53 protein-coding genes, 1 tRNA gene and 1 riboswitch (2 of these 55 only partly in view) are annotated in these 56,371 nt (G+C 72.1%); of the genes, 19 read left to right on the forward strand and 35 right to left on the reverse strand.

Annotated elements, in window-relative coordinates; translation table 11 throughout:
• Positions 1-278 carry the beginning of a urocanate hydratase gene (gene hutU, locus FKN01_RS15475; RefSeq protein WP_143620716.1) on the reverse strand. 1,384 nt of this gene lie to the left of the window's left edge, so 278 of the gene's 1,662 nt are visible here — the first part of the coding sequence; the start codon lies at positions 276-278; its stop codon lies off the left edge, out of view.
• Between the two features lie 234 nt (positions 279-512).
• Between hutU and FKN01_RS15480 the strand changes: the two genes are divergently transcribed.
• From FKN01_RS15480 to FKN01_RS15495, 4 genes are all read left to right on the forward strand, one after another.
• Positions 513-920, forward strand: a complete 408-nt coding sequence (locus tag FKN01_RS15480) for a hypothetical protein (protein ID WP_143620718.1) — start codon at positions 513-515, stop codon at positions 918-920.
• 47 nt (positions 921-967) lie between these two features.
• Positions 968-1,708 (forward strand): transcriptional regulator, encoded by a 741-nt coding sequence (locus FKN01_RS15485; RefSeq protein ID WP_143620843.1) that lies wholly within the window; start codon positions 968-970, stop codon positions 1,706-1,708.
• 38 nt (positions 1,709-1,746) lie between these two features.
• Positions 1,747-2,202, forward strand: coding sequence for a roadblock/LC7 domain-containing protein (locus tag FKN01_RS15490; protein ID WP_143620720.1), 456 nt, complete (start codon positions 1,747-1,749; stop codon positions 2,200-2,202).
• Between the two features lie 82 nt (positions 2,203-2,284).
• Positions 2,285-2,659, forward strand: a complete 375-nt coding sequence (locus FKN01_RS15495) for a hypothetical protein (protein WP_143620722.1) — start codon at positions 2,285-2,287, stop codon at positions 2,657-2,659.
• 52 nt (positions 2,660-2,711) lie between these two features.
• Here the strand turns inward: FKN01_RS15495 and FKN01_RS15500 are convergent, their stop codons facing one another.
• Complete coding sequence (locus tag FKN01_RS15500; RefSeq protein WP_143620724.1) at positions 2,712-3,557, reverse strand: MurR/RpiR family transcriptional regulator; 846 nt, start codon at positions 3,555-3,557, stop codon at positions 2,712-2,714.
• Between the two features lie 173 nt (positions 3,558-3,730).
• Here FKN01_RS15500 and FKN01_RS15505 point away from each other — a divergent pair, with 173 nt between their 5' ends.
• Positions 3,731-4,156 carry a hypothetical protein gene (locus tag FKN01_RS15505; RefSeq protein ID WP_143620726.1) on the forward strand — a complete coding sequence of 142 codons (426 nt, stop codon included), beginning with the start codon at positions 3,731-3,733 and terminating at the stop codon, positions 4,154-4,156.
• 330 nt (positions 4,157-4,486) lie between these two features.
• Here the strand turns inward: FKN01_RS15505 and FKN01_RS15510 are convergent, their stop codons facing one another.
• Complete coding sequence (locus FKN01_RS15510) at positions 4,487-5,893, reverse strand: cystathionine beta-synthase (protein WP_143620728.1); 1,407 nt, start codon at positions 5,891-5,893, stop codon at positions 4,487-4,489.
• A 164-nt stretch (positions 5,894-6,057) separates the two neighbouring features.
• Between FKN01_RS15510 and FKN01_RS15515 the strand changes: the two genes are divergently transcribed.
• The 3 genes from FKN01_RS15515 to FKN01_RS15525 all read left to right on the forward strand — a co-directional run bounded on the left by FKN01_RS15515 (position 6,058) and on the right by FKN01_RS15525 (position 9,698).
• On the forward strand, positions 6,058-7,152 hold the full coding sequence (locus FKN01_RS15515) for an SGNH/GDSL hydrolase family protein (protein ID WP_143620845.1): 1,095 nt from the start codon (positions 6,058-6,060) through the stop codon (positions 7,150-7,152).
• Positions 7,153-7,408: 256 nt separating this feature from the next.
• Positions 7,409-8,629 (forward strand): acetyl-CoA C-acetyltransferase, encoded by a 1,221-nt coding sequence (locus tag FKN01_RS15520; RefSeq protein WP_143620730.1) that lies wholly within the window; start codon positions 7,409-7,411, stop codon positions 8,627-8,629.
• A 244-nt stretch (positions 8,630-8,873) separates the two neighbouring features.
• Complete coding sequence (locus tag FKN01_RS15525) at positions 8,874-9,698, forward strand: hypothetical protein (RefSeq protein WP_260696898.1); 825 nt, start codon at positions 8,874-8,876, stop codon at positions 9,696-9,698.
• A gap of 52 nt (positions 9,699-9,750) precedes the next feature.
• Here the strand turns inward: FKN01_RS15525 and FKN01_RS15530 are convergent, their stop codons facing one another.
• From FKN01_RS15530 to FKN01_RS15540, 3 genes are all read right to left on the reverse strand, one after another.
• Positions 9,751-10,068, reverse strand: coding sequence for a hypothetical protein (locus tag FKN01_RS15530; protein WP_143620732.1), 318 nt, complete (start codon positions 10,066-10,068; stop codon positions 9,751-9,753).
• A gap of 84 nt (positions 10,069-10,152) precedes the next feature.
• Positions 10,153-11,025: a Bax inhibitor-1/YccA family protein gene (locus FKN01_RS15535; protein WP_143620734.1), complete on the reverse strand. Its 873-nt coding sequence runs from the start codon at positions 11,023-11,025 to the stop codon at positions 10,153-10,155.
• Between the two features lie 111 nt (positions 11,026-11,136).
• Entirely contained in the window at positions 11,137-11,778 is a 642-nt protein-coding gene (locus FKN01_RS15540) for a DinB family protein (RefSeq protein WP_143620736.1), read from the reverse strand.
• Positions 11,779-11,952: 174 nt separating this feature from the next.
• On the opposite strand from FKN01_RS15540, the gene FKN01_RS15545 reads away from it, so the two are divergent.
• Entirely contained in the window at positions 11,953-12,258 is a 306-nt protein-coding gene (locus FKN01_RS15545; protein WP_143620738.1) for a hypothetical protein, read from the forward strand.
• 39 nt (positions 12,259-12,297) lie between these two features.
• Here FKN01_RS15545 and FKN01_RS15550 read toward each other — a convergent pair.
• The 7 genes from FKN01_RS15550 to FKN01_RS15580 all read right to left on the reverse strand — a co-directional run bounded on the left by FKN01_RS15550 (position 12,298) and on the right by FKN01_RS15580 (position 20,720).
• Positions 12,298-12,383, reverse strand: a tRNA-Leu gene (locus FKN01_RS15550).
• A 259-nt stretch (positions 12,384-12,642) separates the two neighbouring features.
• Positions 12,643-15,072 (reverse strand): glycosyl hydrolase 2 galactose-binding domain-containing protein, encoded by a 2,430-nt coding sequence (locus tag FKN01_RS15555; protein WP_143620740.1) that lies wholly within the window; start codon positions 15,070-15,072, stop codon positions 12,643-12,645.
• Positions 15,069-16,001: an ATP-binding cassette domain-containing protein gene (locus FKN01_RS15560; RefSeq protein ID WP_260696899.1), complete on the reverse strand. Its 933-nt coding sequence runs from the start codon at positions 15,999-16,001 to the stop codon at positions 15,069-15,071. The genes FKN01_RS15555 and FKN01_RS15560 overlap by 4 nt, the downstream gene beginning before the upstream one ends.
• Complete coding sequence (locus tag FKN01_RS15565) at positions 15,986-16,927, reverse strand: ABC transporter ATP-binding protein (RefSeq protein WP_143620742.1); 942 nt, start codon at positions 16,925-16,927, stop codon at positions 15,986-15,988. The genes FKN01_RS15560 and FKN01_RS15565 overlap by 16 nt, the downstream gene beginning before the upstream one ends.
• 36 nt (positions 16,928-16,963) lie before the next feature.
• Positions 16,964-17,860, reverse strand: coding sequence for an ABC transporter permease (locus FKN01_RS15570; protein ID WP_143620744.1), 897 nt, complete (start codon positions 17,858-17,860; stop codon positions 16,964-16,966).
• The gene (locus FKN01_RS15575) at positions 17,857-18,852 is read right to left on the reverse strand and encodes an ABC transporter permease (RefSeq protein WP_143620746.1); all 996 of its coding nucleotides are present in this window, start codon (positions 18,850-18,852) and stop codon (positions 17,857-17,859) included. Before FKN01_RS15575 ends, FKN01_RS15570 begins: the two co-directional genes overlap by 4 nt.
• Before the next feature lie 134 nt (positions 18,853-18,986).
• Entirely contained in the window at positions 18,987-20,720 is a 1,734-nt protein-coding gene (locus tag FKN01_RS15580) for an ABC transporter substrate-binding protein (protein ID WP_143620748.1), read from the reverse strand.
• A gap of 221 nt (positions 20,721-20,941) precedes the next feature.
• On the opposite strand from FKN01_RS15580, the gene FKN01_RS15585 reads away from it, so the two are divergent.
• The 3 genes from FKN01_RS15585 (at position 20,942) to FKN01_RS15595 (ending at position 25,557) form a co-directional block, all read left to right on the forward strand.
• Complete coding sequence (locus tag FKN01_RS15585; protein ID WP_143620750.1) at positions 20,942-21,970, forward strand: LacI family DNA-binding transcriptional regulator; 1,029 nt, start codon at positions 20,942-20,944, stop codon at positions 21,968-21,970.
• A 208-nt stretch (positions 21,971-22,178) separates the two neighbouring features.
• Positions 22,179-22,949, forward strand: coding sequence for an ABC transporter ATP-binding protein (locus tag FKN01_RS15590; protein ID WP_143620752.1), 771 nt, complete (start codon positions 22,179-22,181; stop codon positions 22,947-22,949).
• A gap of 79 nt (positions 22,950-23,028) precedes the next feature.
• Positions 23,029-25,557 carry an ABC transporter permease gene (locus FKN01_RS15595; RefSeq protein WP_143620754.1) on the forward strand — a complete coding sequence of 843 codons (2,529 nt, stop codon included), beginning with the start codon at positions 23,029-23,031 and terminating at the stop codon, positions 25,555-25,557.
• Positions 25,558-25,646: 89 nt separating this feature from the next.
• Here the strand turns inward: FKN01_RS15595 and FKN01_RS15600 are convergent, their stop codons facing one another.
• Complete coding sequence (locus tag FKN01_RS15600) at positions 25,647-26,951, reverse strand: cyclopropane-fatty-acyl-phospholipid synthase family protein (RefSeq protein WP_143620756.1); 1,305 nt, start codon at positions 26,949-26,951, stop codon at positions 25,647-25,649.
• A 306-nt stretch (positions 26,952-27,257) separates the two neighbouring features.
• Positions 27,258-28,643 carry an NAD(P)/FAD-dependent oxidoreductase gene (locus FKN01_RS15605; protein WP_143620758.1) on the reverse strand — a complete coding sequence of 462 codons (1,386 nt, stop codon included), beginning with the start codon at positions 28,641-28,643 and terminating at the stop codon, positions 27,258-27,260.
• A gap of 510 nt (positions 28,644-29,153) precedes the next feature.
• Here FKN01_RS15605 and FKN01_RS15610 point away from each other — a divergent pair.
• Positions 29,154-29,426 (forward strand): type II toxin-antitoxin system Phd/YefM family antitoxin, encoded by a 273-nt coding sequence (locus FKN01_RS15610; protein ID WP_143620759.1) that lies wholly within the window; start codon positions 29,154-29,156, stop codon positions 29,424-29,426.
• Positions 29,423-29,692: a type II toxin-antitoxin system RelE/ParE family toxin gene (locus tag FKN01_RS15615; protein ID WP_143620761.1), complete on the forward strand. Its 270-nt coding sequence runs from the start codon at positions 29,423-29,425 to the stop codon at positions 29,690-29,692. Before FKN01_RS15610 ends, FKN01_RS15615 begins: the two co-directional genes overlap by 4 nt.
• A 37-nt stretch (positions 29,693-29,729) precedes the next feature.
• On the opposite strand, the gene FKN01_RS15620 is transcribed toward FKN01_RS15615, so the two are convergent.
• From FKN01_RS15620 to FKN01_RS15685, 14 genes are all read right to left on the reverse strand, one after another.
• Complete coding sequence (locus tag FKN01_RS15620) at positions 29,730-30,683, reverse strand: Ppx/GppA phosphatase family protein (RefSeq protein WP_143620763.1); 954 nt, start codon at positions 30,681-30,683, stop codon at positions 29,730-29,732.
• Between the two features lie 13 nt (positions 30,684-30,696).
• The gene (locus FKN01_RS15625) at positions 30,697-31,236 is read right to left on the reverse strand and encodes a DUF501 domain-containing protein (RefSeq protein WP_143620764.1); all 540 of its coding nucleotides are present in this window, start codon (positions 31,234-31,236) and stop codon (positions 30,697-30,699) included.
• Positions 31,237-31,306: 70 nt separating this feature from the next.
• Positions 31,307-31,777, reverse strand: coding sequence for a septum formation initiator family protein (locus FKN01_RS15630; RefSeq protein WP_143620766.1), 471 nt, complete (start codon positions 31,775-31,777; stop codon positions 31,307-31,309).
• Between the two features lie 92 nt (positions 31,778-31,869).
• Positions 31,870-33,150, reverse strand: coding sequence for a phosphopyruvate hydratase (gene eno, locus FKN01_RS15635; protein ID WP_018104074.1), 1,281 nt, complete (start codon positions 33,148-33,150; stop codon positions 31,870-31,872).
• Positions 33,151-33,456: 306 nt separating this feature from the next.
• Complete coding sequence (locus FKN01_RS15640) at positions 33,457-34,173, reverse strand: transglycosylase family protein (protein WP_143620768.1); 717 nt, start codon at positions 34,171-34,173, stop codon at positions 33,457-33,459.
• A 4-nt stretch (positions 34,174-34,177) separates the two neighbouring features.
• Positions 34,178-34,346: riboswitch (cyclic di-AMP (ydaO/yuaA leader) on the reverse strand.
• A gap of 285 nt (positions 34,347-34,631) precedes the next feature.
• Complete coding sequence (locus tag FKN01_RS15645) at positions 34,632-35,705, reverse strand: transglycosylase family protein (protein WP_143620770.1); 1,074 nt, start codon at positions 35,703-35,705, stop codon at positions 34,632-34,634.
• Between the two features lie 106 nt (positions 35,706-35,811).
• A complete protein-coding gene (locus FKN01_RS15650; RefSeq protein ID WP_398932480.1) occupies positions 35,812-37,170 on the reverse strand; it encodes a cytochrome P450 in 1,359 nt (452 codons plus the stop codon).
• A gap of 9 nt (positions 37,171-37,179) precedes the next feature.
• Complete coding sequence (locus tag FKN01_RS15655; protein ID WP_143620772.1) at positions 37,180-38,142, reverse strand: nucleoside triphosphate pyrophosphohydrolase; 963 nt, start codon at positions 38,140-38,142, stop codon at positions 37,180-37,182.
• A 33-nt stretch (positions 38,143-38,175) separates the two neighbouring features.
• On the reverse strand, positions 38,176-38,832 hold the full coding sequence (locus FKN01_RS15660) for a SurA N-terminal domain-containing protein (protein ID WP_143620774.1): 657 nt from the start codon (positions 38,830-38,832) through the stop codon (positions 38,176-38,178).
• 135 nt (positions 38,833-38,967) lie between these two features.
• Complete coding sequence (locus tag FKN01_RS15665) at positions 38,968-39,369, reverse strand: GtrA family protein (RefSeq protein ID WP_143620776.1); 402 nt, start codon at positions 39,367-39,369, stop codon at positions 38,968-38,970.
• Positions 39,366-40,334: a glycosyltransferase family 2 protein gene (locus FKN01_RS15670; protein ID WP_143620777.1), complete on the reverse strand. Its 969-nt coding sequence runs from the start codon at positions 40,332-40,334 to the stop codon at positions 39,366-39,368. The genes FKN01_RS15665 and FKN01_RS15670 overlap by 4 nt, the downstream gene beginning before the upstream one ends.
• 104 nt (positions 40,335-40,438) lie before the next feature.
• Positions 40,439-41,971, reverse strand: coding sequence for a serine/threonine-protein kinase (locus FKN01_RS15675; protein WP_143620779.1), 1,533 nt, complete (start codon positions 41,969-41,971; stop codon positions 40,439-40,441).
• Complete coding sequence (locus tag FKN01_RS15680; RefSeq protein WP_143620781.1) at positions 41,968-42,624, reverse strand: hypothetical protein; 657 nt, start codon at positions 42,622-42,624, stop codon at positions 41,968-41,970. The genes FKN01_RS15675 and FKN01_RS15680 overlap by 4 nt, the downstream gene beginning before the upstream one ends.
• Before the next feature lie 122 nt (positions 42,625-42,746).
• On the reverse strand, positions 42,747-44,876 hold the full coding sequence (locus FKN01_RS15685; RefSeq protein ID WP_143620782.1) for an N-6 DNA methylase: 2,130 nt from the start codon (positions 44,874-44,876) through the stop codon (positions 42,747-42,749).
• 256 nt (positions 44,877-45,132) lie between these two features.
• Here FKN01_RS15685 and FKN01_RS15690 point away from each other — a divergent pair, with 256 nt between their 5' ends.
• Positions 45,133-46,011 carry a DUF4190 domain-containing protein gene (locus tag FKN01_RS15690; RefSeq protein ID WP_143620784.1) on the forward strand — a complete coding sequence of 293 codons (879 nt, stop codon included), beginning with the start codon at positions 45,133-45,135 and terminating at the stop codon, positions 46,009-46,011.
• Between the two features lie 66 nt (positions 46,012-46,077).
• On the opposite strand, the gene FKN01_RS15695 is transcribed toward FKN01_RS15690, so the two are convergent.
• A complete protein-coding gene (locus FKN01_RS15695; RefSeq protein ID WP_143620853.1) occupies positions 46,078-46,704 on the reverse strand; it encodes a TetR/AcrR family transcriptional regulator in 627 nt (208 codons plus the stop codon).
• 78 nt (positions 46,705-46,782) lie between these two features.
• On the opposite strand from FKN01_RS15695, the gene FKN01_RS15700 reads away from it, so the two are divergent.
• Positions 46,783-47,556 (forward strand): SDR family oxidoreductase, encoded by a 774-nt coding sequence (locus FKN01_RS15700; RefSeq protein ID WP_143620786.1) that lies wholly within the window; start codon positions 46,783-46,785, stop codon positions 47,554-47,556.
• A gap of 76 nt (positions 47,557-47,632) precedes the next feature.
• Here FKN01_RS15700 and FKN01_RS15705 read toward each other — a convergent pair whose 3' ends face one another.
• Entirely contained in the window at positions 47,633-48,388 is a 756-nt protein-coding gene (locus FKN01_RS15705; RefSeq protein ID WP_143620788.1) for an HNH endonuclease family protein, read from the reverse strand.
• 150 nt (positions 48,389-48,538) lie between these two features.
• Positions 48,539-49,405, reverse strand: a complete 867-nt coding sequence (locus FKN01_RS15710; protein WP_143620790.1) for an SCO6745 family protein — start codon at positions 49,403-49,405, stop codon at positions 48,539-48,541.
• A gap of 110 nt (positions 49,406-49,515) precedes the next feature.
• On the opposite strand from FKN01_RS15710, the gene FKN01_RS15715 reads away from it, so the two are divergent.
• Positions 49,516-50,088, forward strand: a complete 573-nt coding sequence (locus tag FKN01_RS15715; RefSeq protein ID WP_143620792.1) for a TetR/AcrR family transcriptional regulator — start codon at positions 49,516-49,518, stop codon at positions 50,086-50,088.
• 4 nt (positions 50,089-50,092) lie between these two features.
• Here FKN01_RS15715 and FKN01_RS15720 read toward each other — a convergent pair whose 3' ends face one another.
• Together FKN01_RS15720 and FKN01_RS15725 are read right to left on the reverse strand one after the other, a co-directional pair.
• Complete coding sequence (locus FKN01_RS15720) at positions 50,093-50,872, reverse strand: GntR family transcriptional regulator (RefSeq protein ID WP_143620794.1); 780 nt, start codon at positions 50,870-50,872, stop codon at positions 50,093-50,095.
• Positions 50,869-51,411 (reverse strand): GntR family transcriptional regulator, encoded by a 543-nt coding sequence (locus tag FKN01_RS15725; protein WP_143620796.1) that lies wholly within the window; start codon positions 51,409-51,411, stop codon positions 50,869-50,871. The genes FKN01_RS15720 and FKN01_RS15725 overlap by 4 nt, the downstream gene beginning before the upstream one ends.
• Before the next feature lie 161 nt (positions 51,412-51,572).
• On the opposite strand from FKN01_RS15725, the gene FKN01_RS15730 reads away from it, so the two are divergent.
• Complete coding sequence (locus FKN01_RS15730) at positions 51,573-51,959, forward strand: ATP-binding protein (RefSeq protein WP_143620798.1); 387 nt, start codon at positions 51,573-51,575, stop codon at positions 51,957-51,959.
• A 150-nt stretch (positions 51,960-52,109) separates the two neighbouring features.
• Positions 52,110-53,291: a GDSL-type esterase/lipase family protein gene (locus FKN01_RS15735; RefSeq protein WP_185992853.1), complete on the forward strand. Its 1,182-nt coding sequence runs from the start codon at positions 52,110-52,112 to the stop codon at positions 53,289-53,291.
• A gap of 76 nt (positions 53,292-53,367) precedes the next feature.
• Here FKN01_RS15735 and mfd read toward each other — a convergent pair whose 3' ends face one another.
• Positions 53,368-56,371, reverse strand: the 3' portion of a protein-coding gene (gene mfd, locus FKN01_RS15740; RefSeq protein WP_143620800.1) for a transcription-repair coupling factor. The gene runs 527 nt beyond the window's last position; the window shows 3,004 of its 3,531 coding nt (coding positions 528-3,531); its start codon lies off the right edge, out of view; it ends in the stop codon at positions 53,368-53,370.

Below are 56,371 nucleotides of genomic sequence, written 5' to 3' on the forward strand. Positions count from 1 at the left end.
GCCCACTCGTGCGTCTGCATGACGCCGACCGGCCGCCCGGACTGGACGAGCATCGTCTCGTCCTGCTTGAGCGTGCGCAGCGTACGGACCATCGCGTCGAAGGAGCGCCAGTCGCGGGCCGCCTTGCCGGTGCCCCCGTAGACGACGAGCTTGTCGGGGTGCTCGGCGACCTCGGGGTCGAGGTTGTTCTGGAGCATCCGCAGGGCGGCCTCCTGCTGCCATCCCAGGGCGGTCAGTTCCGTACCGCGCGGCGCCCGTACGGGGCGGGGTCCTGACATGGCGGTGCCTCCTCGCGACTGTGATTTTTCTATTCACATCTTGAGTGGCTGAATACCCCCAGTCAACAGGCGGGGCCGCAAGGGTTCACCGGCACGTCAGAAGCCGCGCGCGGCGGGGCATTCTCCACCAACCACCCGCATGTACCGATGGAAAATGCCAGAACCTCCACCAGGAGAGAGCACGATGCGTAGCCTCTGGGTCACAGCCGAACGCCGTGTCGGAGGGGAATTCGCGTGCCCGGAATCGACGAGTGCCTGCTCGACGTCATGAGACTGCCCGGTGCCAGGGGCGCCGCCGTTGTCGACTGGACGAGCGGTCTCGCCCTCGGCACCGTCGGCGAGTCGCCCAACGGCGACCACGAGGCCACCGCGGCGGAGACGGCGGAGGTGGCGCGGATGGCCGCCGAACAGCCCGCCTTCGCCCTCGGGTCGCCGGAGCCGGCGGCGGGCGCGGCCGGGAGCGTCCCGCCGGTCGAGGACGTCATCGTCACCACCCGCGCCGGGTACCACATCCTCCGGTTCGTGGAGACGGACTTCGACAGCAGCGTCTTCCTGCACCTGTGGCTGGACCGTGCCGAGGGCAATCTCGCGCTCGCCCGGATACGCCTCGGTGAGATCGCCGAGCGGCTGGTCCTCGCGTGACCGCCGCCGCCCTCGCGGACGACACCGCGGCCCCCGTGCTCTCCCCGATGCTCCAGCGCCTCGCCGCCGAACGGGCCACCGGCGCCCTGATGCGCGACCGGGGCACGCTGTACCTCGCCGACGGCGAGGTCGTCCACGCCGAGTCCCCCTCGACGCCCGGGATCGACGTGCTGCTGACCCGGGGCGGTGCGCTGCGCCGCGAGGGCTGGTGGGACGCGGTGGCCGAGGCGGGGGCCGGGCAGCGGGTCGGCCGGCATCTCGTGGACAGCGGCCGGGTGCCGGGCGGCGCGCTGGAGCTGTGCCACCTGGGCGCCCTGTACGACGCGGCGTTCTTCGCCCTCGCGCCGACCCGGACGCCCGCGCGCTTCCGGTACGGGGTCGCGCACTGGATCGGGCCCGTGCGGCCGGTCCCGGTGGACGCGGTGCAGCGCGAGACCCTGCGGCGCCGCGAACTGCTGGAGGGGATCTGGCCGGACGCCGCGGTGGACACGGCCCCGCTGACGCGGACGGGCCGGCCGTCCGACGCGCCCGTGCCGGCGGGCCGGCGCCGCGTGCTGGAGCGGGTGGACGGGGTGCGTACGGCCACCGGCATCGCGCAGGAGCTCGGCAGGTCCGCGTTCCACGTCCTGGTCGACCTGCGGCGGCTCGCGGCGGCCGGTCTGGTCGAGCCGGTCCCGCCGGCGGCCCCGGGCACCCCGGACCCGGCCCGGATCGCGTTCCCCGAAGTCACGGCGGACCCCGACGTCGCCCTGCTGCGCCGGCTCCGAGACGCATTGGAGGCCCTGTGATACGCGCGCTCAGACAGCGTGCCGGAAGGAGACAGCTGATGGTGCCCGAAGCCGAAGCGCAGGACGTCCTCGCCGAGCTCCAGCGGTTGCGGGCACGGGTCCCGCTCCTCTCCGGCGCCCTGGCGGCCAGCACCGACGGGCTCGTCCTGGCGCACGACACCCCGGGCGTCGAGGCCGAGGGGGTCGCCGCGCTCACCGCCGCCGCGCTCGGCGTCGCGATCCGGATGACCGAGGCCACCGGGCGGGGCGGCTTCCGCGAGCTGCTCGTGCGCGGCGAGACGGGCTACATCGCGACGTACGCGGCGGGGTCCCAGGCCGTCCTGACCCTGCTCGCCGAGGACCGGATCAACGTCGGCCGCCTGCATCTGGAGGGCCGCCGGGCCGGCTCCCGGATCGGCGGACTGATCGACCGCGCCCTGGCCCGCGCCCCGCAGCCGGCCCCCGCACCGCGCGCCCCGCAACAGCCGGGCGCCCTCCCGCAGCGCCCGACCTGAGCGCACCGAACGTCTCTCGCACCACCCGCACCACGCAACCGAACCGGCCGTGGTGGCCGGTCAGAGAAAGGGAGCACCACTCATGGCGAACACCGAAACGTCACTGAAGGAAGCGATGTCGTCCATCGAGGGCACCACCGGTGTCGCCCTCGTCGACTACACGAGCGGCATGGCACTGGGCACGCTCGGCGGCGGCAAGGACTTCAACCTGGAGGTCGCGGCGGCCGGCAACACCGACGTCGTACGCGCCAAGCTCCGCACCATGGAGCACCTGGGCATCAAGGACGAGATCGAGGACATCCTGATCACCCTGGGCACGCAGTACCACCTGATCCGCCTCCTCAAGACCCGCGGCAACAACGGCCTGTTCCTCTACCTGGTCCTCGACGCCGGCCGCGCCAACCTGGCGATGGCCCGCCACCAGCTGAAGAAGATCGAGGCGGACCTGGAGGTCTGACCGGGGCCGTCCCCGGGGGCGGGCCGTCCGCGCGGCCCGCCCCCGCCCCGGTTCACTCCACGAACAGCCCCCGCGCCACCGCCCCCGCGTCGAACTCCTCCAGGCGGGCCTGGGCGTCGGGCAGGCCGTCGCACATGGCCTCCAGGAGGACCCGGCCCAGCAGCATCGGGGCGCAGGCCGTGTCGAAGGCGAGGCCGGTGCCGACGGCGGCCGGGATGAGCAGGTCGCTGTGGCGGGCCACCGGCGCGAACGCGGAGTCGGCCACCGACACCACGGTGAGCCCCCGGCCGCGCGCGTACGCCAGCGCGTCCACGACCTCGCGCGGGTGGCGGGGAAGCGCGAAGCAGATCAGCGCCGTCGCCCCGGCCCGCCGGGCGGCGTCGATCCGGTCGTGCAGCATGCTGCCGCCCTCGTCGAGCACCCGCACGTCCGGGTGCACCTTCGCCGCGAAGTATCCGAACCCGCGCGCCTGCGAGGACGCCGCGCGCAGTCCGAGCACCGGCAGCGGACGGGACGCGGCGAGCAGCCGGCCCGCCCGTTCGACGGGGCCCGGGTCGGCGAGGAGCTCGGCGAGGTGGCGCAGGTTCTCGATCTCCCCGAGGACGGCCTGCTGGTACTCGTTGTACGTCTCGTCGCCCTCGCCCGCCTCCGCCCCGGCCGGGGCGACCTCGCGCAGGTGCTTGCGCAGCGCCGGGTAGCCGTCGAAGCCGAGCGCGACGGCGAACCGGGTGACGGACGGCTGGCTGACCCCGGCCAGCTCGGCCAGCTCGACGCTGGAGAGGAACGGGGCGTCTCCGGCCCGGCGCACCATCGAGTGCGCGATGCGCCGCTGCGTGGGCGTGAGCCGGCGCCCCTCGAACAGCTCCTGCAACCGCGCGGCCGGGCTGCTCCCGCTCATCCTGTCCCCTCGGTAGGTCCGCCCGCGCCGCGGCCCGGCGCCGACGAATCCATTCAGCCAGCAAGGTGTCTGCATGTCCATATGCAACGGGCCGGTACGGACCCTTCGCCGGCCCCGAAACCGGGGGGCTAGCCCCACTGTCCCGGCCGCCTCCGCTCCGTACCGTGAGAACCATGGACGCACCCGACATCGAGCTCGACAAGGAGCTCAAGGCGACTCTGCAGGCCCGCGGCGAGCTGGGGGCCGACTACGACTCCGCGCTCGCCGAGTCGTTCCTGGAGAAGGTGGAGCAGCGGCTCGACGCCACGCTCGAGCGCAGGGTCCGGCGGCACCTCGCCGAGGAGCGGACCGCCGTCGCGCGGGGCATGCGGTCCCCGGAGCGGCCGTACGGGCACTTCGGCGAGCGCTACGGCTTCGGCATCATCTCGCTGGTCCTGGCCATTCCGCTGTCCGCGATCGGCGTCGCGCAGGCGGGCATCGGCGGGCTCGTCGTGGCCTGGCTCGGGATCGTCGGGGTCAACGCCTTCCAGGCCGGCCACGGCAGGCGGCTGTTCCGGGGCGGCGAGGAGCGGCGGACGGCCTCCGGCTGGGAGGACTGAGCCGCACGCCCGACGGGTCGGCCGGACGCGTGCGTGGCAGGGGACGCGGCGAGCCGCGCGGGAAACGGCAGTCGCGGGGACCGCCGCACCCCCGGTTTCCCAGGGGGCGGGACGACGGCGGTCCCCGCGAGGGACGCGGTCCGGGTCAGGGCCGGGTGACGCGTCCGGGCGACGGTGGAGGTCCGGGAGCCGCTCCGTAGTCCGTTGTCGCCGTTCCGGTGCCGGCGGGCCTCCCCGCCGACACCCACTACTGTGCCCGTGCCGTGTTAAGCCGGTGCTGCGCCCACGTGACGCGCGCGTACCGTTTCCGCGAAGCGCGCGGCCACCCGGCTACTTCGCGGCGGCCGGGGCGCCCTTCGCCAGGTACGCCAGCAGGTCCTGGCGGCTGACGACGCCCTTCGGCCTGCCCTCCACCAGCACGATCGCCGCGTCCGCCGCGCCGGTGCCGCCGAGCACCGCCATCAGGTCCTCGACCGGCTCGCCGGAGCCGACCTGCGGCAGCGGCGGCGACATGTGCTTCTCCAGCGGGTCGCTGAGCGAGGCGCGCTGGGCGAACAGGGCGTTCAGCAGCTCGCGCTCCACGACCGAGCCGATGACCTCGGCGGCCATCACGTCCGGGTGGCCCGCGCCGGGCTTCACGATCGGCATCTGCGAGACGCCGTACTCGCGCAGCACGTCGATCGCCTCGCCGACCGTCTCCTCCGGGTGCATGTGGACGAGGGTGGGGATCGGCCCCTCCTTGTGGTCCAGGACGTCCGCGACCCGCGCCGAGGGGCCGCTGTCCTCCAGGAAGCCGTAGTCCGCCATCCACTCGTCGTTGAAGATCTTCGACAGATAGCCGCGCCCGCTGTCCGGGAGCAGGACGACGACGACGTCATCGGGACCGAGCCGCTTCGCGACCTCCAGGGCGCCCACGACCGCCATGCCGCAGGAGCCGCCGACGAGCAGCCCCTCCTCCTTGGCGAGCCGGCGGGTCATCTGGAAGGAGTCCTTGTCGGACACGGCGACGATCTCGTCGGTGACCGTCCGGTCGTAGGCGGAGGGCCAGAAGTCCTCGCCGACGCCCTCCACGAGGTAGGGCCGGCCGGAGCCGCCGGAGTAGACCGAGCCCTCCGGGTCGGCGCCGACGACCTTGACCCGGCCGCCGCTGGCCTCCTTCAGATAGCGGCCGGTGCCGCTGATCGTGCCGCCGGTCCCGACGCCCGCCACGAAGTGCGTGATCTTCCCGTCCGTCTGCTCCCACAGCTCGGGACCGGTGGTCTCGTAGTGGGAGCGCGGGTTGTTCGGGTTGGAGTACTGGTCGGGCTTCCAGGCGCCCGGCGTCTCACGGACCAGCCGGTCGGAGACGTTGTAGTACGAGTCGGGGTGCTCGGGGTCGACCGCCGTGGGGCAGACGACGACCTCGGCACCGTAGGCGCGCAGTACGTTGATCTTGTCCGTGGACACCTTGTCCGGGCAGACGAAGACGCACTTGTACCCCTTCTGCTGCGCGACGATCGCCAGGCCGACGCCCGTGTTGCCGCTGGTCGGCTCGACGATCGTGCCGCCGGGCTTCAGCTCGCCGCTCTGCTCGGCGGCCTCGATCATGCGCAGGGCGATGCGGTCCTTGACCGACCCGCCGGGGTTGAAGTACTCGACCTTGGCCAGGACCGTCGCCTGGATTCCGGCCGTGACACTGCGCAGCCTCACCAGCGGGGTATTGCCTACGAGACTGATCATCGAATCGTGGTATCGCACCGTGTACTCCGGGGTCTCCGAGATGGTCCGGCAAGCGTATGCGTACCGGCACGGGATCGGGCGGTGCGATTGAACAACGGCCGGTAGCGGGCAGGTAGCTCTGTGTACGGCTCTACTGCGGTACGTGGGACGAGGAGGTGGACCTGACTGTGTCGACGGCGAGAGTGGCACGGCGGATCGCGGCGGGCGCGGCGTACGGCGGGGGCAGCATCGGGCTGCTGGGCGCCGCCGCGGTGGGCGTCCTGCTGGCGGAGGTCCAGCTGGCGAAGCGGCAGGTCGGCGGCGGTATCGCCCCGGTCCCGCCGAGCGCGGACGGACGGTACGGAGTGGCGTTCACGGGCCCGGCCGAGCCCTTGCGCCTCGGGCTGCTCGGGGACTCCACGGCGGCCGGGCAGGGGGTGCGGCGGGCCGGGCAGACCCCGGGGGCGCTGCTGGCGTCGGGGCTGGCGGCGGTGTCCGAGCGGCCGGTGGACCTGCGCAACGTCGCGCTGCCGGGTGCCCGGTCGGACGATCTGGAGCGGCAGGTCTCGCTGATGCTCGCGGACCCGGCGCGGACGCCGGACGTGTGCGTGATCATGATCGGGGCGAACGACGTGACGCACCGGATGCCGGCCACGCAGTCGGTGCGCTGTCTGACCACGGCGGTGCGCAGGCTGCGGACGGCCGGGGCGGAGGTCGTCGTCGGGACCTGTCCGGACCTGGGCACGATCGAGCCGGTGTACCAGCCGCTGCGCTGGCTGGCCCGGCGGGTGAGCCGGCAGCTGGCGGCGGCGCAGACGATCGGCACGGTGGAGCAGGGCGGGCGCACCGTGTCGCTGGGAGACCTGCTGGGCCCGGAGTTCGAGGCGAATCCGCGGGAGCTGTTCGGCCCGGACAACTACCACCCGTCGGCCGAGGGGTACGCGACCGCTTCCATGGCGGTGCTGCCGACCCTGTGCGCGGTACTCGGTCTGTGGCCGGAGTCCGACCGGCTGGACGGTGCCCGGCGCGAGGACATGCTGCCGGTGGCGAAGGCGGCCTCCCAGGCGGCCAAGGAGGCCGGCACGGAGGTCACGGGGGCCCGGGCGCCCTGGGCCCTGCTCAAGCACCGCAGGCGGCGGCGCCTGCCCGCCGCCACGGAGCCGCACCCGCATCCGCACCCGGAGCCCGGGGGTTCGTCGCGCCTCGGCCACCGGCCGCACGCGGACGCGGACGGCCCGCCGGGACACGCGTGGGTCCGGCGGCCGGGCGGGCGCCCCGGAGAGGGAGGCGCCGGCTGAGCGGGCGCCCCGGAGAGGGAGGCGCCGGCCGGGCCGCCGGCTTCCGCACGGGGAGACGTCGACCGGACCGGCGTCCCGACTCCCGACGCGGAGACGTTGACTGAGCGCTCGCTTAGAAAAGAGGCCCGCATCACATGCCGCGTCGGGTGACCCCGGCGCTACGTCCGGGTAATTTCCAGAGCAGTCGTGCCGTACCGCCGGGTCTGCCGCATCCGTCAGGCAGCCTGTCCGCCCTCAGCCCTCATGGAGCCGCGTGATGCCCGAAGCCGTGATCGTCTCTGCCGCCCGTTCGCCCATCGGCCGGGCCTTCAAGGGTTCGCTCAAGGACCTGCGCGCGGACGACCTGACCGCGACGATCATCCAGACCGCGCTGGCCAAGGTCCCCGAGCTGGACCCCGAGGACATCGACGACCTGATGCTGGGCTGCGGACTGCCCGGCGGCGAGCAGGGCAACAACCTGGGCCGCATCATCGCCGTGCAGATGGGGATGGACCACCTTCCCGGCTGCACGGTCACCCGCTACTGCTCGTCCTCGCTGCAGACCAGCCGCATGGCGCTGCACGCCATCAAGGCCGGTGAGGGCGACGTCTTCATCTCGGCCGGTGTCGAGATGGTGTCCCGCTTCACCAAGGGCAACTCGGACAGCCTGCCGGACACGCACAACCCGCTGTTCGCGGAGGCCGAGGCCCGCACCGCGGCCCGCGCCGAGGAGTCCGGTGCGAGCTGGCACGACCCGCGCGAGGACGGCCTGGTCCCGGACGCCTACATCGCGATGGGCCAGACCGCGGAGAACCTGGCCCGGCTCAAGGGCGTGACGCGCCAGGACATGGACGAGTTCGGCGTACGGTCGCAGAACCTCGCCGAGGAGGCCCTGAAGAACGGGTTCTGGGAGCGCGAGATCACCCCGGTGACCACGCCGGACGGCACGGTCGTGGCCAAGGACGACGGCCCGCGCGCGGGCGTCACGCTGGAGGGCGTCCAGGGCCTGAAGCCGGTCTTCCGCCCGGACGGCCTGGTCACTGCGGGCAACTGCTGCCCGCTCAACGACGGCGCCGCCGCGCTCGTGATCATGTCGGACACCAAGGCGCGCGAGCTGGGCCTGACGCCGCTCGCCCGGATCGTCTCCACCGGCGTCTCCGGCCTCTCCCCCGAGATCATGGGCTACGGCCCCGTCGAGGCCAGCAAGCAGGCGCTCGAGCGGGCCGGGCTGACCATCGGCGACATCGACCTCGCCGAGATCAACGAGGCGTTCGCCGCCCAGGTCATCCCCTCCTACCGCGACCTCGGCCTGCCGCTGGAGAAGGTCAACGTCAACGGTGGCGCGATCGCCGTCGGCCACCCCTTCGGCATGACCGGCGCCCGGATCACCGGCACGCTGATCAACAGCCTCCAGTTCCACGACAAGCAGTTCGGCCTGGAGACCATGTGCGTCGGCGGCGGCCAGGGCATGGCCATGGTCATCGAGCGTCTGAGCTGATCAGGGCGGGCTCGGGCCCCTGCGCGCCACCGAGCCCCGACCGTGACCGAATCTCCCCCAGGATGTGATCTGTCTCCTGGGGGGGATTCGTTTGCGCAGGTCACACCTACAACAGCCGTTTACACAGGGCCCAAAGTCCTGTCCATTTCATGACGTAATGCACTGACACATGGTGCCGTCAGGGCACAAGCTGATGTAGGAAGTCGGGGGATCGATTGAAACCGGGAGTATGTCAGTGAGCGCCATGCCTCTTGCCCTGTTGCTGACCACCGCCGCTGCCACGGCTGTGGGCGTCGCCGCTCTGCACGCCGCTCACGGGCTGCGCAGGCAGGTCTCGGCGCTCCGGAAGGAGCTGGCCGACGGTCACGCCCTTACAGCGGCCATACCCCCTCAGACCCGCAACGACACCACTTCTGCCGAAGAAATACGCGCGGCCGTCGCCGACGCGCTGGCCGAGGAGCGCGAGCGGGAGCTGGCCGAGGCCCGCGCGTTCTGGGCCTCGCAGGAGGCGCGCGACGCCGCCGACGCCCCGTCCCTGCTGGGCGGGCTTGCCGGGCTGGGCGAGGACGCCCCGTTCTTCCTGCCGCGCCAGAGCGATTTCGCCGGTCTGGAGTCGATGGACCTCGAAGCGGCCGACGCCCTGGACGAGCTGACCGGGCTGGCGGAGCTGCCGGAGGCGGAGTTCGCCGAGGACTCCCCCGAGCTGGCCGCGGCCCGCCGCCGCCACCCCTCGCACCCCGACTTCGTCCCCGTACAGGCGCCCGTGGTCACCGATCACGAGCGCACGGTGAACCGGCTGGAGGAGCTGGCGGACAGCCGCACCGAGCTGTCCGACGTCCGCCCGGGCCCGCTCGGCACGCTCGACGTGTACGTGTTCGCCGACGGTACGACGCTCTGCATGACCCCCGGCCACCGCGAGACGGCCGAGCGCCTGGCCGAGTCGCTGCGCGCGGGCGAGCACCCGGTGCTGCTGGGCGGCTCCGGCGTCTCGGGGGCGTACGCGCTGACGTTCTCCTGCGGCAGGGAGAACGTGTACATACTCGCCGACCGCGTCATAGCGAGCTTCTGAGCCCGCACCGACGCGGGGATCCCGGTTACGGCCTCCCCGCGCGCCGCGCGCCTTACTCGAAGGCCCGCGCGGCCGCTTCCTCGACGCATCGCACGGCCTCGTCCAGCTCCTCGGGCGGGGCCGTTTCCAGTGCCACGGCCAGGTCCCGGCCGGCGACGGCGAGCTGGTCGCCGACGGCGAACACCCCGGCGTCCGGCATCGTCCGGGGCTCCCGTCCGGGCTCCTCGGCGCGCTGGGCCCGCGCCGACAGCTCGCGCGCGGCGGCGAGGCCGTGGGCCGCCGCTCCCCGCTGCAGCCTGCTCTGCGGGGCGGCGCGCAGCCGGTCGGCGAATCGGTCCACGGCGATGATCAGGGGGGTCGTATCGAGCACCCCGCGACCCTATCGCCGTGCGCACGGAAGCGGCCCGCGGCCTCCGGAGGGAGACCGCGGGCCGCTTCGGGTCCGCAGGGCAGATCAGTCGTCGCCGCTGAGGATGGAGAGCAGGCGCAGCATCTCCAGGTAGATCCACACCAGGGTCATGGTGAGGCCGAAGGCGGCCAGCCAGGACTCCTCGCGCGGAGCGCCGTACGCGATGCCGTCCTCGACCTGCTTGAAGTCGAGGGCCAGGAAGCAGGCGCCGAGGATGATGCCGATGACACCGAAGAGGATGCCGAGGCCACCGCTGCGGAAGCCGAGGCCGTCACCGCCGCCGAAGACGGCGAAGAGCAGATTGACGGCCATCAGGAGCAGGAAGCCCATGGCGGCGGCCATCACGAAGCCGTAGAACCGGCGGGTGACGCGGATCCAGCGCATCTTGTACGCGAGGAGCACACCGGCGAAGACACACATGGTGCCCATCACCGCCTGCATCACGACGCCGGGCCCGATGTACGTGCTGACCGCGCTGGAGATGACGCCGAGGAAAACACCCTCGAAGGCGGCGTAGGCGAGGATCAGCGCGGGAACGGGCTTGCGCTTGAAGGACTGGACCATCGACAGCACGAACGCGATGAGCGCGGCGCCGACGGCGATGCCGTACGACTTGTTGAGGTTGCCCTCGTCCACCGGCAGCAGCGCCCAGGCGAGCGCGGCACCGAGCACGACCGTGCCCAGCGTCATCGCCGTGCGGGTGACGACGTCGTCGATCGTCATCGCGCCGGTGCGGGCGGGCGCGGGGGCGCCCGTGGGGGCGTAGGGGTTCGTCGCGTACGGGTTCGGGGCGGTGCCCTGCGCGTACGGGTTGGCACCCGCTGCGGGGGCCCCGGCCTGCGGCGCCGCGTTGAAGCCCGCGTAACCGTTGTCGCGGCTGAAGCCCCGTCGCGAGAAGACCGGGTTGCTGCTCCTCATCTCACTCCTCCATGGCCACCCAGCGTGGCCTTCCCACAAGAGTAATGGGTAGGCAAAGCAATCGTCCTAGTGCCGAAGGAGGATCTTTCCCCGGGCACGGGCCGTGCGCGGTCAGGGTGCGTCCGGTCGCCTCCGCCGGCGGACGGGCTCACCGGCGGACCGGCCGCCCGCCTCCCGGGCCGCGCTCTCCACCCGTTCCCGGTGCCGGCGCCACCATGCCTCGTCCCCGGGCGCCATGTCCTCATTCCCCCTCCGCAGCCCGGCCGCCCCGTCGATCAGCTCCCGGACGAGGTCGGCGTGCCCGGCATGGCGCTGGGTCTCGGCGACGAGGTGGACGAGGACGCGATGCAGCGACAGCGCGGGCCCGCCCTCCCCCTCCTCCCCGGGGAGGACCCCCACCGCGTCCAGCCCGAACGCGTCGACGGTCGCGTCGGAGTGCGCCCACACCCGCCGGTACCGCCCGACGACCTCCTCGCGGGACTCGTCGGCCGTGGCCCACAGATCGGCGTTCGGCTCGGCGTCCCCGGTGATCCACAGGGCCGGCGCGTCGACGGGCCGCCCGAAGGCGGTCCCCAGGTAGAACGCCTCGGCCCCGGTCACATGCTTGACGAGCCCGAGCAGATTGGTGCCGGTGGGGGTGAGGGGCCGCCGTATGTCGTATTCGGACAGCCCGTCGAGCTTCCAGAGGAAGGCGTCGCGGGCGTCCTGAAGGTAGAGCCGCAGGTCGTGCTTGAACTGGTCCGCATCCGTCATGCGTCCAACCTGCCGGTCGGCCGGCCCCGGGCCCACCGTGTTTCTCAGCCCGTGGACGCTCCCCGCCCCATCACGGCAACGAGCCGCCCCGCGGGTCTGCCGGTACCGAACCTGTCGGCCGCACCGGGGCGGCTCGTACGGTCGGCGGCTCACCGACCGACACGGGAGGGCCGGATGAAGGCCGTCATGTTCCTGCTGGCCTTCGCCGCACTGCATCTACTGGGGCTGGCCCTCGCCACGAACCACCGTGGGTTCGCGCAGTACGTCCGGGACACCTGGCTGAACCCAGTCCACTTCACGCCCCGCGAGCTCCGCCGCATCCGCCGCATCCGCCGCCGCAACGGCATCGAACACCCCGCGTTCCACCACTACGTGCAGGCGCAGGACCGATTCCGGAACCTGCGCATCATGGGCGCGCTGCACGCGGCCCTGGGCCTGGCCGGCGTCGTGGGGATTGCCGTTTCCGTGGTTCGGAGGTGATCGTTTTGGGTACCTGGGGGCTCGGGATCTGGTACGCGATGGTGCCCGGAACCGGACTCGAACCGGTACGCCCCCGAGGGGCAGCGAGGTTTAAGCTCGCCGTGTCTGCATTCCACCATCCGGGCGTGGCGCGCGGCTCCGCGTTGGCACATGACCCTATCCGGGGGGCTCGGCGCGATCAGCCGAACAGTGGCTCGATGTTGTCTTATTTATCGATCTCTTGAGTCCCCGTCAGCGCACGTCGGAGGCATACCCACATGCCCGCGCAAGATGGCGGCGGCGCAGGGGTGCCGGGCGAATTGACGGAAAGTCGCCGCACCGACACAGTCCATGCGCCAGGGGCGCGCCACCGATCGCCAGGGGCGCGCCACCGCGTGGCTGATTTTAGGCGGCGATCCGGTCGTTCACGCACCGCAGCACCGGGCGGGTCGCCAGTGCGGAGGGGTCCTCCAGGACCGCGCCCGTGACCCGGATCGTGGTGCTCTCGCCGGGGAGGAGCGTGACGAGGAGGGTGTCGGCCTCGGCGTCCGGGTGGAGGCGGTCCGGGAAGAGGCAGAGGTCCCGGAGGAGGGTCTTGGCCGTCACCTCGACGCGGTACGCGGGGGTCCCGGCGTCCCCGTCGTCCTCAGCCGTCACCGTGGCCCCGTAGCGCGCCGGCGGGAGGGCGAGGCGGGTGTCCTCCTCGTAGAAGTGCAGGGTCCTGGTGTCGTCCAGGCGGGCGGACAGGAGTTCGCCGGCCGGGTCGGCGGGGGTCGCGAGCGCGGCGGGCAGGGGGACGCTCGACGTGGTGCGGGGGGCCGTGGTCACCGGCACCGTCTCCTCGGCCAGGACCGTGCCGTCCAGGGCGTGCCGGGTCAGGCGGAGGGTGCCCGCCCAGGGGGCCGGCGTGTCGTTGACCAGGTGGACGGAGCCGTCGCGGACGGCGATCAGGCGGTCCTCGTACACCGAGCGCAGGGCGTGCCAGAGCGGCTTGCGGCGGCCGTCGCCGTCGACCGCCGACCAGGAGACGACCGGCCAGCAGTCGTTGAGCTGCCAGACGATGGTGCCCATGCAGTACGGGGCGTGCGAGCGGAAGTGGCGGATGCCGAACGCGACGGCGCGGGCCTGGTTGAGCTGGGTGAGCCAGTGCCAGTCGTCGAAGTCCGCGCCGGGCTGCGGCAGGTGGTCGCCCAGGCCGCGCAGCAGCTTCGCGTCGCCGTCCTCGGCCTTCTGGTGGTGGGCCAGGAGCGGGACGTCCGGGGTGAGCGGGCCGCTGATCGCGCGGCGCAGAGTCGCGTAGGCGGGCGGGCCCTGGAAGCCGAACTCGGCGACGAAGCGCGGCACCCGGTCGGCGTACGCCCGGTAGTCGGCGCGGTTCCACACGTCCCAGATGTGGATCGTGCCCCGCTCCGGGTCCTGCGGGTGGGTGCCGGGGCTGCCGGAGTACGGCGAGCCCGGCCAGTACGGGCGTGTCGGGTCGGTCTCGGCGACGATCGAGGGCAGCAGCCGGTGGTAGTAGCCGTGGCCCCAGGTGCGGTCTCCGAGCTCCTTCTGCCAGCCCCAGTCGGCGTAACCCTCCAGGTTCTCGTTGTTTCCGCACCACAGGACCAGGGAAGGGTGCGGGGCCAGACGGGTGACGTTCTCCCGCGCCTCCGCCGCCACCTCGTCCCACAGCGGCTGCTCCTCCGGGTACGCGGCGCAGGCGAACGGGAAGTCCTGCCAGACCAGGAGCCCCTTCTCGTCGCACAGTTCGTAGAAGTCGTCGCTCTCATAGAGCCCGCCGCCCCACACCCGGACGAGGTTGACGTGGGCGGCGACCGCCTGGTCGAGGCGGTCGGAGAGCTGTTGCCTGGTCAGGCGGGACGGGAAGCAGTCCTCGGGAATCCAGTTCACCCCGCGCACGAAGACCGGCTCGCCGTTCACGGAGATCCGGAACGCCTCCTGTTCGAGGGTGACGGACCGGAACCCCGTGCGCAGGCGGCGGACGTGGTCGCCGGCGCGGACCTCCACCTCGTACAGCGGCTGTTCGCCGTGGCTGTGCGGCCACCAGGGCTCCGCCTGCGGGACCGACAGGCTGACGGCGACGCGGTGCTCGTCCTCGTCGAGGACGAACCCGGCCGCCGCGCCGACCACCCCGACGGAGCCCGAGACCGGTTCGAGGCCGTCGTGCTCGATCTCCAGTTCGGCGGTGAGGGACGGCACGCCCTCCGGGTCCAGGTCGGGCAGCAGTTTCACGGACGCGATGCGCGGACCGCTCCACGTCTCCAGGGCGACCGGGCGCCAGATGCCGGAGGTGACCAGCGTCGGGCCCCAGTCCCAGCCGAAGTTGCAGGCCATCTTGCGGATGAAGGCGTACGGCTCCGCGTAGGCGCCGGGGCGGTCGCCGAGGCGGTCGCGCAGGTCCTCGGCGTAGGTGTAGGGCGCGGTGAGGACGACGTCGAGGGTGTTCCTCCCCTCGCGCAGCAGCCCGCGCACGGGGAAGCGGTAGGAGCGGTGCTGGTTCGCCGTCCGGCCGATCTCGGTGCCGTTGAGCAGGACCGTGGCGACCGTGTCGAGCCCGTCGAAGCACAGGGCGGCGTGGTCGTGCCCGTCGGGCGCCCAGTCGAAGGCGGTCCGGTACGTCCAGTCGGTGCGGCCGATCCAGCCGAGCCGGGTCTCGTTGTCGTCCAGGTAGGGGTCCTCGATGAGCCCGGCGGCGAGCAGGTCGGTGTGGACGCAGCCGGGGACGGTGGCGGGGACGCCGTCGGGAATGCCGCCCGCGGGGTGCCCGGGGGGTACGGGTCCGGCCGGGTGGAGCGTCCAGCCGTCGTGCAGGGGCAGGTGGCGAAGGGTCACGCGGGGGTCCTTCCGCAGTCGGGGAGCTGTGCGCAGGCGACGAAGTGGTCCGGCTCGGTCTCGTGGAGGTCGGTGGTGGCCGCCCCCGGCCCCCCGGACGAGCCGCCGGCCGCCTCGTGGAAGGCACAGGACGTCACCGGCTCCGCCGGGTCCCACGGCTGGTTGAGGCGGGGCACGGCGGCGAGCAGGGTGCGGGTGTACGGGTGGAGGGGGTTGCCGAACACCCGGCGGGTGTCGCCGCGTTCGACCACGCGGCCCCGGCGCAGCACGACCGTCTTCTCCGCCAGGTATGTGCCGAGCGCGAGGTCGTGCGTGATGTAGAGGACGCCGAGGCCGCGTTCCTTGAGCCCGGCGAGGAGGTTGAGGACGTCGATGCGGGTGGACGCGTCGAGCATGCTGGTGATCTCGTCGGCGACCAGGAAGCTCAGGTCGAGCAGGAGGGCCCGGGCGATGAGCAGGCGTTGCAGCTGGCCGCCGCTGAGCTGGTGCGGATAGCGGCCGAGGACCTGCGCCGGGTCCAGGCGCACATCGCGTACCGCCTTCTCGACGCGGTCGGCCCACTCCGCGTCGCGGACGCCCGGGTGGTACGCGCGGCGGACCAGGTCGAAGACGCGGTCGGCGCGGAAGACCGGGTTGTAGCAGGAGAAGGGGTCCTGGAAGACGCCCTGGACGCGGCGGTAGAAGTCCTTGCCGGGCCGCACCCGCCGCCCGTCCAGGGTGAGGGTGCCGGAGCTGACGCCGGTGAGGCCGAGGATCATGCGGCCGATGGTGGACTTGCCGCTGCCGCTCTCGCCGATGAGGGAGACGACCTCGCCGGGCGCGGCCGTGAAGGAGACCCGGTCGACGGCGGTGACGGAGCCGCCGCCGAACGCCCCGGCCCGGTAGGTCTTGGTGACGTGGTCGAGGGTCAGCATCAGGCCTTCCAGCATGCGACGGAGTGGCGGGGGGCGATCTCGACGACCGGGGGTTCCTCGGCGCAGCGCTCGTCCGCGACGGGGCAGCGGTCGCGGAAGCGGCAGCCGGCCGGGGGGTTCAGGAGCGAGGGCGGGGCGCCGGCGATGCCGGTGAGGGGGCGGTCGGCGTGCCGGGCCCCGACTTCGGGGAGCGCGCCGAGCAGGAGCTTGGTGTACGGGTGGCGGGGCGCGGTCGTCAGGGTCTTCGTGGGCGCCTTCTCGGCGAGTTTGCCCGCGTACATGACCATGATGGAGTCCGCGATGTGCGAGGTGAGCCCGAGGTCGTGGGTCACGAAGATCATGCTGGTGACCAGGCCCTTGTCGCGCAGCCCGGTGAGCGCGCCGACGACGGCGCGCTGGGTGGAGACGTCGAGCGCGGAGGTGACCTCGTCGGCGATGAGGACGGACGGGTCGAGCAGGGTGGAGATCACCATGACGGTGCGCTGCTTCATCCCGCCGGACAGCTCGATCGGATAGCGGTCCAGGACGTCGTGGTCCAGGCCCACCAGATCGAGTCTGCGGTGCAGTTCGGCGGTGTCCACGCTCGCGCCGCGCGACGCGAGCAGCTCGCGGATCATGCGGCCGATGCGGCGGGTGGGGTTGAGGGCGCTCATGGAATACTGCGGGACGAGCGAGATCCGGTGGAAGCGGAAGGCGTTCATCGCCCGGTCGTCGGCCACGGGCACGTCGTCGCCGTCGAGCGTGACGGTGCCGCCCGCGTGGCGCATCCGGCCGTCGAGGCGGATCAGCGACTTGCCGAGGGTGCTCTTGCCGCACCCGGACTCACCGGCCAGGCCCAGGATCTCCCCGTCGGCGAGGTCGAAGGAGACGCCGTCCAGGGCTCGTACCTCACCGCGCAGGGTGCGGTAGTGGACCCGGAGGTCGGTCACGGTCAGGGTCATGCGCTCAGCCCTCCCGAAGAGCGGTCGCGGTCATGGTCAGGCCTCCCGCAGCTTGGGGTTGAAGACCTCGTCGAGGCCGACGTTGGCGACGTACAGCGCTCCGACGATCGCGGTGATCCCGGCGCCGGGCGGGACGAACCACCACCACATCCCGAGCTGGAGGGCGCTCCACTGCTGGGCGCTCTGGAGCATCAGCCCGAGCGAGACGCCCTCGGTGGGGCCGAGCCCGATGAAGTCGAGCGAGGAGGCGATCAGGACCGAGCCGCCGAACAGCAGGATGAACATCATGAAGAGGTACGAGCTCATGTTGGGCGCGATCTCGCGGAAGATGATCCGCCAGGTGCCGCTGCCGCTGAGCCGGGCGAGGTCCACGAATTCGCGGGTGCGCAGCGAGAAGGTCTGCGCGCGGATGGCCCGGGCCGCCCAGGGCCAGGAGGTCAGCCCGATGAACAGGCCCTGCACGGGCACCGAGCGGACCCCGAGGTACGCGTTGATGATGAGCAGCACGGCGAGTGCGGGCAGCACCAGGACGACGTTGGTGAGCATGTTGAGGACCTCGTCCACGGCGCCCCCTCGGTAGCCGGCCAGGAAGCCGACGAGCATGGCGATCGCGGCGGCGATGGCCCCGCCGACGACGCCGACCAGGAACGTCGAGCGCAGCCCGTGCACGAACTGGGCGTAGACGTCCTGCCCGAAGGTGGTGGTGCCCATCCAGTACGTGGAGTCGGGCGGGGCGGCCTGCGGGCCGACGTATTCGTTGGGGTCGGCGTTGTCGAGGAGCGGGGGGCCGACGATCCCGACGAGCAGGAGCAGCACGACGACGGTGAACCCGATGAGCAGCTTCGGGTTGCGGACGGCGTAGTGCAGCGTCTCGCGTCCGGGCCGGGCGGCGGGCGCGGCGGGCTCGGTGGCCGGTTCGGGCACGGTGCTCATGACTGGCCTCCTGCCATGCCGGTACGGGTACGGGGATCGACGAGGACGTACACGATGTCGATGAGGAAGTTGGCGATCAGTACGCCGATGACGATGAACAGGAACGCGCCCTGGAGCAGGAAGAAGTCCTGGTTCTGGATCGCGGCGAGAATGAGCGAGCCGAGTCCGGGGTACGCGAAGACGATCTCCGTGACCAGCGCTCCGGCGACCAGGACGCCCAGTTGGAGGGCGAGTCCGGTTATCTGGGGCAGGACGGCGTTGCGGAAGGCGTAGCGGCGGATGAGGCGCTGGGGTGCGCCGAGGGCCGAGAGGTAGTTGGAGTAGTCCGACTCCAGCTCGTAGATGATCATGTTGCGCATGCCGATGGCCCAGCCGCCGAGCGCGACGAGGAACAGCGACAGGAACGGCAGCACCCAGTGCTGGAAGAGGTCCGCCGCGAAGGCGAAGGACCAGCTGGGCTGGATGTCGAGGCTGTAGCCGCCGGAGAGCGGGAACCAGCCCGCCTTGGAGCCGAGCGCCCAGGCGAGGATGACGGCGATCCACATGTAGGGCATGGCGGTGAGCAGGTAGCCGGCCGGGAGCACGGTGTTGTCGAGCACCTTGCGGCGGGCGGCGAGCGCCCCGGCCCAGTTCCCGACGAACCAGCTGAGCAGGACGGCCGGGATCATCAGCCCGAGGGTGTACGGGAGTGCGTCGAGCAGGACGTCGGCGACGGGTTTGGGGAACACCCAGATGGAGAGGCCGAAGTCGCCCTGCAGGAGGGCGCTCCAGAAGTGCAGGTACTGCTGCCAGACGGGCTCGTCGAAGCCGAAGAGGTTGTTGTAGTAGGCGCGCATGGCCTCGACGGCCTCGGGCTGCGAGACCCGGGCGCGGGCCACCATGGCGGCGACCGGGTCACCGGGCATGAAGCGCGGGATCATCCAGTTGACGGTGACGGCGACGACGAAGGTCAGCGCGTAGATGAGTAGTTTGCGGGCGAAGTAGCGGCGCAAGAGGGCTCCCCGGGGAGAGCCCCGCCGCGCGGGCCGCGGTCAGGTCGGCGCGCACGGCGGGGCGGTCGTGGAATGGGAGCGGCCGGCCGGGGGAAGGGCGCCCCCGGGGACCGGCCGCTCTCAGAACTGCCGTGTCACTTGGCGGGCTTCAGCTGGGTGAGCGCTTCAAAGCCGCCCATCTCCAGCCAGTTGCGCCACAGCGCGGGGGCGTACTTGGGCGCTCCGGGCTTGTCCGAGGGCCAGTTGGTCCAGGTGCCGGTGGTGGACTGGGCCCACAGGCCGTTGTACCAGAGGGGGATGACGGGCATCTCCTTCAGCTGGATGTCCTGGATCTCGGAGATGACCTTCTTCATGCCCTCGGTGTCGTCGGTCTTCACCGCGCCGAGCTCCTGGACGAGCTGCCAGGCGTCCTCGTTCTCGTAGCGGCCGAAGTTGACGGTGTTCTGCTGCTTCTGCACGGGCAGCTGGAACATGTACTCGTAGTACGTCCACGGGGTGTTGGAGAGCTGGCGCTCGTTGTTGACGACGAGGTCGAATGCGCCCTTGCCGCGCTGCTCGTTGAGGGCGTTGGAGTCGGGGAACTCGGTGGTGATTTTGATCCCGGCGTCCTTGGCGGACGAGGCGATGACCTTGGCGGCCTCCATCCAGTCGGTCCAGCCGGTGGGCACGGCCAGCTTCAGGCTGATCTTCGAGCCGTCCTTGTTCTCCACCAGGCCGTCGCCGTCGGTGTCCTTGTAGCCGGCGTCCGCGAGGATTCGCTTGGCCTCGGCGGTGTCGAAGGTGAAGCCCTCGCTCGCCACGAGGTCCTTGTCGATGTACTTGTCCCACTGCGGGAGCAGCCCGGTCGGGTCGGCGGCCTTGACCAGGCCCCCGTACACGCCCTTGACGATCTTCCCGGTGTCCACGGAGGCGGCGAGCGCGCGGCGGAAGGCGGCGTCGTCCATCGGCTTCTTCGTGGTGTTGGGCACCAGCCAGGCGGTGTTGGCGGAGAGCATGTAGGGCGGCTGGTCGTAGTACGAGACGACCTTCTTGCTCTTGACCAGGGAGGCGGCGCCGGGCAGGAAGTTGTTGCTCAGGTCCAGCTGGTTCTGGCCGAGCTGGCCGATGACGACCTCGTTGCTGGGGTTGGAGACGTCCACGATGTAGCGGGGCGCGGGCTTCATGGAGAGCGCCTTCACGCCCCACCAGTCGTCGCGCCGCTGCCAGACGACCCGGTCCTGGGTGTGGCTCTTCAGCGTGTACGCGCCGGTGCCGACGGGCTTGTCGTTGACGCCGTCCAGGACCTCCTTGTCGGAGCGTTCGCCCCAGATGTGTTCGGGCACGACGGGCTGCCCGTAGAGCGTGTAGTCCCACTCCTGGTAGCGGGCCTCCTTGAAGGTGAAGCGGACCGTGGTGGCGTCCACCGCTTCGGCGCCGGAGAGCCAGCTCCACAGGCTGTGGAAGGCGGAGGCCTCGATCTTCCCGATCCCGTAGGAGTAGGCGACGTCCTTCGCGGTGAGGGGCTTGCCGTCGGACCACGTGATGCCGGGACGCAGCTTCACCTCGTAGGTCTTGTCCCCGGTCCAGCTGCCCGACTCGGCGAGCCAGGGCGTCAGCTTGCCCGCGCCCGGGTCGAAGTGGAACAGGGTCTCGTAGACGAGGCCCTTGGTGCCGGTGGCGTGGTCCCAGTTGTGCAGCGGGTTGTAGTTGGCCGGCGGCCCCCACTGGGTGCCGGTGGTGTAGAGCGTCTCGTTACGGGGAAGGGCGCCGCCTCCCCCGCCGCCGGAACCGCCCGAGCCGCCCGACGAGCCGCCCCCCGTGCACGCGGTGGCGGCGAGTGCGATCACGGCGAGCGTGGCCGCGACCCGTCCCCGGAATCCCGTGCCCATCGTCCCCTCCTTCTCCCCGCCGTCCCTGCCGGGCGGAGTTACTGAACCGGGTAAGTGCCGTGAAGTTAAGACCGCATCATGCCCCTGTCAAGGGTGCGGGAGCGCTCCCATTCCGTGTACGGGACAGGCGAGTCGGTCGGTGACGGCGGCGGCCAGGTCCGCCCGCACCCGCCGTCGCCGCTAGGATGCGCACGCCGAACGAACCGGTTAAGCGAGGTCAGATGCCCAAGCACCGCCCCACGATCGCCGACATCGCGGCCCGCGCCGGGGTGTCCAAGGTCGCCGTGTCCTACGCGCTGAACGACCGGCCGGGCGTCTCCCCCGCGACCCGGTCCGCCATCAAGGCCATCGCCCAGGAGATCGGCTGGCGCCCCAACAGCGCGGCCCGCGCCCTCACCCGGGCCAGGGCCGACGCGGTGGGCCTCGCGCTGTGCCGGCCCGCCCGGCTGCTCGGCGTCGAGCCGTTCTTCATGGAGCTGATCAGCGGCATCGAGTCCGAACTCTCGCCGCGCGGCTGTGCCCTGCTCCTCCAGGTCGTCACGGACCCGGCGCAGGAGCTGGAGGTCTACCGCCGCTGGTGGGGCGAGGGCAGGGTGGACGGCGTCTTCCTCACCGATCTGCGGAGCGCCGACCCCCGCATCGAGGGCGTCGCCGGACTCGGCCTGCCCGCCGTGGCGATCGGCCACCCCTCGGCGGCCGGTCCGCTGCCCGCCGTGTGGTCCGACGACGCGGCGGCGGTCCGCGACACCTTCGCGTATCTCGCCGCCCTCGGCCACCGCACGGTCGCCCGGGTCGCCGGGATGCCGGAGCTGAACCACACCGCCCTGCGGGACCGGGCGCAGCGCGAGGTCTGCGCCGAACTCGGCCTCGGCGAGCCGGTCGTCGTGCACACGGGCTACTCCGGCGACGACGGGGCGCACGCCACTCGCCGCCTGATGAGCGCGCCCCGGCGGCCCACCGCGATCGTGTACGACAACGACATCATGGCCGTCGCCGGGCTGTCGGTCGCCCAGGAGATGGGGCTCGACGTGCCGGGCGACCTGTCGCTCGTCGCCTGGGACGACTCCCAGCTCTCCCAGGTGGTCCGGCCCCCGCTCACCGCGCTGAGCCGCGACATCCCGGCCTACGGGGGCCTCGCGGCCCGCACCCTGCTGTCCCTGGTCACGGACGGCGGCGCGGAGGCGGCCGAGGACGAGGCGGCCCGCCTGGTGCCGCGCGGATCCACGGGGGCGCCGAGGTCGGCCCCGTAGAGCGCACGGGGCCGGATGTCATACCCGAGGAGGACGCCGGAAGCCCGGTCATGCGACTCAAGAGGGCCCCGGGAACGGGCACCGGGAGTGACGACCGGTGCCCGTCCGGCGGGGACGATGGAGCGGTACCCCTGACCCGGGGCCGACGCCGACGCGGCGGGCCGCCGGGCGGGCCCCGCCCCGTACGCACCCCACCCTGGAGTCTGCTGTGACCACCATGTCCACCGCTCACCGCGCCACCGCGGTGGCCGCCCGCGCCACGGAACTGTCCAAGGTCTACGGCGAGGGCGAGACCCGGGTGACCGCCCTCGACCGGGTCACCGTGGACTTCCCGCGGGGCGAGTTCACCGCGATCATGGGCCCGTCGGGCTCCGGCAAGTCCACGCTGATGCACTGCGTGGCCGGCCTCGACAGCTTCAGCGGCGGTTCGGTGCGCATCGGCGAGACGGAGCTGGGCGCGCTCAAGGACAAGCAGCTCACGCAGCTGCGCCGGGACAAGATCGGCTTCATCTTCCAGGCGTTCAACCTGCTGCCGACGCTCACCGCCCTGGAGAACATCACGCTCCCGATGGACATCGCGGGCCGCAAGCCCGACCAGGAGTGGCTGCGCCGGGTCATCGACATGGTGGGCCTCTCCGAACGGCTGAAGCACCGCCCCACCGAGCTCTCCGGCGGCCAGCAGCAGCGCGTGGCGGTGGCACGCGCCCTGGCCTCGCAGCCCGAGATCATCTTCGGGGACGAGCCGACCGGCAACCTCGACTCCCGCTCCGGCGCCGAGGTCCTGGGCTTCCTCCGCAACTCGGTGCGCGAGCTGGGCCAGACCGTGGTGATGGTGACCCACGACCCGGTCGCCGCCTCCTACGCGGACCGGGTCATCTTCCTGGCGGACGGGGCGATCGTCGACCAGATGATCCACCCCACCGCCGATGGGGTGCTGGACCGGATGAAGGCGTTCGACGCCAAGGGCCGCACCAGCTGAACCGGCCCGTACCGGCGCTCCGTACCCCTTCCTCCGGCTCCTGGCTCCCCGGGCCGGCAGACTCCCAGGACTCACAGACATGTTCCGTACCGCCCTGCGCAATGTGCTCGCGCACAAGGCCAGACTGCTGATGACGATCCTCGCCGTGATGCTCGGCGTGGCCTTCGTCTCCGGCACCCTGGTCTTCACCGACACCCTCGGCAACGCCTTCCGCAACCAGTCGGCCAAGAGCTACGACGACATCGCCGTCGCCGTCACCACCCACGCCGACCAGCGCGACAAGGAGACCGCGGCCGTCGGCGAGGCCGCCCTGGAGAAGATCCGGGCCCTGGACGGCGTCGCGTCCGTCACCGGCCGGGTCGACGGCTTCGCCGGGGTCGCCGACCCCGACGGCAAGCTCATCGGCGACGGCTGGTCCAACACCGGCTCCAACTTCGCCCCCGGCGAGGACGGCGAGGACCCCGCGTACACCTTCACCGACGGCACGGGCCCCACCGAGCCCGGCAGCGTCGCGCTGGACCGCGACACCGCGGAGAAGGGCGAGTACGAGGTCGGCGACAAGGTCCGCGTCGCCACCAACGGGCCGGTGAAGGAGTACACCCTGTCCGGGGTCTTCACGACCGAGGACGGCGCGGTCAACGCCGGCGGCAGCCTGGTCCTCTTCGACACCCCGGTCGCGCAGAAGCTGTTCCTGCGCCCCGGTGAGTTCAAGGACGTCTCCGTCGCGGCTAAGCCCGGCGCCTCCGACCAGGAGCTCCTGGCGGCCGTCGAGCCGCTGCTGCCGAAGGACGCCGAGGCCAAGACCGGCAAGGCGCGCGCGGACGAGCAGGCCGCGGACATCGAGGCCGGGCTCAGCGACCTCAACAAGCTGCTGCTCGCCTTCGCCGGGGTCGCCCTCTTCGTCGGCGTCTTCCTGATCGCCAACACCTTCACCATGCTGGTCGCCCAGCGCACCAAGGAGCTGGCCCTGATGCGCGCCGTCGGCGCCTCGCGCCGCCAGGTCAAGCGCTCGGTGCTCCTGGAGGCGGCCGTGGTCGGCCTCATCGCCTCCGTGGTCGGCTTCGCGGTGGGCCTCGGCCTCGCGACCGGGCTGCGGTCCGCGATGAGCCTGCTCGGCGGCAAGATCCCGGCCGGGCCGCTGGTGATCGCCCCGGTCACGGTGATCGCCGCGTTCGCGGTGGGCGTCCTGATCACCGTCCTCGCCGCCTGGCTGCCCGCCCGCCGGGCCGCGAAGATCCCGCCGGTCGCCGCGATGAACAGCGCGCACGCGGTGGCCACGGTGAAGTCCCTCGTCGTGCGCAACACCATCGGCGGTGTCATCACGCTGCTGGGCACGGCGGCGATCGTCGGCGGCGCGGCCCAGGCCGGGTCGGACGGCCAGCTGCTCATCGCGGGCGGCACCTTCCTCGCGCTGATCGGCGTCATCGTCCTCATCCCGCTGCTGTCCCGCCCGGTGATCGCCCTGGTGCGCCCGCTGCTGCGGCGGCTGTTCGGGGTCTCCGGCAAGCTGGCCGCGCAGAACGCCGTCCGCAACCCCCGGCGCACCGGTGCCACCGCCTCCGCGCTGGCGATCGGCCTCACCCTCGTCACCGGCATCTCGGTCCTCGGCGTCACCCTCGGCCAGGCGGTCGACAAGGTGACCACGGACAACATCAAGGCCGACTACATGGTCTCGATGGCCAGCGGGGACGCGCTCGACGAGTCGGCGCTGACCGCCCTGGAGAAGGCCGACGGCGTCACCGCCGCCTCGCCCCAGCAGGCCGTCTGGCTGACGATCGGCGGGCAGGGCGTCTCGGCGTCCGGCGTCACGCCGGGCGACGTGCGGCAGGTGCTCACCCTCGACACCGTCGCGGGCTCCCTGGACACCCTGGAGCAGGGGCAGATCGCGGTCGCGGAGAAGACCGCGAAGTCGCACGGCTGGAAGCCCGGGGACACCGTCCCGGTCACGTACGGCGACAAGGAGAAGGAGACGCTGAAGGTCGGCGCGCTCTACAAGGACAACGAGTTCCTCTCGCCGGTCCTGATCCCCCGCGCCACCGTCGCCCCGCACGAGGGCAAGGGCGACATCCAGGAGGTCTGGGTCAAGACGGACGGCGGCGCGAGCGCGGCCAACGAACAGGCGCTGGTGGACGCGCTGGGCGACAACCCGGGCATGAGCATCATGGACCGTCAGGACATCCGGGACCTGTTCGGCGGCGGCGTCAACCTCGCGATGAACATCATGTACGGCCTGCTCGGCATGGCCCTGATCATCGCGGTGCTCGGGGTCGTCAACACCCTGGCCATGTCGGTGTTCGAGCGCCAGCAGGAGATCGGCATGCTGCGGGCGATCGGCCTCGACCGGCGCCGGGTCAAGCGGATGATCCGGCTGGAAGCCGTGGTGATCTCGCTGTTCGGCGCGCTCGTCGGCATCGGGCTCGGGCTGTTCCTCGGCTGGGCGATCGGGCAGACCGTCGCCGCGAGCATCCCGCAGTACGTGCTGGTGGTCCCCTGGGGCCGGATCGCGGTCTTCCTGCTCCTGGCGGGCCTGGTCGGCGTGCTCGCCGCCCTGTGGCCCGCCCGCAGCGCCGCCAGACTCAACATGCTGACGGCCATCAAGACGGAGTAGCCGCGGCGGTACGGGGGAAGGGGCCGGTGTCCGCGGACACCGGCCCCTTCCGTGCGTACTGCCGTGCGTACTGCCGTGCCGTACGTCGTTCAGGCGGTCGCGTCGGCCTTCCAGACGCGGGCGCGCAGCGGCATGCGTGAGGCGCCGTCCGCCTCCGGGCGCACCGCGAGGATCTGGTTGACCCCGATCTTGTTGTGCTCGAAGGAGAGGGCGGACGCGGCCATGTAGAGCCGCCAGACCCGGGCCCGCCCGGGCGAGACCATCTTCACGGCGCTCGCCCAGCCCCGCTCCAGGTTGGCGACCCACTGGCGCAGGGTCAGGGCGTAGTGCTCGCGCAGCGCCTCGACGTCCCGGGCCTCGAAGCCGGCCTCCTCCAGGATGGCGAGGGTCCGGCCGACCGGCGCGAGTTCCCCGTCCGGGAAGACGTAGGCGTCGATGAACGCGTCGATCTCGTACGCCGACTCGTCCTTCTCCGGGCGGCGCCCGATCTGGTGGTTGAGGAGGCGCCCGCCGGGCTTGAGGAGGGCGAAGAGGTCGTCGGCGTACTCCCGGTAGCGGACGGAGCCGACGTGCTCCGCCATGCCGATGGACGAGATGGCGTCGTAGGGCCCGTCGCGGACGTCCCGGTAGTCCTGGACCCGAATCTCCACGCGGTCGGTCAGGCCCTCGTCGGCGATGCGCTTGCGGGCGTAGGCGGCCTGCTCGGTGGAGAGGGTGACGCCGGTGACGCGGGCGCCGTACTCGCGGGCGGCGTGGATGGCCATGGAACCCCAGCCGCAGCCGACGTCCAGCAGGCGGTCGCCCTCCTTGAGGGCCAGTTTGCGGCAGACGAGGTCGAGCTTGTCGCGCTGGGCGCTCTCCAGCGTTCCGGCGTCCTCCCAGTAGGCGCAGGAGTAGACCATGGACGGCCCCAGGACCAGTTCGTAGAAGTCGTTGCCCACGTCGTAGTGGTGGCTGATGGCCTCCTTGTCGCGGCGCCGGGTGTGCAGGGCCCCGCTGCGCGCCCGCACCTCCTCGGGCGGCGGGGCCGGGGGCAGCCAGGGCCCGGACAGCTTCAGCAGGTCCTTGGCGGCGGCGCGCGCCTTCGGGTCGCGCAGCATCTGGAGGCCGCCCGGCACGTCGCTCCCGCGCTCCCAGATGAGCGCGGCCAGCAGGTCCAGGGCCTCGTAGAGGTCCCCCTCGACGTCGAGTTCGCCGGCCACCCAGGCGCGGGCCAGGCCCAGTTCACCCGGCTTCCACAGCAGCCGGCGCAGGGCCCGGCGGTTCCTGATGACGAGGACGGGGGCTCCGGGCGGTCCGGCCTCGCTGCCGTCCCAGGCCCGGACGCGGACCGGTAGGGGTTGGCCCAGCAACTGCTGGGCGAGAGCGGTCAGCCGCAATGCGGCGTCTGCCATGGCGCACACCTCCGTGACGGTGCTTCCCGACGTGACCGGACATGCCCACACATGTCCCGGACCACGCCCCGGCACCCGGGGCGCCTCGGCGTGGTACACCCCCCACAACAGTCTGCGGCGGCCCGGCCATCCCGCTACCGGGCAAGGGAACGGCAAAATACGTGCACAGCACATGCATCCGCCGGGAGTGCGGCCCGCGCCGCGCGCCGCCCACTCGCACCCGGATACGCCGAAGGGGCCGTCCGCACCACGGATGGCGGACGGCCCCTTCGGGCGTCGTACTGCGGCCGCTGCGGCCTCGCGGAGCTAGGAGGCCTTGGCCTTCTCGCCCACGGGCTTGGCGGCGGCCGGCGCGGGGGCCGGCTTGGCGGCCTCGTAGAACTCCTCGCGCGGCGTCTCCATGGCGCCGAGGGAGACCACCTCGCGCTTCAGGAACATCGCGAGGGTCCAGTCGGCGAAGATCCGGATCTTGCGGTTCCAGGTCGGCATCGCCAGACCGTGGTAGCCACGGTGCATGTACCAGGCGAGGCGGCCCTTGAGCTTGATCTTCATCTTGCCCATGACGATCATCGCCACGCCCTTGTGCAGGCCCAGGCCGGCCACCGCGCCCTTGTTGGCGTGGCTGTAGTCGGTCTGCGGGAAGCCGCGCATCCCGGAGATGACGTTGTCGCCGAGGACCTTGGCCTGACGCAGCGCGTGCTGGGCGTTCGGCGGGCACCAGGCGTTCGGGTTGCCCGCCTTGCGGCCGACCAGGTCCGGGACCTGGGCGTTGTCGCCGGCGGCCCAGATGTAGTCGGTGCCCTGCACCTGGAGCTTCTCGGAGGTGTCCACGTGGCCGCGGGGGCCGAGCGGCAGGCCGAAGCGGGCCAGCGCCGGGTTCGGCTTCACACCGGCGGTCCACACGATGGTGTTGGAGTCGACCTCCAGGCCGTTCTTCAGCACCACGTGGCCGTCGACGCAGGAATCCATGGAGGTCGAGAGGAAGACCTCGACACCACGGGACTCCAGGTGCTCGCGGCCCCAGGTCCCGAGCTTCGGGCCGACCTCGGGGAGGATCTTGTCGGCGGCGTCGACCAGGATGAAGCGCATGTCCTCGCGCTTCACGTTGGTGTAGTACTTCGCCGCGTCGCGGGCCATGTCCTCGACCTCGCCGACGGTCTCCGCACCGGCGAACCCGCCGCCCACGAAGACGAAGGTGAGGGCCCGGCGGCGGACGTCCTCGTCGGTCGTGGAGTCGGCCTTGTCCAGCTGCTCCAGGACGTGGTTGCGCAGGCCGATGGCCTCCTCGATGCCCTTCATGCCGATGCCCTGCTCGGCGAGGCCGGGGATCGGGAAGGTGCGGGAGACCGCGCCGAGCGCGATGACCAGGTAGTCGAAGGGCAGCTCGTAGGCCTCGCCCACGAGCGGCGCGACCGTGGCGACCTTGCGGTCCTGGTCGATGGTGGTGACACGACCGGTGAGCACCTCGGCCTTGGGCAGGACGCGTCGCAGCGGGACGACGACATGCCGGGGCGAGATGCTGCCGGCGGCAGCTTCGGGGAGGAAGGGCTGATAGGTCATGTACGACCGGGGGTCGACGACCGTGACGGTCGCCTCGCCGTAGCGCATCTTCTTGAGGATGCGCCGAGCTGCGTACAGACCTACGTACCCACCGCCTACTACGAGGATCCTGGGACGCTCCGTGGTGCTCATGCCATCGAGTATCCACCCCGCTCGGGGGGCATGCTCGTGAGCCCCTTCACAAGGTTGTGCCCACCCTCTGCTATAGTTCGCCGCCCACGTGACCCAGGTCATGGCCCGCCCCGGGAACCCCGTTACAGTGGTGAACGTTGTTCACCGCCTGCGAGCTGGCCCTTGACCCCCGGCCCCGGGCGCGGGGCCCTCCCGGTCCACCCGGTTGTAACGCTCCCGGAACCTTCCGGTCCGGCCCCTGAGTGACCCCGCTCACCCCCGGCGCGACCCATCCGGAGCAGAAGACCCACCCGAGGTGGGCAATTCCTTGTGAAGAAGTTCACGAAGCTCGCGGCGAGGCGGTCCGGACCCCGCCCCACCAGGCACGTCCCGCCCACTCAACAGTGCGGGCGGGACGACGCATGAGCGCCCGGCTCACGTCGGCGAAAGGGCGATTCCATCGGGGACCGCTCACGCACGCATCCCCGACAGGCACCCCCAGGTGTACACGGTTGCGCGTACACTGCGCTCATGACTGAGAACACCGTGACCGTACGGGAAGCCCGAGCCCACCTCGCCGACCACATCAACCAAGCCGAGGAAGGCGTCCCGACCGTCATTACGCGCAATGGCACCCCGGTGGCGGCCGTGGTTCCGATCTCGGACTTCGAAGCGCTGGAGGAAGCGGCCGACGTGATGCTGGCGCGCGAGGCCGAAGCGGTGCTTGCCGAGGGCGGCACCACCGTGACCATGGCGGAACTGCTGGCGGACCTGTTCACCGAGCGGGACGGCGAGGCGGCGTGAAGTACGCCTTCCGGTTCACCACGGCGGCGCAGCGGCAACTCCGTGCCATCAGCCGACCCGACGCCATGCGCATCCTGACCGCGCTGACCGCACTCGGTGACGACCCGTACCGCCAAGACGCCGACGTCAAGAAGCTCACCGGCCCGTCCGGGCTCTACCGGCTGCGGGTCGGAAGCTACCGGATCGCTTATCAGATCAACGACGGCGAACTCGTCATCCTGGTCGTCAAGGTGGGCGACCGGCGGGACGTCTGCCGCAACCCGTGACGCCCCACCCGGCACCCATATCGCCGGGCACCACCCCTCAACGTGCCTCGCTCGCCGCGTAATGAGCGATGCCGTCCAGGATGTCGTGCTCGCTCACCACGACCTCGCGCGCCCCGGTCCGCTCCATCACGGCCTGGAGGATCAGCGCACCGGACGCGATCACGTCGACCCGGCCCGGGTGCATCGCGCCGAACGCCGCGCGCTCCGCGTGGGTCGAGGCCAGCAGCCGCGCGGTGATGTCCCGGACCTGCTCCAGCGAGACGCGGGAGTGGTGGATCGCCTCGGAGTCGTACTCCTCCAGCCCCAGCGCTATCGCGGCCACCGTGGTGACCGTCCCCGCCAGGCCCACCAGCGTGGCCGCCGAGGCGAGCGGAACGGTCTCCTCCACCAGGTCCAGGGCGGCGGCCACGTCGGCGCGGACCGCGTCGATCCCCCCGGACGAGGGCGGATCGACGACGACGCCGTCGCGCACGAGGTGGCGCTCGGTCATCCGGACGCAGCCGATGTCCACGGACCGGGCGGCCCGCACCCGGTCGTCGCCCACCACGAACTCGGTGGAGCCGCCGCCGATGTCCACGACCAGGTACGGCTTCGCCAGGTCCGCGCGCCCGGTCAGCTCCTTGGTCGCCCCGGTGAACGAGAACGCGGCCTCCTGGTCCCCGCTGATCACCTCCGGCTCGACGCCCAGGATGTCCAGCACCCCGCGCACGAAGTCGTCCCGGTTCTCCGCGTCCCGGGAGGCGGAGGTGGCGACGAAGCGGATCTGCTCGGCCCCGTGCTCCTTGATCACCGCCGCGTAGCTCCGGCAGGCGGCGAACGTGCGCTCCAGCGCCTCGGGGGCGAGCCGGCCGGTCCGGTCGACGCCCTGCCCGAGCCGGACGATCTCCATGCGCCGGGCGTACTCGACGAGCTCCCCGGTGACCGGGTCGGCGTCCGCGACCAGCAGGCGGATCGAGTTGGTGCCGCAGTCGATGGCGGCCACGCGCGTCATGTCCGGCGCCCCCTCAGCCCTCGTCCGTGTCCGGCTCGCCGCACGGCGACACGCACGGGCCCTTGCGCCACCACTCCGGCAGCATCGCGATCGCCTCGTCGCCCAGCGGGTTGACGCCGGGACCGGCCGCCAGCGAGTGCCCGACGAGCACGTGCAGGCACTTCACCCGGTCCGGCATGCCGCCGGCGCTCGGGAAGCCCTCCAGGACCTCGATGGCGTCGCGCCGCGCGATGTAGTCCTCGTGCGCCGCCCGGTAGGCCGCCGCCAGCTCGGGGTCCTTGCCCAGGCGCTCGGTCATCTCCTTCATGACCCCGTTCGCCTCCAGCGTGCCGATCGCGGACGCGGCACGGGGGCACGTCAGGTAGTACGTCGTCGGGAACGGCGTGCCGTCCTCCAGCCGGGGCTGCGTCTCGACCACGTCCGGATTGCCGCACGGACAGCGGTGCGCGATGGCGCGCAGCCCGCGCGGCGGGCGGCCCAGCTGCTGCTGGAACGCGGCGATGTCCGCCTCGGTGGGGACGGTGGGCTCGGTCTGGGGAGGGGGCGTTTCCATGCCTGCCTAGGGTGCTGATCGGACTGCTCGAACCGCGGGTTCTGCAGAGGTACGGGGGTGGGGACGGCCGTCAGCCGCGGTCGGCGCTGTCCACGCCGTCCCACAGGTTGGAGTGCCAGGGCCGGTCCGTCTCGGCGGGCGTCCCGTTGCGCTCCTCGACCGCGTCGGGGTCGACCACGGTGTAGCCGGTCTCCCCGGGAAGAACGTAGTGCAGGTGCTCGCGGGCCAGCCGCTTGATGTACGCGTCGTCCTGGAGCCGGGCCTTCTGGTCCCGCAGCTCCTCGGTGCGCGCCTCGGCCTCCCGCGCCTGCCTGCGCTGGTCGGCGATCTCGTCGCGCTGCGACACGTACTGCCGCATCGGGTACGCGAGGGCGACGACCAGGGAGCAGAGGACCAGGGCCAGGAAGGCGGCCCGGCCGGTGAGCCGGGAGCGGCGGGCCTGCCGCCGGTTCTGGGACCGGTAGACGCGGGCGGCGGTCTGCTCACCGAGCAGCCGCAGCCGGGTCGCGGTGGAGAACCGGTCCCGGTCCTTCACGGCCATGTTCCCGCCTCCCCGTTACGACGTCCGTCCCCGCACACGGTACGTGACCGGGCGCGGGGACGGACGGAGGCGGGGGTCACCCGCGAGGGGCGTCAGCCCTTGAAGCGGGGGAACGCCGAGCGGCCCGCGTACACCGCGGCGTCGTCGAGGATCTCCTCGATGCGCAGCAGCTGGTTGTACTTGGCGACGCGGTCCGAGCGGGCCGGGGCGCCGGTCTTGATCTGACCGCAGTTCACGGCGACGGCGAGGTCGGCGATGGTGACGTCCTCGGTCTCGCCGGAGCGGTGCGACATCATGCACTTGAAGCCGTTGCGCTGGGCCAGCTCGACGGCGTCCAGGGTCTCGGTCAGCGAACCGATCTGGTTGACCTTGACGAGCAGGGCGTTGGCGGAGCCCTCCTCGATGCCGCGGGCCAGGCGCTCCGGGTTGGTGACGAAGAGGTCGTCGCCGACGATCTGGACCTTGGCGCCCAGCTTGTCGGTGATGACCTTCCAGCCGGCCCAGTCGTCCTCGTACAGCGGGTCCTCGATGGAGACCAGCGGGTACGCGGAGACGAGCTCCTCGTAGTACTCGGTCATCTCGGCGGCCGAGCGGGACTTGCCCTCGAACTCGTACGAGCCGTCCTTGTAGAACTCCGAGGCGGCGACGTCGAGCGCGAGCGCGATGTCCTTGCCCGGGGCGTAACCGGCCTCCTTGATGGCCTCGATGATGAGGTCGAGGGCGGCGCGGTTGGACTCCAGGTTCGGCGCGAAGCCGCCCTCGTCGCCGAGGCCGGTGGACAGGCCCTTGGTCTTCAGGACCTTCTTCAGCGTGTGGTAGACCTCGGCGCCCCAGCGCAGCGCCTCGGAGAAGGACTCGGCGCCGATGGGCGCGATCATGAACTCCTGGATGTCCACGTTGGAGTCGGCGTGCGAGCCGCCGTTCAGGATGTTCATCATCGGAACGGGCAGCAGGTGCGCGTTCGGGCCGCCGAGGTAGCGGAACAGCGGGAGGTCGCTGGCCTCGGAGGCGGCGTGGGCGACGGCGAGGGAGACGCCGAGGATGGCGTTGGCGCCGAGCGAGCCCTTGTTCTCCGTGGCGTCCAGGTCGAACATCGCCTGGTCGATGAGGCGCTGCTCGGTGGCGTCGTAACCGACGAGCTCCGGGCCGATCTGCTCGATCACGGCGAGGACGGCCTTCTCGACGCCCTTGCCCTGGTAGCGGTTGGGGTCGCCGTCGCGAAGCTCAATGGCCTCGAACGCGCCGGTGGAGGCGCCGGACGGAACAGCAGCACGACCGGTGCTGCCGTCGTCGAGGCCGACCTCGACCTCGACCGTGGGGTTGCCCCGGGAGTCGAGGATTTCCCGGGCTACGACGACGTCGATGGACGGCACGAGGCATCTCCTTCTGGGATATGACGCTGGTTGTGCAGGGTCACTTTGGCCTTGCGACAAGAGCCTAACCGGCCCGGCCGTCCGCGTCGGCCGACCGCCCGCCCCCTGGGACGAAAAAGGACCCAAGGGCGGGCGTATCAGGACGAAAGGCCAAATATTTACCGGCCAGTAACTACAACAGTTGAACGGTCCGCGCGGCGCGGACTCCCCCGACGCGGCGTGCCCCGGCCCGGCACACACGGGGGGAGAGTGCGTGCCGGGCCGGGGCGGCCTGAGCGATCAGCGAGGAGGATCGCGGCTGCTTCGTTACTTCGTCAGGTGGAGCTGCTGGCCCGGGTAGATCAGGTCGGCGTCCTGGACGATGTCCTTGTTCAGCTCGAACAGCCGCTGCCAGCCGCCCTTGACGTGGTGGTCGGCGGCGATCCTGCTCAGCGTGTCACCGGCGACGACCTTGTACTCGCCGTCACCCTTGGCGACCTTCTTGCCGGTGGGGGTGGTGACCGTCTTCTTCGGGGCGTCCGAGCGGTCGGAGCGGTTGGTGGCCGGGGCCTCGGTGCGCTCGGCCTTCTTCGGGGCGGCCTCCTGCTTGGGGGCGGCCTCCTGCTTCGCGGCACCGGAGCCGGTGTCGACGCCCGGGTCGACACCGTCGTTGGTCAGGTTGCCGGCACCGGCGCAGGACCAGGCGCCCGGCCCCTGCATGTCGAGGAGCTTCTCGGCGGTGGCGATCTGCTGGGCCTTGGTGGCCAGGTCGGCGCGGGGCGCGTACTGCGTACCGCCGGCGGCGGCCCAGCTGGACTGGGAGAACTGCAGGCCGCCGTAGTAGCCGTTGCCGGTGTTGATCGACCAGTTGCCACCGGACTCGCACTGGGCGACGGCGTCCCACGTGGCGACGGAGGCGGCGGAGGCGTTGGTGGCGCCCATCAGCGGTACGGCGACGGCCGCACCTGCGACACCGGCGAGCGTCGCGAGACGGACGGCCTTGGAGGGGCGGCGGTGCTTGTTGCCCTTGCGGTTGAGCAGCATCGAGTCTTCTCCTCACCGACGCCTGCGAGGTGAGCTGTCGGGTTCGGGCCAAGTGAGTTGCCCGGCCGCGCTCCTGGCGCGGCTTCACCCCTAGCCGGTCCTGAAACGTCTCCCGACGATCAGGCCCAGCGCCTACCTGGGTCCCCCGCTCCTGCCTACGGCGCTTTCGCGTCTGTTCCCCCCGACCGACGGCAGGATTCGGCGTGACGGTCGACGGGGCCCGCGGTGCGAGCGGTTCTGACCGTAATCACACCCAACGCTCATATTCAAAGACGGACATACCGGATAATCATCCCGTAAGAGCATCCGAAGAACCCTCGTTTGCGCAGGTCGGAACGGATGCGGCGGGACCTCCCGGACAAGGAGCGTGAGTTCACGCAAAGAGACCCATGTCTCACTCGGTCAAAAGTGGGACATGGGCCTCTTAAACCACCCAAAGCACAGAGGGCTCTAACGGCTCATCCGGCGTTCTCGGCGGCCTTGTCCGGGGCCGGGGCGTCCAGGCCCAGATCGAGGTTCTGGCCGGGCAGGATGAGGTCCGGGTCGGCACCCACCTCGGCCTTGTTCGCCTCGTACAGCTCGGGCCAGCCCCCGGGCAGGTCCTGCGCGTCGGCGATCGCCCAGAGGTTGTCGCCCGGCCGCACGGTGTACGTGCCGTCAGCCGGCCGCGTGGCGCCGTCGCGTGCGTCGCCGTCACCCCGCGAGGCGTGCCGGCCCGCGTCGCGCCCGTCGGCCGCCCCCGCGGCCTCGTCGGCGGCCGGGGCACCCCGGTGCTTGCCGCCCTTCGCCCGCGCGTCGTCCGAGGCGCCGGCCGAGGGGTCCGCGGACGGGTCGGCCGAGGCGTCGGCCGAAGGCGTGGCGGACGGGTCGGCGGAGGGGGTGCCGGGGCCGGCGGAGGGATCGGCGGACGGGGTGCCCGAGGGGGCGGCGGACCGGGATGCCGACCCCTCACCCTTGCCGCTCTCCTCCGCGCTCCGGCCCGCGTGCTTGCCGGAGCCCTTGCCCGCCTCCTCGCCCGCGGCGGCCGTCTTCGACGGCGTGGCCGAGGACGCGTCGTCCACCGGGTCGGTGCCGAGACCGGCGTCGAGGCCGGCGTCGGCGCTCCGGGCGGGCTCGTCCGCGTCCTCGTCGCCCGGGTCCACGTCCGCCTTGCCCGCGGCCTTGGTGAGCCCGGAGACCACCGCACAGCTCGGCCACGCCTTCGGGCCCTTGGCGGCCAGGACCCGCTCGGCGACCGCGATCTGCTGCGAGCGGCTGGCGAGGTCGGCGCGCTCGGCGTAAGCCTCACCGCCGTACGCCTTCCACAGCTCCGGCGTGAACTGGAGGCCGCCGTAGGAGCCGTTGCCGTAGTCGGCGCTCCAGCTCCCCCCGCTCTCGCAGTCGGCCACCCGGTCCCAGGTCCCGGAGTCCGCCGCGTGCGCACTCGCCGCGCCGAGCAGCGGAATGGCGAGGGCCGAGCCGGTCACGCCTGCGGCGACGACGATGGCGGGTGCCTGACGAGGGCGGCGGTGTCTGCCGTTCGCGGAGCCCATGGGAGATGCCTTCCGTGTGACTGACAAGCGACTGGTGAGTCGAACGGTGAACCTAGCGAAACTCGAACGTGAGTCACAAGTCGATGCAGCGCAGATCACGTGAAAGTCACAGAGTTGACAGAGCGTCACTTTCGCCTGTGCGCTCCCCCGGTGCGAACCGCACCGGCAGGGTGCGCAATCCGCGCATGATGAGCCCGCCACGCCACCGCAAATCGGCTGAATCTCCCGCGAGTCGCAGATCGGGAAGGCGCGTCAGCAGGGTGGCCAGCGCGGTCTGTCCCTCCAGCCGGGCGAGCGGCGCTCCCAGACAGTAATGAATGCCGTGGCCGTAACCGAGGTGCTGGTTGTCGCTCCGCGACAGGTCCAGCGTGTCCGGTCCGGTGAACCGTTCGGGGTCCCGGTCGGCCGCCGCGAGCACCACGAGCACCGGATCGCCCTCCTCGACGCGCTGCCCGCCGATGGTCAGCGCCTCGGTGGCGAACCGCCATGTGGCGAGCTCCACCGGGCCGTCGTAGCGCAGCAGTTCCTCGATCCCGGAGGCCAGCAGCCCGGTGTCACCCGCCGCCAGCGAGCGCTGCAGCCGCTCGCGCTCGGCGGGCTGGTTCAGCAGGGTGTGGACGCCGTTGCCGATCAGGTTCACCGTAGTCTCGAAACCGGCGAAGAGCAGGATGAACGCCATGGCGGCCGCCTCGTTCTCCGTGAGGTGCTCGCCGTGGTCGCTCGCCCGGATCAGCCCGGAGATCAGGTCGTCGCCCAGGTCTTCGCGCTTGCGGTGGATCAGTTCGAGCAGATAGGCCCGCATCTTCTTCACGGACCGGGCGACCCCGCCGCGCGGCCCGCCGCCGTGGCGGATCATCATGCCCGCCCAGTCCCGGAAGTCGTCCTGGTCCTCGCGGGGCACGCCGAGCAGGTCGCAGATCGCGTAGATGGGGAGCGGGAAGGCGAACTCGTGGATGAGGTCGGCCTCCCCCTTCTCCGCGAACCCGTCGATGAGCCGGTCCGTCAGCTCCTGCACCCGGGGCGCGAACTGCGCGATGCGCCGGGGCGTGAACGCCTTGGAGACCAGGCGGCGCAGGCGGGTGTGGTCGGGCGGGTCGATGTTGAGCAGGTGCGTCATCAGCTCGGCCTTGCGCTCCCCCGGGATGCCGGTCTTCCCCTTGGCGTGCGCGGGCCCGGCGTGGTGCGCCGGGTTCTTGGACAGCCGGGAGTCCGCGAGGGCCTGCCGGGCGTCCGCGTACCGGGTGACGAGCCACGCCTCGACCCCGCTGGGGAGCGTGGTGCGGTGCACGGGGCTGTGCTCGCGCAGCCAGGCGTACGCGGGGTACGGATCGGTGGCGAACTCCCACGTGAAGAGCTCGGGCGCGGGCGGCAGGGCGGCGGCCGAGGTGTGGGCGGGGCAGCCCGCGGGTACGGACGCGGCTTCGGCGGGGCTGTCGGCAGGGCTGTCGGCGGGGCTGTCGTTCACTCCCCGACGTTATCCGGTGGCCTCCGCCGTCCGGATCGCGTCCCGGTACGCGCGGCCCGCGGCGCGCAGCGCGGCCTCCGGGTCGACGCCCTCCTCCTGGGCCCGTACGGCGAGGGCCAGGAGGCGGTAGCCGATGCCGTCGCCCTCGGGGAGCGGCACGTCGAGCCCGGCGGTACGGGCCCGGCTCGCGAGCTTCGCGGCGAGCGCCAGGGCGGGCTGGCCGAGCGGCACGCCGTCGGTCACCGACGCACGCTGCTTCTCGATCGCCTTGGTACGCAGCCAGTGGGCCCGGCTGTCCTCCGGGACCTCGGCGGTCTCGTCGCCGAAGACGTGCGGGTGCCGGTGGATCAGCTTCTCGATGAGCGTGCCGGCCACGTCGTCCACGGAGAACGGCTCCTGCTCGTCCTCCTCCGCGATGCGCGCGTGGAAGACCACCTGGAGGAGCACGTCCCCCAGCTCCTCGCGCAGCTCCTCCCGGTCGCCGTCCTCGATCGCCTCGACCAGCTCGTACGCCTCCTCGATCGCGTACTTGGCGAGGCCCCGGTGGGTCTTGCGCGAGGTCCACGGGCACTCGACGCGGATGCGGTCCATGATCTGGACGAGGTCGAGGAGCCGGGCTCCCGGCAGGTCGTACGAGCCGGGCAGCAGCTCCAGGTCGGGCATCCGCACCCGTCCGGACCCGGCCAGCCGGGCCAGGCCGTCGGTGAGCGGCTGGTCGCCCGCGCCGCCGGTGAGGACGACCACGGTCCGGCCGCCCGCGCAGGCGTCCACGAGCTCCTGCGCCTCGGGGACGCCCGGGGTGACGGTGACGCCGGCCTCGCTCAGATACGGCAGCCCCGGCTGTCCCGGCTCGCCGCAGCGCACCTCGTCGGCGCCGTGCAGCGCCTGCCAGGCGGGCCAGGACAGCAGTCCGGGCGCGACCCGGTGGCTGACGGTGAGCAGGACGATGCGGCCGGGGTCTTCAGCGTTCACGCACCGAATCTACCCGGCCGCGCGCGACGGCTCTCAGGCCCCGGCCTCGGCCGCCGCCTGGGCGGGCTTGGTGACCTGGGAGATCCAGGGGGCCTTGTAGTCGGTCAGCTGGATCTGCTGGTTGTTCCAGGTGCCGTAGCGGGGGTTGACGTCGACGTTCAGCGCCTTGGACGCCTTGGTGAGCGCGTCGCCGATGGCCTTCGTGCCCTCGGGTGTGGAGGGGTCGGCGCCGAGGGCCTGGCCGAGCTTCGTGATCTGGATCTGCTCGCGCAGGAAGGCGTCGATCTGGCCCGGGGCGAGCCAGCGCTCCTGGAGGACGGCCTGCCGCAGCCCCTCCTCGCCGTGGTACTGCGCGACGGCCGACTCGCGCATCTGCTGGATCTCCGCACGGCTCACCGTGACGCCCGCGTCCGCCGCGGCCCGGTCGAGGACGCGGTCCAGGATCAGCCCGTGCAGCTTGGCGCGGGCGAGCTGGCCGGACTGGTCGGTGAGCTGGGCGGACTGCGGGGACGCGCCCTGCGCCTCGCGCACGTCGGCCACCTGTGCCTGCACGGTGGACACCGTGATGCGGTCACCGCCGACGACGGCCGCGGCGCCGGGGTGGGCCTGGCTGCCGCAGGCGGTGAGGAGCGGCGCTGCGGCGAGCAGCGCGGCGGAGACGGTGAGCGCGGTGCGACGGCGGCGGTGCAAAGGAGCCTCCCGAGGAGATTGTGCGGCGGAGCACAAAGCCTTGCGGTGATCGATGTTAGGGAGTGGAACCGGTCCGGGCCACTGATTCGACCAACGATTCGGGAGGAGTTGGGGATGTGGTCTGCGACGGGCGGCTCACCCGACGCGTCCGGCCGCCTTCGGGGGTGCGTCCGGCCGCAGCATGATCGTGCGCGAGACCACGAAGGTGATGGGGATGGCGGCCGCGGCGGCCACCAGCGGGGCGTAGCGGTCGCTGAATCCGGCCAGGTCGACCAGGAGGTAGACGCCGCCGGTGGTGATGACGAAGTTCGCCGCGTTGGTGAGCGGGAAGAGCAGGAACTTCCGCCAGGTGGGCCGGGTGCGGTACGTGAAGTACGAGTTCAGGAAGAACGACCCGATCATGCTGAGCACGAAGGCGAGCACATGGGCGGCGATGTACGGCAGCCGGTGCAGCAGGAGCAGGTAGAGGCAGTAGTACGTACCGGTGTTCACCGCACCCACGAGGGCGAAACGTGCTATTTGGGCGGTGACCGTCATCGGCGTACGAACTCCCGGGACTCCGGCTCGGCGGCGGTTTCCCGGGTCGGGGCGTTGGTGGCCTTGACCAGGAAGTGCGGGCGGCGCTTCACCTCGTAGTAGATGCGGCCGACGTATTCGCCGACGACCCCGACGAGCACCATCTGGACGCCGGCGAGCGCGGTGACGACGACGAGCAGGGTGACGTAGCCGGGGGTGTCGACGCCCCGGACGAGGGCGACGCCGACGATCCAGGCGGCGTAGGCGAGGGCGACGGAGGTCAGGAGCAGGCCGAGGTAGACGGCGGCGCGCAGGGGCTTGTTGTTGAAGGAGAGCAGCCCGTCCAGGCCGTAGTTGAGGAGCTTGCCGAAGGTCCAGGCGGAGCGGCCCTGTTCCCGTACGGCGTTCTCGTAACTGAACGTCGTGGTGGGGAAGCCGACCCAGGCGAAGAGGCCCTTGGAGAAGCGGTTGTACTCGGTGAGGGAGAGCACGGCGTCGGCGGCGCGGCGGGACAGGAGCCGGAAGTCTCCGACGCCGTCGACCAGTTCGACGTCCACGAGACGGTTGATCAGCCAGTAGTAGGCGCGGGCGGTGAGGGTACGGGTGACGCGGTCGCCGGCGCGGGTGCGGCGGGCGATGACCTGGTCGTATCCCCGGGCGTGCTCCTGGAGCATGCGGCCGACCAGCTCCGGCGGGTGCTGGAGGTCGGCGTCCATCAGGACGACGGCGTCCCCCTCGGCATGCTGGAGTCCGGCCAGCATGGCGGCCTCCTTGCCGAAGTTGCGGCTGAAGGAGACGTAGCGGACACGCGCGTCTGCGGTGGCCAGCTCCTGGATGAGGGGCAGGGTCCGGTCGGCGCTTCCGTCGTCGATATAGACGACCTCGAACGCGTGCCCGAGGCGGGACATTTCGTCCGTGACGCGTTCATGGAAGCGTTCGAGGATCTCTTCCTCGTTGAAACAAGGCACCACCAGCGAGATCAGCACCCATGTACATCAACCGGTCAACGTGTCGCCCTCCGGAGCCCGGTGTGGCCGGTGGGCGGCCATCGGGTGAACGGCCACGGACGCCTTCCCCGGAGCAGGCCTCCTCAACCGCCCCTGACCTCCAGCTGGCGCTCCAGCTGGCGGCGCAGCTCGACGGGCAGCGGGTGGTGCGGCCCGTAGGCGCGCTCGGTGTCGTACAGCAGGGACTGGAGCTGGGCGCGCGCGTTCGCGTGGTCGCCGAGGGCGAGCAGCAGCTGCCCGATGCGGTGGCGGATCTCGTACGAGCGTGCCGGGTCGTTGCCCGTGGCGTACTGGTTCTCGTAGTACGGCAGCACGGCGCGGTACTCCGCGAGCGCGGCGGCGGGTTCGCCGAGCTGTTCCAGGCACTGGGCGACGTCGCAGCGGTAGCCGAGGGTCTGCGGGTCGGCGGGGCCCGCCTCGGCGGCCCGGTCGTCGGCGAGCCGGCGCAGTTCGGGCAGGGCGCGACGGTACTGGCCGTCGTCCATGAGGGTGGCGGCGTACTGCTTGCGCAGGATGCGGACCACCGGGGAGCCGGACCCGTGCTGTTCGGCGGCGACCGGGAGCAGCCCGCCGAGCATGTCGACGGCCTGGGTGATGCGCCCCTCGCCGAGGAGCCGCTTGACCTCGTCCACGGCGGCGGCGACGTCCGTGCGGGCGGGCGGGGCGGCGGGCACGGCCGGCGGCGGGGCCGTGGCGCGGTCGGGCCAGGGGGCGTGCGGGCGCAGGAAGGGGCGGGTGGGGTCGAGCGGTCCGGCGGGCGGCCGGGAGCCGCGCGCGGGCAGCAGGGGGGCGAGGTGTTCGTACACCTCCTGGGCGCTGGCCGGGCGGTGCTGCGGGTCCTTGGCGAGCAGCCGCAGCACGAGCGTTTCCAGTGCCTCGGGGGTGTCGGGCCGGATCCGGCGGACCGGCAGCGGCGGTTCGTACAGGTGCCGGTGCAGCACGCCGAGGGCGGTGGACCCGGCGAACGGCACGTCGCCGCTGAGCAGTTCGTGCAGGAGGACACCGAGGGCGTAGAGGTCGGTGTACGGGCCGACCGCGCCGCCCATGGCCTGCTCGGGGGCCATGTAGGCCGGGGAGCCGATGGGCGAGCCGGTGTGCGTGAGGCGGGTGGTGTCGGTGTCGAGGACGGACGCGACACCGAGGTCGAGGACGAGGACGGTGCCGTCCGGACGGACCATCACGTTACGGGGCTTGAGGTCGCGGTGGACGATGGGCACGGCGTGCACGGCGCTGAGGACGGCGCACAGCTGCGCGGCCACCGCGACGGCCCAGGGCCAGGGGTAGGGGTCGTGCTCGGCGAGGTGGTCGCCGAGGTCGGCGCCCTCCACGTACTGCATGACGAGGAACAGGTCGTCGCCGTCGCTGCCGGCGTCGTGCACGGTGACCAGGCCGGGGTGGTCCACCTGTGCGGTGACCCGGCACTCGCGGACGAAGCGGCGGCGCAGCTCGTCGGCGGCCTCGCCGTCGATGGGCCCGGTGACCCGGTCGGGGCGCAGCAGCTTGACCGCGACCCGGCGGTCGAGGCGCTGGTCGTAGGCCGTCCAGACCTGGCCCATGCCGCCCTGGCCGAGGATCGTCGCCAGCTCGTACCGCCCGCCGACGAGGCGACCGCTCACCGCCCCTCCTCCTTGCGGAGGTAGTCGCTCAGCTCGTCCAGCTCGGCGCGGACCTGGTCGATGCGCTGGGGCGGAGCGGGGTGCTGGGGCGGGGCGGGGTGCTGCGGGGCGGGGCGGGCGTCCTCCGGTTGGGGGCAGCGCGTGGGGGGAAGCGGGTAGGGGCGCTGCTGGCCGGGGTGCTGCTGCCCGGCATGCTGCTGCCCGGGGTGCGGCGAGTAGGGCCGCGGCTGTCCGTACGGCGGTGTGGGCACGGTGGTGGCGTACGCGTATCCGGGCCCCGGCTGCGGGAGGCCGGCGGCCTTCCCCGTCAGGCGGGCGTAGAAACGCACGTCGGCGACGAGGTAGTGCACACAGGCGCCCGCCAGCACCAGGAGCAGCAGCGGTATGAGCACGAAGTCGATGCCGTGCGCCTCCACGTTCGGCTCGTCCCTGCCGAGGACGGGCAGCAGCACGCAGACGAACACGAAGCCGGCGCCGGCGGTCCACCAGTCGAGGGCCCGGCGGCGGACGAACGCCAGCCTGAGCAGCGGCGCCCACAGGAGCAGCCCGAGGGAGCAGACGGCGACCACGGGGAACAGCACGCGCATGGAGACGATCCAGGCCCTGCCGGGGACTCGGCGCGGCGCCGTGGGCGGAAGACCCGGGGCGTACATGGCTGCTCCTGGATTGCCTGGTCGTGGAACGTCCGCGCGCACACGGGCGTGCGTGCGGATCCGAGCGTAAGGGGCGACACCGACAGAGGGCCCGGGGTTGTACGGAACCGTTGTGGTTCCGCTCACTCCGGCGTGACCGTGCCGTCCGTCAGACCGTCGTAGAGGCCCTGGACGAGCTGTCCGCCGAGGCGTCCGGCGAGACGCAGGGCGTCCTCGAACGCGGCCAGCGCGCGGAACCGTTCGCCGTAGCGCCGCTGCTCGGCCAGGGGCAGGCGCGGCAGTTGGAGGCGCCGGGCGTCGAGCCGGGTCGCGGTGGAGGCGTGGCTGCTGGCCTGCCGGTTGTTGGTGGTGCCGCGCAGGAAGCCGGCGAGGAACCAGGGGTCGAGCACGGCCGGGTCGGGGCGCAGCAGCTGGAGGTTGCGGCCGAGCGCGGCGCCCGCGGTGGCCTCGTCCACGACCCGGACGACGGTGACACCGCCGAGCACGGGCACGACCACATCGCCGGCCGCGACGAGGACCGGCTCCTCGGGGCCGCCGCCGGCGGCCGGGGCGCCGGAGGGCGGGGTGCCGCCCAGCACGTCGTGCTCGGTGAGGACGGGGCCGGTCCCGGTGCCCGCGCCGCCGTGGCGGAGCTGGAGGGCGCCGGCCCGGGCGAGTTCGCCGAGGGTGGTGAGCGGGCGGTGCGCGGGTGCGGTGGCGGCGGGGGGCGCCGGGGTCAGGGTCGTGGCGAGGCCCAGGGTCCTGGTCAGCCGCTCGCGTACGCCGGCCAGCTCGGCGGGTCCGCCGGTGGCGGCGGGGGACGGGAGGTGGCGGGCGGGGGCGAGGTCGACGTCGTCGTCGAGGAGTTCGATGACGGGGACGGTGCGGGCGGCGGCGGAGTGCGGTGCCGTGGGCTGCGGGCGCTGTCCCTCGTACGCGTGCCAGGCGTCGAGCACCGCGTGGCGCAGGGCGGTCAGGTCGAGGCGGTCCCGGCCGCCGCCGGTGGTCTGCTCGGCGGGCTCGGCGGTGTCGACCAGGAGCAGTTCGGGGTTGGGCCGCGGTTCGGTGCCGGGCCTGCGCAGCACCCACAGGTGGAGCGGGATGCCGTACGGGGGTGCGGCGCCGGCCGGGAGCGCGATGACGGCGCGCAGGGCGCCCCGGCGCAGGAGGTCGGCGCGGATGCGGCGGCCGGAGCGGCGGGAGGCGGCGGCGGGCGGCATCAGCAGGACGGCGGTGCCGCCGTCGCGCAGCCGGGCCAGCGCGTGCTGCACCCAGGCGAGTTCGGACTCGGTGCGGGCGGGGAAGCCGTACTCCCAGCGGGGGTCGTAGGCGAGTTCGTCGTGGCCCCAGTTGCGCTCGTTGAACGGCGGGTGGCAGAGCACCGCGTCGGCGGCCAGGTGCGGGAAGGCATCGGTGCGCAGGGTGTCCCCGGTGCGCACGTCGACCGTGCGGCCGGCGGGGGCGGTGCGGGGGGTACCCCCGGTGCGCAGGGCGAGGCGGAGCGCGGTGACGGCGGCGAGGCCGGGGTCGCTCTCCTGGCCGTGGAGGGCGGTGGGGCGGCTCGTGGCGGCGGGGCCTCCCGAAGCGCCCGCCGGGCCCAGGGCCGCGGTCAGCAGGGCGCCGGTGCCCGCCGCCGGGTCGAGGACCGTGCGCACGCCGGGTCCGCCGGTGCCGGCCAGCTCCGCCATCAGCTCGGCGAGACCGGGCGGGGTCAGCGTGTACTGGCGCGGGTTGGCGTCGAGCTGACGGCCGAGCAGAAATTCGTACGTCTCCCCGGCGGTTGTCCCGGCGGCCAGCTCGGCGGCGCCGCGCAGCAGCGGCACGGACGGCAGCAGCTCGGCGCGGTCCGGGGCGCGGACGGCGCGGCCGTTCCCGGCGGGCCCGAAGCGGTCGGCGAGGGTCTCGGCCAGCGCGAGGGAGAGCACACCGGCCATCCGTTCGTCGGACACGCCGGTGATCTCCCGCCAGGCGGCGGGGCTGCGGTTGACCAGGAGCAGGGCGCAGCCGGTGTGGATGAGCGCGGTGACGGGGCCCGCCGGGTGGCCGGCCAGCTGCTGCCAGACGCGTTCGCGGAGGGGGACCTCGACCAGCTTGCCCTGGTCGCGCAGCCACCGCTCGACCTCGGACAGGGCGAAGGACGGGCTGGTCTCGGTGCCGCCCACGGGCTGGGGGAAGTCGGCGTGCCGGCGGCGCCAGTTGCTGACGGCGGCGCGTCCCACGCCCGCCAGGCGGGCGATTCCCGCGGCGGTCACCTCTGTCGCGTTCTCCGGCACTTGCTGTCTCCCTGTGCTGTACCGCTGGCGGGTCGGCCGCAACCCGGCGCACAACGTTGTGCGCTGGTCGGGGGCGAGCATACCGACCCGTACACAGCGGTGCACCCGCCATCGATTCACGGCGTGCACGAACCCGTTGCGCGTGAATGCTGTTGACTCGGTTCACAGATGATGCTGTGATTGACCCGTCGCTGAACGAGCGGCGCCCGGTGGAACCGCTCACCGCTCACTTCCGTACTTGCCGAAGGGCAGACCCATGTCCCAGTTCACGCAGCCGCCGCAGTCCCCGCAGCCCCCGTACTCCCAGCCGCAGCCGCCGTACGGGCCCGCCCACGCGCCCGGCCTGCGCCCCGCGCGCAACGGGCTGGGCGTCACCGCCCTGATCCTCGGGCTCATCGGCGCGGTGTCCGGCCTCATCCCGATCCTCTTCTGGCTGGCGGGCATCCTCGGCACGATCGCGCTGGTCCTGGGGCTGGTGGGCCGGGGCCGCGCCAAGAGGGGCGAGGCCACGAACAAGGGCATGGCCACGTTCGGCACGGTCCTCGCGCTGATCGCGCTGGTGATGTCGGTGGTCGGCGCGGTGATCACCTTCAAGGCGGTGGACGACGCGGTGGACGACCTGAGCACGGCGGTGTCCGACACGAAGGCGTCCGCGAAGCCGAAGGCGGGCGGGGACGCCGGCAAGGGCGAGGAGAAGGAGAAGGCCGGCGACGACAAGGCCGGCAAGGAGGAGAAGCCCACCGGCGAGGCGCTGGAGGCCGGTGACGCGGCGGTGTACGACGACGACCTCACGGTCACCGTGGGCGACGCCACCACGTACACCCCCGGCGAATACGCGATCGGACACACCAAGGGCAACAAGGCGTACCGCGTCCCCGTCATCATCGAGAACGCGGGCAAGGAGAAGTTCGACTCCGCGCTCGTGACCGTCGAGGCCCGGGCCGGCGAGGACGGGGTGGAAGCGGAGCAGATCTTCGACGACAAGGTCGGCGAGGGCTTCAGCGGCACGATCCTGCCCGGCAAGAAGGTCACGGTGCTCTACGCCTTCGACGCGCCGGCCGACGTGAAGAACCTGACCGTCGAGGTCAACCCCGACTTCTCGTACGACTCGACGCAGTGGGACCTGAAGCTCTGACCCGCGCGGCGCGCCCGCACCCCATGGAACCCGCCCCCAGGGCGGGTTCTGCGCGTCGGGGCCCCCTCAGGGGCGCTCCCCCGGCCAGGCGGCCAGCGCGAGTTCGGCGATCTCGGCCAGCTCGTCCGGGCCCGCCCCGTCGCAGGAGCGCTGCGACATGCCCTGGACGACCGTGGCGAAGTACCCGGCGAGGACCCGGGGGTCCACCCGCTCCGGAAGTTCGCCGGTGCGCTGCGCGTCCCGCAGCCGCGCCTCCCACGCCTCGATGTTGCCGTTGCGCACTTCCCGCAGCCGGGCGCCCACCTCGGCGTCCTGCGGGGCGACGTTCGTGGCCGCCGTGATCACCATGCAGCCCGCCGGGTGCGAGCGGTCGGCGTAGATCCGGGCGGCCTCCCGCAGGATGCGCGCGAACGCGCGGTAGGCGGTGGGCTCCTGCTCCAGGGCGTCGCGCATGAAGCTCCCGCCCGGCGTCCTCCCGTACGCGGCGACCGCCTCCTCGAAGAGGGACCGCTTGTCGCCGAACGCGGCGTAGAGGCTCGCGGGCCGGATGCCCATCGCCTCCGTCAGCTCACCGATCGAGGTCGCCCCGTAGCCCCGCTCCCAGAACAGCCGGACGGCCGCCGCGAGCGCGGCGTCCCGGTCGAAGGAGCGCGGGCGCCCGCGCGCCGCACCTGTCTCACCCATGCCCCACATTCTAGAGCGCCCACTCAAGAAGTCGTGCTACGTTCTTTCTGTAGCGATCACTCAACAAATTGCTGAGAGGTAACAGCCATGTCTGCACGCGCACTTGAGGGCAAGGTCGCACTGGTCACCGGCGGCAGCCGGGGCATCGGCCGGGGCATCGCGGAACGGCTGGGGCGGGACGGGGCCGTCGTCGCCGTCGGCTACGCCCGGGACGCGGCGGCGGCCGACGAGGTCGTCGAGGTCATCCGGAAGAACGGCGGCACGGCGTTCGCCCTCCGCGCCGAGCTGGGCGCCCACGGCGACGCCGCGGCGCTGTGGGAGGCGTTCGACGAGCGGATCACCACGTACGCTCCGGGCGGCGGGGTCGACATCATCGTGAACAACGCGGGCGCCGGGCTCTACTCCGAGCTGTCCTCGCTCACCGAGGAGGCGTTCGACGCGGTCTTCGCCGTCAACGTGCGGGCGCCGTTCTTCATCGTCCGCCACGGGCTCGGCCGGCTGCGCGACGGCGGCCGGGTCATCAACATATCCAGCGGCGCGGCCCGGATCGCGATGCCGAGCATCATCGCCTACAGCGCGACGAAGGGCGCCCTGGACAACTTCACGCTGAACCTCGCCAAGGAGCTGGGCCCGCGCGGCATCACGGTCAACTCGGTGGCCCCCGGCATCATCGACACCGACATCAACGCGGACTGGCTGCGCGGCGACGCCGAGGCGGAGCGGGGCGCCGCCTCAGTGGCCGCCCTGGGCCGGGTCGGACAGCCGCGCGACGTCGCGGACGTCGTGGCGTTCCTCGCCTCGGACGACTCGCGCTGGGTGACGGGGACGGTGATCGACGCGACGGGCGGCTCGGGGCTCTGAGCGGAGCGGGCCCCTTCACGGGGCCCTCCACGGCCCCCTTCACGAGCCACTTCACGGGGCCCGCCCTGACGGTGTGTCAGCCGCCGCACTGCTTCAGCATCATGTCCTTGTCCGCGCTCGTCACCGGCAGGTCGTACTTCAGCGAGACCTGGGCGAAGCGGAGCACGTACGCGCAGCGGATCGGCTTGTACGGCGGCAGCCAGGTCGCGGGGCCCGCGTCGCGCTTGGCGTTGTTGGCCGGACCGTCCACGGGGATGAGGTTGAGCGGATCGTTGGCGATCTGCTGCCGCTTGGCGTCATTCCAGTGGGCGGCGCCCATCTGCCAGTCGTACGACAGCGGCATGACGTGGTCGATCTGGACCTTGGTCGCCTGCTGCTTGCGCCACTCGATGGTCTTGCCGGTGTACGGGTCCTTGAGCGTCATGGACACGACCACGCACTTCGAACCGGAACGCAGCCGGACGTCCTTGCCGTCCCGGGCGAGCAGGTCGTTGCGGGTGTCGCAGCCGTTGTGGGACAGGGGCACATCATCGACCGAGTCCTTCCACGCGTACCCGAACTCGTCCCGTTCGTAACCGGTCTTGGGGCCGCGCCCCTTGGTGGCGACCTTCTCGATGATCTTCCGCGCCGCCGCCCGGTCCTGCTCCGACGTGAGGGGGGCGAGGCCGGGCTTCGTACCGTCGCCATTCACCAGCGGGCTGGCGCCGAAACCCGAGACGGACTGACCGCCGCCGTCCGCGCCGCCGCCGGAGGCACCGGTGTCCGAGGGCAGCTGATCGGGATCGCAGCCGCCCAGCACCAGCACGGCCGTGGCGGCCAGGGCGGGCACCATCGCTCGACACACGCGGGGAGATATCACTCGTAGCCGTCCTGACGGTGAGAAAGCCGAACCAACCAGGGAATACTACGAATGCCTTCCCCGCGAGGAGGATTTCATGGCTGCGCGGTCTTCCCGCGTGCGGGCCGGACCACACCTCACCCCTCACACCTTCCCGATCCCCAACGTGTTCTCGGACGGCAGCAGCCCCGAGCCGATCGCCGCCACCCACAGCGGCCCCAGCAGTTCGGCGAGCCGTTCCCGCTCCTGTGCCGCGAGCACCCGCCACGGCCCCGCCGCCGCCTCGTCCGTGCGCCGCTCGACCTCCGCCCGCAGCGCCCGGCCCGCCTCGGTCGCCGTGCCGTCGGCGGCCACCAGGCCCCGCTTCTCCAGTCGTTCGCGCGCCGCCCGCCACTCACCCGCGTCCCACCCCCGGCTCGCGAACACCTCGGCCGGGGCCGCCCCGATCGCCGCGAAGGAGACCAGCGCCTCGACCGGGTCCAGCTCCGCGTCCGCCAGCGCCGCGAGGTGGCCGTCGCCCCGGTGTTCGCGCAGGACGGTCGCCGCGTGCCAGACCGCGAGGTGCGGTTCGTCCGGGACGGGCAGCGCGGCGTTCGCGGCGGCCAGCGGCCGGTCCGCCGTGTCGGCCGCCTCCACCACGCGCCGGAGCAGCGCGGCGGCCTCGGCCGTGTCCGGTGCGGCGGTCCTGTCCCCCAGGAGCGACCGGTACGCACGGTCGACGGCCCGGCCGCGCGCCGCGAGCACCGCGTCCGGCGAGGCGACCGTCCAGACGGCGGGGACGTACGCGCCCACCATGCGCGGGCTGAAGCTGTAGAACGTCTTCCCGACCCGGTCCGCCCCCGCCGCGCCCCGGGGCGCCGCCCGCCAGGCGAAGTAGCTCGGCCACCGCTCATCGACCGCGTACCCGAGGGCGGCGGCCTCCTCGTACGCCTCCGGTGCGTAATAGAGAACGGCGTGCACGGGCTCCAGCAGATGCCACAGCTGCCGTACGCGACCCAGCTCATCGGACATGTCCACACCTTCCGCCACACACCGGCCACCATCTAGCCACTGCCTAGATCCCCAGAGTGCGCGCGATCCGCGAACTTGTCAACGACTAGATCCGGCGTAACCTGCTGTCCATGACCAGCGACCGCGCCTACCACCACGGCGACCTGCGACGGGCCGTCCTCACCGCCGCCCTCGACGTCATCCGCACCGAGGGCCCCGCCGCGCTCAGCCTCCGCGACCTGGCCCGCCGGGCCGGCGTCTCCCACGCCGCCCCCGCCCACCACTTCAAGGACCGCACGGGCCTGCTCACCGCGATCGCCGCCGAGGGCTACGGCCTGTTCGCGGACGCCCTCGCCGCCGCCCCGGATCTCCGCGAACGAGGCGTGGCGTACGTACGGTTCGCAGCGACGCACCCGGCGCACTTCCAGGTGATGTTCCAGCCGGACCTGTACCGCACGGACGACCCGGACCTCCTGGCGGCGAAGGCCCGGGCCACGGCGGAACTACGTGCGGGCGTCGCCACCCTGAGCCCCGCCGACGACCCCCGCCTCACGGGCATCGCCGCCTGGTCCCTCGCCCACGGCTTCGCCACACTGCTCCTCAGCGGCAACCTGACGGACGCGGTGGGCGACCGCGACCCGGAGGAGGTCTTCCGCCGCGTGGGCCGACTGGTGTTCAGCCCCGGGGACGCATCCGGCCAGTGAGGGCCTATTCGGCCGTGAACTCGTACTGGACCTCGTACAGATGCCCGGCCTTCACCATGACCGTGGCCTCGATGGGCCGCTCGTCCTCGCTGTAGACCACGCGCAGCGTACGCAGCACCGGCAGCCCTCCGGGCAGGCGCAGCGCCTGGTACTGCTCCTGGGTGGGCACCCGTGCGGACACGCGGTCGACGCTGAGCCGTGGCGGGTACCCCAGCTCCGCGAGAAGCGTCGGGGTTCCACCCGGGATCTTGCGGCGAGCCGTCATTGCCGTGCCGCTGACGATGTCCAGCGGGTAGTACGAGGCAACGAGCTCGGCGGGTTCGTCATCGATCACGAGCAGCTGGCGCCGCAGCAGTGCCGGATCACCTCCCGGAAGCCTCAACGCCTCCGCGACATCCGCCGGTGGCTGGACCTCGGCGACTTCGAGCAGCGTGCTGTGAGCCCGGGAGCCGCCCTTCGTCGCTTCGGTCAGCCAGCGGTACGGTTCCCCCGCACCTGCCGGGGCCATGGACGCGGCCGGGCGAACGGTCCGCTGGCGGTGCTCGCGGACGGTCACCGACGCACCCGCCCTGCCGATCACCAGCCCCTCGTCCTTGAGCAGCTGCACCGCCTCCTGGACCGTGGCGTTCGAGGCGTCGAACCGCTGCTTGAGGTGGGCCGTCGAGGGCAGGTTCGCGCCGGGCGCGAGGTCTCCGCCCATGATCTGGTCCCTGAGATCGGCCGCGATCCGCTCATGCAGGGAACGTCGGTCGGCGGCGTCGGCTTCGGGTCTGGGCACGGTCATCCGATCCTGGTCTCGTAACGCAGCTTCTGGCGTCGCGGGGGCATGGCCATGACGTCGACCTGAATGGGCCGGCCGGCCTCGTCCAGGGTGAGCCGCGTCAGTTGGAGGACCGGGTCTCCCTCCGGCATCGCCAGCTGCTCGGCCTCGGACCCGGTCGCCCGCCGCGCGGTCACCTCTTCACGTACGCGTACGCCGACGTGGCCCAGCTCCGCCAGGAGCCTGACCGCCCCACCGGGGATCCTGGCCGTCCCGGCGAGGCCGGTGCCGCCCGCGATGGCCAGCGGGTAGTAGGTGTCCGTCAACTCGCAGGGCTCGCCGTCGAGGTACATGATCCTGCGTCGGGCGACGACGCTCTCCCCGGCCGCCACCCCGAGCAGCTCCGCGACCACTTCCGGGGCCTCCACCTCGCCCGCCTGGACGATGCGCTGGCTCCCCCGGCGCCCCTCGGCGGCGGCCTCGGCCGCCCAGGTGTCGCCCGGAGCGCCGGAGGGCGCGGCGAGGTAGGGCGTCGACGTACTGACCCATTCATTACCGCCCATGCGCTTCTCCTCCGCAGCTCCCACCGACACGACACCCAGCGTGCCTCATCTCCGGACGGGAGGCCCAGTCGCCTCCCCACCAGAGAGCACCTTGCCGCCTTTCACGAATAGCAGTAAGATCGTCGCCACGTTACAACCCGCAAGCAAGGCGGTGAACCCCCGTGTCCCTGGTGCAGCAACGACGCTTCACCCGCAGGCGCACCTCTGTCGGTGCCTCACGCGCGTTCGTTACCGGCGTCCTCGCCGAGTGGCAGCTCCACACCTTGATCGAAAACATAAGGCTGTGCGTCTCGGAACTCGCCACCAACGCATTGCTGCACGGTGTGCCGCCCGGCCGCGAGTTCAGCGTCGCGCTCCACCGGGCCGAGGACCAGGTACGGCTGGAGGTCCGCGACAGCGGACCCGGTCAACCACGCGTCCAGCAGGCCGCTGAAGTCGCCTGCTCCGGCCGCGGCCTGCACCTCGTCCGGGAACTCGCCGACGACTTCGGAGTCGATGACCACGTCGTCGGCAAGACCGTATGGCTGATCTTCAAGACCTCGTCATGAGGGTCAACTCTCGCGTTTCGCCATGGGCGTGATCAGTCCCGACCTCTCCTGTCGCCCCCGGTCAACAACTCGCCTCCACAACTGGTCCATTCGGCTGCAAACGAGCGATCGCACTTCATTCCCCTCCGCCCGGCTGCCGACAACCAACGCATGATCATTTCTCCCTCACGACGTTCCAAGGCCCTCGCCGCCGCAGCAGCCACCCTGTGCGCGCTCACCGTCTCGGGCGCGCTGCCCGCCTCCGCCTCCGGCTCCCGTGCGGTGCCGGCCGCCGCCGAGGCGCCCCTGCTGGTGTCCGTGGGCGACAGCTTCATCTCCGGTGAGGCCGGGCGCTGGGCAGGCAACAGCAACCAGAGCGCCAACGGATACTCCGGCACCGACCGGGCCTGGGACCCGGCGACCCGTAAGAGCGACCCGTACCGGGTGTACGGGTCGTCCTACGACAACGGCTGCAACCGCTCCGACGTGGCCGAGGTCCAGTCCGTCACGCTCGACGTCAGCCGCCTCAACCTCGCCTGCTCGGGCGCGACCTCGAAGGCGGTGCTCCTCCCGGAGAGCGGCGGCGCGCCGTTCAAGGGCGAGCGCTCGCAGGCCAGGGAGCTGGAGGACGTGGCGATCGGCCGGGCGGTGCACGCGGTCGTCGTGTCGATCGGCGGCAACGACCTCGGCTTCTCCGACATCATCACCGGCTGCGCGACCGAGTTCGTCAAGCCCTTCGGCGGCAAGCCGTGCGCACCGGACGCGGCCGAGCAGGTCGCCGAGCGCCTGCCCGGCGTGCGGCAGGCGGCCGTGAACACCCTGGCCGACGTGCGGACCGCGCTCGACCGGGCGGGCCACCCGGCCGGCTCGTACCGGCTGATCCTCCAGTCGTACCCCTCCCCGCTCCCGGACGCCGGCCGCATCCGCTACCCCGGCGAGAAGTACGACCGGCTCAAGTCCGGCGGCTGCCCCTTCTTCGACAAGGACCTCACCTGGGCGCACGACGAGCTGGTCCCGGAGATCAGCTCGGTCCTGGCGGACGCGGCCGACGAGGGCGGCGCGGAGTTCCTGGACCTGTCCCGGTCGTTCGAAGGCCGCGAGGTGTGCTCGACCTCCACCCGGCAGGCCGACGCCACCCACGCCCCCTCCGGTGACACCAGCGAGTGGATCCGCTTCGTCACCTCCGGCTACGGGCAGGGCCAGCAGCAGGAGTCCCTGCACCCCAACCGCTACGGCCAGCAGGCCCTCGGCACCTGCCTGACCCTCCAGCTGGAACAGCCCTCGGGCGACCGCCGCTGCACCAACACCCCGGGCCAGGGCCCCGCCGCGATGCGGTTGGACTCCATCGGCTGACACCTTCGCGAGAACGGGAACGGGTGCGGTACGCCGTCGGCGTACCGCACCCGTTCCCGTTACCGTCCCCCGGGCGTCACGACCCCAGGATCGTCGTGAGGAACTCCCCCGTCCACGCCAGCAGTTCGCGTCCCACCACCGGCTTTCCGCCGATCTTGCCCGTCGTCGGGCGCGGCACCAGGATCTGGTGGACCGCCGGCTTGATGACCGTCTTCGGGTACAGCCGCTTCAGGCGCAGCTCCTGGGACTCGCGCAGTTCCACCGGCGCGAAGCGGATGTTCGGGCCCTGGAGCACGATGTCGCCGACCCCGCACGCGCGGGCCAGCATGCGCAGCCCGGCCACCAGGAGCAGGTTCTCGACCGGCTCCGGAAGCTTGCCGTAGCGGTCGGTCAGCTCCTCGCGGACCGCCTTGATGTCGTCCTCCGAGGACGCCGACGCGATCGAACGGTACGCCTGGAGGCGCAGCCGCTCGCCGGGGGCGTAGTCGTGCGGGACGTGCGCGTCGACCGGGAGCTCGATCTTGACCTCCAGCGGCGGCTCCTCCTCCACGCCGCCCTCCAGGGACGCCCGGTAGTCGGCGACCGCCTCGCCCACCATGCGTACGTACAGGTCGAAGCCGACGCCCGCGATGTGGCCGGACTGCTCACCGCCGAGCAGGTTGCCCGCGCCGCGGATCTCCAGGTCCTTCATGGCGACGTACATGCCCGCGCCCATCTCGGTGTGCTGGGCGATCGTCGCCAGGCGCTCGTGGGCGGTCTCCGTCAGCGGCTTCTCCGGCGGGTACAGGAAGTACGCGTAGCCCCGGTCGCGGCCACGGCCCACCCGGCCGCGCAGCTGGTGCAGCTGGGAGAGGCCGAAGTTGTCGCCGCGCTCCACGATCAGCGTGTTCGCGTTGGAGATGTCGATGCCCGACTCCACGATCGTCGTGGAGACCAGCACGTCGAACTTCTTCTCCCAGAAGTCCACCACGACCTGCTCCAGGGCCTGTTCGGTCATCTGGCCGTGCGCCGTGGCGATCCGCGCCTCGGGCACGATCTCGCGCAGCCGCGCCGCCGCCCGGTCGATCGACTCGACCCGGTTGTGGATGTAGAACGCCTGGCCCTCGCGCAGCAGTTCACGCCGGATCGCGGCACCGATCTGCTTCTCCTCGTACGGCCCGACGAAGGTCAGGACCGGGTGGCGCTCCTCGGGCGGGGTGGTGATCGTGGACATCTCGCGGATGCCGGTGACCGCCATCTCCAGCGTACGGGGGATGGGCGTCGCGGACATGGTCAGCACGTCCACGTTGGCGCGGAGCTTCTTCAGCTGCTCCTTGTGCTCGACGCCGAACCGCTGCTCCTCGTCCACGATGACGAGGCCCAGGTCCTTGAACTTCGTCTCCGAGGAGAACAGGCGGTGGGTGCCGATGACCAGGTCGACGGAGCCGTCCTTCAGCCCCGCGAGCGTCGCCTTGGACTCGGCCTCCGACTGGAAGCGGCTGAGCGCGCGTACGTTGACGGGGAACTGGGAATAGCGCTCGGTGAACGTGCCGTAGTGCTGCTGCACGAGCAGCGTGGTGGGCACGAGGACGGCGACCTGCTTCCCGTCCTGGACCGCCTTGAACGCGGCGCGGACCGCGATCTCCGTCTTGCCGTACCCCACGTCGCCGCAGATCAACCGGTCCATCGGGACCGACTTCTCCATGTCCTCCTTGACCTCGGCGATCGTCGTCAGCTGGTCGGGCGTCTCCGCGTACGGGAACGCGTCCTCCAGCTCGCGCTGCCAGGGCGTGTCCGGGCCGAAGGTGTGGCCGGGGGCCGCCATCCGGGCCGAGTACAGCTTGATCAGGTCGGCGGCGATCTCCTTGACGGCCTTCTTGGCGCGCGCCTTCGTCTTCGTCCAGTCCGCGCCGCCGAGCCGGTGCAGGGTCGGGGCCTCGCCGCCGACGTACTTGGTGACCTGCTCCAGCTGGTCGGTCGGGATGTACAGCCGGTCACCGGGCTGCCCGCGCTTGGCGGGGGCGTACTCGACCAGCAGATACTCGCGCGTCGCCCCCTGCACCGTGCGCTGCACCATCTCGATGTAGCGGCCCACGCCGTGCTGCTCGTGCACGATGTAGTCGCCGGTCTCCAGCGTCAGCGGGTCGATCGTCTTGCGCCGCCGCACCGGCATCCGGCCCAGGTCCTTGGTGGCGGTGCGCTGCCCGGTGAGGTCGGTCTCCGTGAGCACGGCGAGCTTCAGGCCGGGGTGGACGAAGCCGTGGTCGATGGCCCCGCACGAGACGTGCACCACGGACGGGGAGATCTCGTCCAGGTCCGGGTCGAGCCGGGCCGCGATCCCCTCGCCGCCCAGCATCTCGACCGTACGGGAGGCGAGCCCCTGGCCCTCCGTGACGTACACCGTGCGCCAGCCGTCGGCCAGCCGGCCCTTGGTGTCGGCGAACGCCCGCGCGGTGTCCCCCCGGTACATCTCCGGCGCCTGCATCCCGAGCGCCAGCGTGTCCGCGTCCAGCTCCGCGTCCGCGGCGAACGGGGAGATCGACCACCACATCATGTCCAGCTCACGGGCCCGCTCGCGGACGTCCGCGATGCCCCGCAGCGAGGCCGCGCCGACGTCGATCGGGGCCTCGCCGCCGCCCGCCGTCGCCGCCCACGACGCCTGCAGGAACTCCTGGCTGGTCGCGACCAGGTCCGCGGCCCGGGTCCGGACCCGCTCAGGGTCGCAGACGACGGCCATCGCGCCCTCGGGCAGCACGTCGAGCAGCAGCTCCATGTCGTCCACGAGGACCGGCGCCAGGGACTCCATGCCCTCCACCGCGATGCCCTCGGCGATCTTGTGGAGCAGCTCGCCCAGCTCCGGGTGGGCCTCGGCGAGCGCGGCGGCCCGCTCCCGCACCTCGTCCGTCAGCAGGAGCTCACGGCAGGGCGGCGCCCACAGGCCGTGCTCGGCGACCTCCAGGGACCGCTGGTCGGCGATCTTGAAGTACCGGATCTCCTCGACGTCGTCGCCCCAGAACTCCACCCGCAGCGGGTGCTCCTCGGTGGGCGGGAACACGTCCAGGATGCCGCCGCGCACCGCGAACTCGCCGCGCTTCTCGACC

Source organism: Streptomyces sp. 130, assembly GCF_007096885.1.
GTDB lineage: Bacteria > Actinomycetota > Actinomycetes > Streptomycetales > Streptomycetaceae > Streptomyces.

Bases quoted from the DNA above. Each gene is read 5' to 3' on its own strand.
- FKN01_RS15665 (WP_143620776.1), bottom strand. From the start codon at position 39,369: ATGACGGTCACCGCCCAAATAGCACGTTTCGCCCTCGTGGGTGCGGTG.
- FKN01_RS15690 (WP_143620784.1), top strand. From the start codon at position 45,133: ATGTCCCAGTTCACGCAGCCGCCGCAGTCCCCGCAGCCCCCGTACTCC.
- FKN01_RS15560 (WP_260696899.1), bottom strand. From the start codon at position 16,001: ATGCTGGAAGGCCTGATGCTGACCCTCGACCACGTCACCAAGACCTAC.
- FKN01_RS15500 (WP_143620724.1), bottom strand. From the start codon at position 3,557: ATGAGCGGGAGCAGCCCGGCCGCGCGGTTGCAGGAGCTGTTCGAGGGG.
- FKN01_RS15610 (WP_143620759.1), top strand. From the start codon at position 29,154: ATGACTGAGAACACCGTGACCGTACGGGAAGCCCGAGCCCACCTCGCC.
- FKN01_RS15620 (WP_143620763.1), bottom strand. From the start codon at position 30,683: ATGACGCGCGTGGCCGCCATCGACTGCGGCACCAACTCGATCCGCCTG.
- FKN01_RS15545 (WP_143620738.1), top strand. From the start codon at position 11,953: ATGAAGGCCGTCATGTTCCTGCTGGCCTTCGCCGCACTGCATCTACTG.
- FKN01_RS15490 (WP_143620720.1), top strand. From the start codon at position 1,747: ATGGTGCCCGAAGCCGAAGCGCAGGACGTCCTCGCCGAGCTCCAGCGG.
- FKN01_RS15720 (WP_143620794.1), bottom strand. From the start codon at position 50,872: ATGACCGTGCCCAGACCCGAAGCCGACGCCGCCGACCGACGTTCCCTG.
- FKN01_RS15630 (WP_143620766.1), bottom strand. From the start codon at position 31,777: ATGGCCGTGAAGGACCGGGACCGGTTCTCCACCGCGACCCGGCTGCGG.
- FKN01_RS15735 (WP_185992853.1), top strand. From the start codon at position 52,110: ATGATCATTTCTCCCTCACGACGTTCCAAGGCCCTCGCCGCCGCAGCA.
- FKN01_RS15565 (WP_143620742.1), bottom strand. From the start codon at position 16,927: ATGACCCTGACCGTGACCGACCTCCGGGTCCACTACCGCACCCTGCGC.
- FKN01_RS15645 (WP_143620770.1), bottom strand. From the start codon at position 35,705: ATGGGCTCCGCGAACGGCAGACACCGCCGCCCTCGTCAGGCACCCGCC.
- FKN01_RS15585 (WP_143620750.1), top strand. From the start codon at position 20,942: ATGCCCAAGCACCGCCCCACGATCGCCGACATCGCGGCCCGCGCCGGG.
- FKN01_RS15695 (WP_143620853.1), bottom strand. From the start codon at position 46,704: ATGTGGGGCATGGGTGAGACAGGTGCGGCGCGCGGGCGCCCGCGCTCC.
- FKN01_RS15715 (WP_143620792.1), top strand. From the start codon at position 49,516: ATGACCAGCGACCGCGCCTACCACCACGGCGACCTGCGACGGGCCGTC.
- FKN01_RS15680 (WP_143620781.1), bottom strand. From the start codon at position 42,624: ATGTACGCCCCGGGTCTTCCGCCCACGGCGCCGCGCCGAGTCCCCGGC.
- FKN01_RS15580 (WP_143620748.1), bottom strand. From the start codon at position 20,720: ATGGGCACGGGATTCCGGGGACGGGTCGCGGCCACGCTCGCCGTGATC.
- FKN01_RS15570 (WP_143620744.1), bottom strand. From the start codon at position 17,860: ATGAGCACCGTGCCCGAACCGGCCACCGAGCCCGCCGCGCCCGCCGCC.
- FKN01_RS15705 (WP_143620788.1), bottom strand. From the start codon at position 48,388: ATGGTGCCCGCCCTGGCCGCCACGGCCGTGCTGGTGCTGGGCGGCTGC.
- FKN01_RS15520 (WP_143620730.1), top strand. From the start codon at position 7,409: ATGCCCGAAGCCGTGATCGTCTCTGCCGCCCGTTCGCCCATCGGCCGG.
- FKN01_RS15505 (WP_143620726.1), top strand. From the start codon at position 3,731: ATGGACGCACCCGACATCGAGCTCGACAAGGAGCTCAAGGCGACTCTG.
- FKN01_RS15700 (WP_143620786.1), top strand. From the start codon at position 46,783: ATGTCTGCACGCGCACTTGAGGGCAAGGTCGCACTGGTCACCGGCGGC.
- FKN01_RS15605 (WP_143620758.1), bottom strand. From the start codon at position 28,643: ATGAGCACCACGGAGCGTCCCAGGATCCTCGTAGTAGGCGGTGGGTAC.
- FKN01_RS15600 (WP_143620756.1), bottom strand. From the start codon at position 26,951: ATGGCAGACGCCGCATTGCGGCTGACCGCTCTCGCCCAGCAGTTGCTG.
- FKN01_RS15525 (WP_260696898.1), top strand. From the start codon at position 8,874: ATGCCTCTTGCCCTGTTGCTGACCACCGCCGCTGCCACGGCTGTGGGC.
- FKN01_RS15485 (WP_143620843.1), top strand. From the start codon at position 968: ATGCTCCAGCGCCTCGCCGCCGAACGGGCCACCGGCGCCCTGATGCGC.
- FKN01_RS15495 (WP_143620722.1), top strand. From the start codon at position 2,285: ATGGCGAACACCGAAACGTCACTGAAGGAAGCGATGTCGTCCATCGAG.
- FKN01_RS15540 (WP_143620736.1), bottom strand. From the start codon at position 11,778: ATGACGGATGCGGACCAGTTCAAGCACGACCTGCGGCTCTACCTTCAG.
- FKN01_RS15640 (WP_143620768.1), bottom strand. From the start codon at position 34,173: ATGCTGCTCAACCGCAAGGGCAACAAGCACCGCCGCCCCTCCAAGGCC.
- FKN01_RS15595 (WP_143620754.1), top strand. From the start codon at position 23,029: ATGTTCCGTACCGCCCTGCGCAATGTGCTCGCGCACAAGGCCAGACTG.
- FKN01_RS15725 (WP_143620796.1), bottom strand. From the start codon at position 51,411: ATGGGCGGTAATGAATGGGTCAGTACGTCGACGCCCTACCTCGCCGCG.
- FKN01_RS15710 (WP_143620790.1), bottom strand. From the start codon at position 49,405: ATGTCCGATGAGCTGGGTCGCGTACGGCAGCTGTGGCATCTGCTGGAG.
- FKN01_RS15535 (WP_143620734.1), bottom strand. From the start codon at position 11,025: ATGAGGAGCAGCAACCCGGTCTTCTCGCGACGGGGCTTCAGCCGCGAC.
- FKN01_RS15625 (WP_143620764.1), bottom strand. From the start codon at position 31,236: ATGGAAACGCCCCCTCCCCAGACCGAGCCCACCGTCCCCACCGAGGCG.